This is a genomic window from Pseudomonas sp. VE 267-6A (assembly GCF_024126555.1).
Lineage (GTDB): Bacteria > Pseudomonadota > Gammaproteobacteria > Pseudomonadales > Pseudomonadaceae > Aquipseudomonas > Aquipseudomonas palmensis.
This window is the reverse complement of the sequence record NZ_JAMYBY010000019.1, coordinates 1-57,671: the sequence shown is the minus strand read 5'-3', so window position 1 is coordinate 57,671 and position 57,671 is coordinate 1. Positions and strand designations below refer to the sequence as shown.

Annotated in this window: 51 protein-coding genes (1 of these 51 running past the window's edge); 12 read left to right on the top strand and 39 right to left on the bottom strand. The window is 63.1% G+C overall.

Features of this window, described 5'->3' with window-relative positions; genetic code table 11:
• The 11 genes from NJH59_RS20835 to fleQ all read right to left on the bottom strand — a co-directional run.
• On the bottom strand, positions 1-305 hold the start of the coding sequence (locus NJH59_RS20835; RefSeq protein ID WP_253087252.1) for a fused response regulator/phosphatase. It extends 1,411 nt beyond the left edge of the window; the window shows 305 of its 1,716 coding nt (coding positions 1-305); its start codon is at positions 303-305; its stop codon lies beyond the left edge, outside the window.
• Positions 302-607, bottom strand: coding sequence for an STAS domain-containing protein (locus NJH59_RS20830; RefSeq protein WP_043861809.1), 306 nt, complete (start codon positions 605-607; stop codon positions 302-304). Before NJH59_RS20830 ends, NJH59_RS20835 begins: the two co-directional genes overlap by 4 nt.
• A gap of 90 nt (positions 608-697) precedes the next feature.
• Complete coding sequence (fliJ, locus tag NJH59_RS20825) at positions 698-1,150, bottom strand: flagellar export protein FliJ (protein WP_043861808.1); 453 nt, start codon at positions 1,148-1,150, stop codon at positions 698-700.
• A gap of 6 nt (positions 1,151-1,156) precedes the next feature.
• Complete coding sequence (fliI, locus tag NJH59_RS20820) at positions 1,157-2,515, bottom strand: flagellar protein export ATPase FliI (protein ID WP_043861807.1); 1,359 nt, start codon at positions 2,513-2,515, stop codon at positions 1,157-1,159.
• Entirely contained in the window at positions 2,505-3,287 is a 783-nt protein-coding gene (gene fliH, locus NJH59_RS20815) for a flagellar assembly protein FliH (RefSeq protein ID WP_054915633.1), read from the bottom strand. Before fliH ends, fliI begins: the two co-directional genes overlap by 11 nt.
• A 131-nt stretch (positions 3,288-3,418) precedes the next feature.
• Positions 3,419-4,438: a flagellar motor switch protein FliG gene (gene fliG, locus NJH59_RS20810; RefSeq protein WP_043861805.1), complete on the bottom strand. Its 1,020-nt coding sequence runs from the start codon at positions 4,436-4,438 to the stop codon at positions 3,419-3,421.
• Positions 4,431-6,209 carry a flagellar basal-body MS-ring/collar protein FliF gene (gene fliF / locus NJH59_RS20805; protein WP_043861804.1) on the bottom strand — a complete coding sequence of 593 codons (1,779 nt, stop codon included), beginning with the start codon at positions 6,207-6,209 and terminating at the stop codon, positions 4,431-4,433. Before fliF ends, fliG begins: the two co-directional genes overlap by 8 nt.
• 15 nt (positions 6,210-6,224) lie before the next feature.
• The gene (gene fliE, locus NJH59_RS20800) at positions 6,225-6,551 is read right to left on the bottom strand and encodes a flagellar hook-basal body complex protein FliE (protein WP_043861803.1); all 327 of its coding nucleotides are present in this window, start codon (positions 6,549-6,551) and stop codon (positions 6,225-6,227) included.
• Positions 6,552-6,667: 116 nt separating this feature from the next.
• Positions 6,668-8,053, bottom strand: a complete 1,386-nt coding sequence (locus NJH59_RS20795) for a sigma-54 dependent transcriptional regulator (RefSeq protein ID WP_054915634.1) — start codon at positions 8,051-8,053, stop codon at positions 6,668-6,670.
• Complete coding sequence (locus NJH59_RS20790; RefSeq protein WP_054915635.1) at positions 8,050-9,258, bottom strand: ATP-binding protein; 1,209 nt, start codon at positions 9,256-9,258, stop codon at positions 8,050-8,052. Before NJH59_RS20790 ends, NJH59_RS20795 begins: the two co-directional genes overlap by 4 nt.
• Before the next feature lie 205 nt (positions 9,259-9,463).
• Positions 9,464-10,882: a transcriptional regulator FleQ gene (gene fleQ, locus NJH59_RS20785; protein ID WP_235384250.1), complete on the bottom strand. Its 1,419-nt coding sequence runs from the start codon at positions 10,880-10,882 to the stop codon at positions 9,464-9,466.
• Between fleQ and NJH59_RS25620 the strand changes: the two genes are divergently transcribed.
• Positions 10,829-11,017: a hypothetical protein gene (locus NJH59_RS25620; protein ID WP_229590459.1), complete on the top strand. Its 189-nt coding sequence runs from the start codon at positions 10,829-10,831 to the stop codon at positions 11,015-11,017. The two genes, fleQ and NJH59_RS25620, sit on opposite strands and share 54 nt — an antisense overlap.
• A 94-nt stretch (positions 11,018-11,111) precedes the next feature.
• On the opposite strand, the gene NJH59_RS20775 is transcribed toward NJH59_RS25620, so the two are convergent.
• From NJH59_RS20775 to flgB, 22 genes are all read right to left on the bottom strand, one after another.
• On the bottom strand, positions 11,112-11,408 hold the full coding sequence (locus NJH59_RS20775) for a flagellar assembly protein FliT (protein WP_043861799.1): 297 nt from the start codon (positions 11,406-11,408) through the stop codon (positions 11,112-11,114).
• A 9-nt stretch (positions 11,409-11,417) separates the two neighbouring features.
• On the bottom strand, positions 11,418-11,813 hold the full coding sequence (fliS, locus tag NJH59_RS20770) for a flagellar export chaperone FliS (protein WP_043861798.1): 396 nt from the start codon (positions 11,811-11,813) through the stop codon (positions 11,418-11,420).
• Positions 11,814-11,946: 133 nt separating this feature from the next.
• Positions 11,947-13,356: a flagellar filament capping protein FliD gene (fliD, locus tag NJH59_RS20765; RefSeq protein ID WP_078480281.1), complete on the bottom strand. Its 1,410-nt coding sequence runs from the start codon at positions 13,354-13,356 to the stop codon at positions 11,947-11,949.
• 72 nt (positions 13,357-13,428) lie between these two features.
• Positions 13,429-13,794, bottom strand: a complete 366-nt coding sequence (locus NJH59_RS20760) for a flagellar protein FlaG (protein ID WP_054915637.1) — start codon at positions 13,792-13,794, stop codon at positions 13,429-13,431.
• Positions 13,795-13,866: 72 nt separating this feature from the next.
• Positions 13,867-14,715: a flagellin domain-containing protein gene (locus tag NJH59_RS20755; RefSeq protein WP_054915638.1), complete on the bottom strand. Its 849-nt coding sequence runs from the start codon at positions 14,713-14,715 to the stop codon at positions 13,867-13,869.
• Positions 14,716-14,983: 268 nt separating this feature from the next.
• Positions 14,984-15,925 (bottom strand): ketoacyl-ACP synthase III, encoded by a 942-nt coding sequence (locus NJH59_RS20750; protein ID WP_054915639.1) that lies wholly within the window; start codon positions 15,923-15,925, stop codon positions 14,984-14,986.
• Positions 15,926-16,163: 238 nt separating this feature from the next.
• A complete protein-coding gene (locus NJH59_RS20745; RefSeq protein ID WP_253087251.1) occupies positions 16,164-19,739 on the bottom strand; it encodes a glycosyltransferase in 3,576 nt (1,191 codons plus the stop codon).
• Positions 19,740-19,776: 37 nt separating this feature from the next.
• Positions 19,777-20,940, bottom strand: a complete 1,164-nt coding sequence (gene rffA, locus NJH59_RS20740; RefSeq protein ID WP_058542058.1) for a dTDP-4-amino-4,6-dideoxygalactose transaminase — start codon at positions 20,938-20,940, stop codon at positions 19,777-19,779.
• 219 nt (positions 20,941-21,159) lie between these two features.
• Positions 21,160-23,946, bottom strand: coding sequence for a glycosyltransferase (locus NJH59_RS20735; RefSeq protein ID WP_253087250.1), 2,787 nt, complete (start codon positions 23,944-23,946; stop codon positions 21,160-21,162).
• Positions 23,947-24,003: 57 nt separating this feature from the next.
• Positions 24,004-27,561: a glycosyltransferase gene (locus NJH59_RS20730; protein ID WP_253087249.1), complete on the bottom strand. Its 3,558-nt coding sequence runs from the start codon at positions 27,559-27,561 to the stop codon at positions 24,004-24,006.
• A gap of 70 nt (positions 27,562-27,631) precedes the next feature.
• The gene (locus NJH59_RS20725; RefSeq protein ID WP_043861791.1) at positions 27,632-29,215 is read right to left on the bottom strand and encodes a flagellar hook-associated protein 3; all 1,584 of its coding nucleotides are present in this window, start codon (positions 29,213-29,215) and stop codon (positions 27,632-27,634) included.
• Between the two features lie 13 nt (positions 29,216-29,228).
• Positions 29,229-31,268, bottom strand: coding sequence for a flagellar hook-associated protein FlgK (gene flgK / locus NJH59_RS20720; protein WP_253087248.1), 2,040 nt, complete (start codon positions 31,266-31,268; stop codon positions 29,229-29,231).
• 10 nt (positions 31,269-31,278) lie between these two features.
• Positions 31,279-32,484: a flagellar assembly peptidoglycan hydrolase FlgJ gene (gene flgJ, locus NJH59_RS20715; RefSeq protein WP_043861789.1), complete on the bottom strand. Its 1,206-nt coding sequence runs from the start codon at positions 32,482-32,484 to the stop codon at positions 31,279-31,281.
• A gap of 10 nt (positions 32,485-32,494) precedes the next feature.
• A complete protein-coding gene (locus NJH59_RS20710) occupies positions 32,495-33,604 on the bottom strand; it encodes a flagellar basal body P-ring protein FlgI (protein ID WP_054915656.1) in 1,110 nt (369 codons plus the stop codon).
• A gap of 12 nt (positions 33,605-33,616) precedes the next feature.
• The gene (gene flgH, locus NJH59_RS20705; protein WP_043861788.1) at positions 33,617-34,312 is read right to left on the bottom strand and encodes a flagellar basal body L-ring protein FlgH; all 696 of its coding nucleotides are present in this window, start codon (positions 34,310-34,312) and stop codon (positions 33,617-33,619) included.
• A gap of 53 nt (positions 34,313-34,365) precedes the next feature.
• Complete coding sequence (gene flgG / locus NJH59_RS20700) at positions 34,366-35,151, bottom strand: flagellar basal-body rod protein FlgG (protein WP_043861787.1); 786 nt, start codon at positions 35,149-35,151, stop codon at positions 34,366-34,368.
• Positions 35,152-35,196: 45 nt separating this feature from the next.
• Positions 35,197-35,937 carry a flagellar basal body rod protein FlgF gene (locus tag NJH59_RS20695; protein ID WP_043861786.1) on the bottom strand — a complete coding sequence of 247 codons (741 nt, stop codon included), beginning with the start codon at positions 35,935-35,937 and terminating at the stop codon, positions 35,197-35,199.
• Positions 35,938-36,129: 192 nt separating this feature from the next.
• Positions 36,130-36,372, bottom strand: coding sequence for a hypothetical protein (locus tag NJH59_RS20690; RefSeq protein ID WP_229590460.1), 243 nt, complete (start codon positions 36,370-36,372; stop codon positions 36,130-36,132).
• A gap of 21 nt (positions 36,373-36,393) precedes the next feature.
• Positions 36,394-37,755 carry a flagellar hook protein FlgE gene (gene flgE, locus NJH59_RS20685; RefSeq protein WP_043861784.1) on the bottom strand — a complete coding sequence of 454 codons (1,362 nt, stop codon included), beginning with the start codon at positions 37,753-37,755 and terminating at the stop codon, positions 36,394-36,396.
• Positions 37,756-37,786: 31 nt separating this feature from the next.
• Positions 37,787-38,491 (bottom strand): flagellar hook assembly protein FlgD, encoded by a 705-nt coding sequence (flgD, locus tag NJH59_RS20680; protein ID WP_043861783.1) that lies wholly within the window; start codon positions 38,489-38,491, stop codon positions 37,787-37,789.
• 15 nt (positions 38,492-38,506) lie between these two features.
• Entirely contained in the window at positions 38,507-38,950 is a 444-nt protein-coding gene (flgC, locus tag NJH59_RS20675; RefSeq protein ID WP_043861782.1) for a flagellar basal body rod protein FlgC, read from the bottom strand.
• A 3-nt stretch (positions 38,951-38,953) separates the two neighbouring features.
• Positions 38,954-39,361, bottom strand: a complete 408-nt coding sequence (gene flgB / locus NJH59_RS20670) for a flagellar basal body rod protein FlgB (protein ID WP_054915646.1) — start codon at positions 39,359-39,361, stop codon at positions 38,954-38,956.
• Positions 39,362-39,420: 59 nt separating this feature from the next.
• On the opposite strand from flgB, the gene NJH59_RS20665 reads away from it, so the two are divergent.
• Both NJH59_RS20665 and NJH59_RS20660 read left to right on the top strand, forming a co-directional pair.
• Positions 39,421-39,579 carry a hypothetical protein gene (locus NJH59_RS20665; RefSeq protein ID WP_156326233.1) on the top strand — a complete coding sequence of 53 codons (159 nt, stop codon included), beginning with the start codon at positions 39,421-39,423 and terminating at the stop codon, positions 39,577-39,579.
• 139 nt (positions 39,580-39,718) lie between these two features.
• Positions 39,719-42,313, top strand: a complete 2,595-nt coding sequence (locus NJH59_RS20660; protein WP_123753572.1) for an autotransporter outer membrane beta-barrel domain-containing protein — start codon at positions 39,719-39,721, stop codon at positions 42,311-42,313.
• 58 nt (positions 42,314-42,371) lie between these two features.
• Here the strand turns inward: NJH59_RS20660 and cheR are convergent, their stop codons facing one another.
• A complete protein-coding gene (gene cheR, locus NJH59_RS20655) occupies positions 42,372-43,199 on the bottom strand; it encodes a protein-glutamate O-methyltransferase CheR (protein ID WP_043861780.1) in 828 nt (275 codons plus the stop codon).
• A gap of 49 nt (positions 43,200-43,248) precedes the next feature.
• Positions 43,249-44,178: a chemotaxis protein CheV gene (locus NJH59_RS20650; RefSeq protein WP_043861779.1), complete on the bottom strand. Its 930-nt coding sequence runs from the start codon at positions 44,176-44,178 to the stop codon at positions 43,249-43,251.
• Between the two features lie 68 nt (positions 44,179-44,246).
• Here NJH59_RS20650 and flgA point away from each other — a divergent pair, with 68 nt between their 5' ends.
• The 4 genes from flgA (at position 44,247) to NJH59_RS20630 (ending at position 46,824) form a co-directional block, all read left to right on the top strand.
• Positions 44,247-44,999: a flagellar basal body P-ring formation chaperone FlgA gene (gene flgA, locus NJH59_RS20645; protein WP_043861778.1), complete on the top strand. Its 753-nt coding sequence runs from the start codon at positions 44,247-44,249 to the stop codon at positions 44,997-44,999.
• A gap of 175 nt (positions 45,000-45,174) precedes the next feature.
• A complete protein-coding gene (gene flgM, locus NJH59_RS20640; protein ID WP_104573120.1) occupies positions 45,175-45,486 on the top strand; it encodes a flagellar biosynthesis anti-sigma factor FlgM in 312 nt (103 codons plus the stop codon).
• A gap of 46 nt (positions 45,487-45,532) precedes the next feature.
• Complete coding sequence (locus tag NJH59_RS20635; RefSeq protein ID WP_043861776.1) at positions 45,533-46,000, top strand: flagella synthesis protein FlgN; 468 nt, start codon at positions 45,533-45,535, stop codon at positions 45,998-46,000.
• 80 nt (positions 46,001-46,080) lie between these two features.
• A complete protein-coding gene (locus NJH59_RS20630; RefSeq protein ID WP_043861775.1) occupies positions 46,081-46,824 on the top strand; it encodes a flagellar brake protein in 744 nt (247 codons plus the stop codon).
• Between the two features lie 137 nt (positions 46,825-46,961).
• On the opposite strand, the gene NJH59_RS20625 is transcribed toward NJH59_RS20630, so the two are convergent.
• The 3 genes from NJH59_RS20625 to bkdR form a co-directional block, all read right to left on the bottom strand.
• Positions 46,962-48,302, bottom strand: coding sequence for an MFS transporter (locus tag NJH59_RS20625; protein ID WP_043861774.1), 1,341 nt, complete (start codon positions 48,300-48,302; stop codon positions 46,962-46,964).
• 173 nt (positions 48,303-48,475) lie between these two features.
• Positions 48,476-49,717 carry a glutamine synthetase family protein gene (locus NJH59_RS20620; protein ID WP_173925107.1) on the bottom strand — a complete coding sequence of 414 codons (1,242 nt, stop codon included), beginning with the start codon at positions 49,715-49,717 and terminating at the stop codon, positions 48,476-48,478.
• Between the two features lie 235 nt (positions 49,718-49,952).
• Positions 49,953-50,444 (bottom strand): Bkd operon transcriptional regulator BkdR, encoded by a 492-nt coding sequence (gene bkdR / locus NJH59_RS20615; RefSeq protein WP_043861772.1) that lies wholly within the window; start codon positions 50,442-50,444, stop codon positions 49,953-49,955.
• A 199-nt stretch (positions 50,445-50,643) separates the two neighbouring features.
• Between bkdR and NJH59_RS20610 the strand changes: the two genes are divergently transcribed.
• Genes NJH59_RS20610 through lpdA form a run of 4 tightly spaced genes read left to right on the top strand, consistent with a single transcriptional unit; the run spans position 50,644 to position 55,617 of the window.
• The gene (locus NJH59_RS20610) at positions 50,644-51,876 is read left to right on the top strand and encodes a 3-methyl-2-oxobutanoate dehydrogenase (2-methylpropanoyl-transferring) subunit alpha (protein ID WP_253087247.1); all 1,233 of its coding nucleotides are present in this window, start codon (positions 50,644-50,646) and stop codon (positions 51,874-51,876) included.
• A 1-nt stretch (position 51,877) separates the two neighbouring features.
• Positions 51,878-52,936 carry an alpha-ketoacid dehydrogenase subunit beta gene (locus NJH59_RS20605; protein WP_043861770.1) on the top strand — a complete coding sequence of 353 codons (1,059 nt, stop codon included), beginning with the start codon at positions 51,878-51,880 and terminating at the stop codon, positions 52,934-52,936.
• Complete coding sequence (locus NJH59_RS20600; RefSeq protein ID WP_088513830.1) at positions 52,937-54,232, top strand: dihydrolipoamide acetyltransferase family protein; 1,296 nt, start codon at positions 52,937-52,939, stop codon at positions 54,230-54,232.
• A gap of 2 nt (positions 54,233-54,234) precedes the next feature.
• Positions 54,235-55,617: a dihydrolipoyl dehydrogenase gene (gene lpdA / locus NJH59_RS20595; protein ID WP_253087246.1), complete on the top strand. Its 1,383-nt coding sequence runs from the start codon at positions 54,235-54,237 to the stop codon at positions 55,615-55,617.
• Between the two features lie 37 nt (positions 55,618-55,654).
• Here the strand turns inward: lpdA and NJH59_RS20590 are convergent, their stop codons facing one another.
• On the bottom strand, positions 55,655-56,659 hold the full coding sequence (locus NJH59_RS20590) for a sensor domain-containing diguanylate cyclase (RefSeq protein WP_054915652.1): 1,005 nt from the start codon (positions 56,657-56,659) through the stop codon (positions 55,655-55,657).
• Positions 56,660-56,976: 317 nt separating this feature from the next.
• Between NJH59_RS20590 and NJH59_RS20585 the strand changes: the two genes are divergently transcribed.
• A complete protein-coding gene (locus tag NJH59_RS20585) occupies positions 56,977-57,519 on the top strand; it encodes a hypothetical protein (RefSeq protein ID WP_078480290.1) in 543 nt (180 codons plus the stop codon).
• The last annotated feature ends 152 nt before the right edge of the window (positions 57,520-57,671 follow it).

Sequence of the window (57,671 nt, the reverse complement as noted above, 5' to 3'; positions counted from 1 at the left end):
CAACGCACCAGGGCCTGCTCCTCACTCAGCGAGGTAAGAAAGATGATCGGCACCAGCGCCTGGCCAGCCATCAGCTTGATCTGGCGAGCCGCCTCGAAGCCGTCCATCACCGGCATCAGCGCGTCGAGCAGCACCAGTTGCGGACGCAGCTCGGCAAACAGCGCCACTGCCTGCGCACCATTCTCGGCCGTGATCACCGAGTGCCCCTGCTCGCGCACGATGCGCGCCAGCAACAGGCGGTCGGTGGCGCCATCTTCGGCAATCAGCACGGTCAGCGACGACTGCTCGTTCACGAGGTCGCTCAAGTGATCTCGAACAGCTTGTCGAAATTGGAGATGGCGAGGATCTTGCGAACGTCGGAGCTGGCGTTGATCACCCGTATATACGCATCGTCGCCGCCGGCGTGGTCACGCAGCAGCAGGAGCATGCCCAGGGCGGAGCTGTCGAGATAGGTGGCGTCCTTCAAGTCGACGACCACGCCCTTGGAAGGTACTGGCTCGCGCTCGTAGCATTCACGAAACGCCTGGTGCTTGCCGAAATCGAACCGTCCCTTGACCCTGATCGTCAGGCTGTTCCCATCCGGCGATAGATCGTGCTCCACGGCCATATGCTCGACTCCTTCGATCATGGCGATTGCAGACACCACAGGTTTAGCAGCCCGCCCGCCCCTGGGCAACCTGCGCCGACCAATGCCGTGCTAGAAGCGATCGTGGCGCGGCAATCGCTGGGACAATTCGTCGAGCAGCTTCTGCTCGCGCTTGTCCTCGAGCATGCGGGCTTCATCGCGGTAGCGCTGTACCAGCTTGCGCAGGCCCTCGACCCGGGCGTAGGCCTGCTGCCAGGTGGCCCGTGCGTTGTTGAGGTTGGTCTGGTGCCACACCAGGCTCTGGTGTTGCTGGGCCACGGCGGTGTCCAGCTGGCTGAGAAAGCGCTGATAGCCCAGCAGCCAGCTGCCTGAAACGCCCTGGCCGCCCTTTTCCATCCACTGGTTCTGGTACTCGCTGCGAAACTGGTCCAGTTCCCGGAGCTTGGTTTCGGCCATGCTCACCTGCTGCTGGAAATGCCCGAGGCGCTGCACAGCCTTGCGCTCGGCCTCCTCGGCCATCTCCACCACCGGCACCAGGCGCGCGGCACGACTTGGCAGGGCCATCGGTTATCAGCCCGAAGCCGCTGGGGCGAACACCGCCGCCAGTTCATCGCGGCTCTGCTCATGGCTGACGTTTTCATTGAGCCCCTGGCGCAGGTACTGCACCAGCTTGGGTTGCAGGGAAATCGCCAGGTCCGTCTCGCGGTCGCCGCCAGCCACATAGGCACCCACGCTGATCAGGTCGCGGCTTTGCGACAGGCGCGACCAGAGCTGCTTGAACTGCTGGGCCTGGGTCATCTGCTCGGGGCTGACCACCTGCGGCATGACCCGACTGATCGAAGCCTCGATATCGATGGCCGGGTAATGCCCCTCTTCGGCCAGGCGCCGGGACAGCACGATATGGCCGTCGAGTACGCCCCGCGCGGAGTCGGCAATCGGGTCCTGCTGGTCGTCGCCTTCGGACAACACGGTGTAGAAGGCGGTGATCGAGCCACCACCGGCCTCGCCGTTGCCGGCGCGCTCCACCAGCTTGGGCAGCTTGGCGAACACGGAAGGTGGATAGCCCTTGGTGGCTGGCGGCTCGCCGATGGCCAGGGCGATTTCCCGCTGGGCCTGGGCGAAACGGGTCAGCGAATCCATCAGCAACAGCACGTTCTTGCCCTTGTCGCGAAAGTACTCGGCGATCCGCGTGCAGTACATGGCGGCGCGCAGGCGCATCAGCGGTGCATCATCGGCAGGGGATGCCACCACCACCGAACGCTTGATGCCCTCCTCGCCCAGGATGTGCTCGATGAACTCCTTGACCTCACGCCCCCGCTCACCGATCAGCCCCACCACGATGATGTCGGCCTCGGTGAAACGGGTCATCATGCCCAGCAGCACACTCTTGCCCACGCCGGTACCGGCGAACAGGCCCAGGCGCTGGCCACGGCCCACCGTCAGCAGGCCATTGATGCTGCGAATGCCCACGTCCAGCGGCTGGCTGATGGGGTCGCGGTTGAGTGGGTTGATGGTGGGGCCGTCCATCGGCACCCAGTCCTCGGCCTTCATCCCGCCCTTGCCATCCAGCGCCCGGCCGGCACCATCCAGCACGCGACCGAGCATGCTCATGCCCATCGGCAGGCGGCCGCTTTCGGCCAGCGGCACCACCCGCGCACCGGGCGCGATGCCGGCAACGCTGCCCACCGGCATGAGAAATACCCGGTCACCGGCAAAGCCCATGACCTCGGCCTCGACCTGCACCGGATGGTAGCTGTCATCGTTGATCACCAGGCAGCGGCTGCCGACGGCAGCGCGCAGGCCTTCGGCCTCCAGGGTCAGGCCGACCATGCGCAACAACCGCCCCTCCACCACCGGCTGCGCCGGCAGGCTTACGGCCTCGGCATAGGTGCCCAGGCGCTTGCCGAAGCTGGTGCGGTCAAGGCGCATCGGGCGTGGCCTCGCGGGTGCCCGCGTCGCCAGCAAGGTCGACGTGCAAGTCTGGCGCGGCAGGGTGCAGGCCCTGGTCATGCAACTGGTCGAACAACTGGGTCATGGCCTTTTCGATGCGGGTCTCGACGGTGGCGTCGATACGGCTGTGCAACGTCTCGATGCGGCAACCACCGGGCAACAGGGCGTCGTCTTCGAGCAGGCGCCAGTTTTCCTCATGACGCTCGCGCAGGGCCTTGGCCAGCTCGAAGTCCTGCGGATTGACATGAATGCGGATGTTTTCGGCGCCCATCGGCAGCAGCTTGAGGGCCTCGCGCAGCACGTGGGTGATCTGGCTGGAGTCGGTGGCCAGCTCACGCCCGATCACCTCGCGGGTGATGCGGCTGACCATGTGCACCAGGGCCTTCTCGATCTGGTTGTCCTGCTCGGCGATCGGGTCGAGCAGGTGGCCCATCAGCTGCTCCAGGCTCGCCAGCTTGGCGCTCAGGGCCACTTCGGCCTCCTGGCGGACCTTGAGCTGGGTGCTGTGAAACCCTTCGCGCTCGCCGGTGGCAAAGCCTTCGTTGTAGGCTTCCTGGCGAATGCTTTCGAGCTCTTCGAGGGTCAGCGGCTGGACTTCTTCCAGCGGCACTTCTTCGACTTCCTCGACGATTTCCGGCTCGGGTTCGGGCTCGGGTTCCGGCTCCGGGTCGAAGCTGGGCAGCGCCCAGCGGTCGAAGCCCTCGACGTCGCGGGCGGGGATCAGTTCACTCAGGTGCTCGTTGGTCGACATGATTCCACGCGTTCAATTGGGTAGGCGCCGGGGTGGTCGGCGATGCGGCCGCCAGGCACCGGCGTGTACCGCGTTGAGGCATCCGCCGGCAAGGCCGGCTCCTGTGGAGGAGCCGGGGCCGGCGAACGGCTTTAGATCATTTCTTCGGCGCCCTTGCCGCCAAGCACGATCTCGCCGGCTTCGGCCATGCGCCGGGCAATGGTGAGGATCTCTTTCTGCGCCGTTTCCACGTCGCTGACCCGCACCGGGCCCTTGGCCTCGAGGTCGTCACGCAGCAGCTCGGAAGCCCGCTTGGACATGTTCTTGAAGATCTTGTCCTTGACCTTCTCGTCGGCGCCCTTGAGCGATACCACCAGCACGTCCGAGGACACTTCGCGCAACAGCGCCTGGATACCGCGGTCGTCGACATCGGCCAGGTTGTTGAAGACGAACATGAGGTCTTCGATCTGCTCGGACAGCTCGCCGTCGACGTCGCGAATCGCGTCCATCAGCTGGCCTTCGACCGAACTGTCGAGGAAGTTCATGATGTCGGCCGCGCGCTTGATACCGCCCAGGGTGGTACGCGCCGCGTTGGAGTTGCCCGAGAACTGCTTCTCCAGAATCTGGTTGAGCTCCTTGAGCGCCGCCGGCTGCACGGTGTTGAGCGAGGAGACGCGCAGGATGATGTCCAGGCGCACCTTGTGATCGAAGTTGCCCAGCACCTCACCAGCCTGGTCGGGGTCCAGGTAGGCCACCACGATGGCCTGGATCTGCGGGTGCTCGTAGCGGATCACGTCGGCCACGGCACGCGGCTCCATCCACTTCAGGCTGTCCAGGCCGCTGGTGTTGCCACCCAGCAGGATGCGGTCGATCAGGCCGTTGGCCTTGTCCTCGCCCAGGGCCTGGGTGAGCATCTTGCGGATGTAGCCGTCGGAGCCGACACCCAGGCTGGTCTGGTCGCCGACGATCTCGACGAACTCGCTCATCACCTGCTCGACCTGTTCACGATGGACGTTGCCCATCTGCGCCATGGCCACGCCGACCCGCTGCACTTCCTTGGGGCCCATGTGGCGCAACACCTGCGCCGCATCGGTTTCACCCAGCGACAGCAGCAGGATGGCCGCCTTGTCGACACGGGTCAGTTTGGCGGTAAGGGCTCGATTATCACTCATCGGCGTTGATCCACTCTTTCACGACCTGGGCCACACGACCCGGGTCTTCGGCCACCAGGCTCTTGATTGCGTTCAGCTGAGCGTCGTAACCCTCGCTCGGGCTAGGCAACAGAATGCTTTGCGGACCACCCAGGCTGACGCGGTCGTTGGCCAGATCGCCATCCAGACCGAGCATGCCGCCCAGTTCCATGTCGCCATCGGCACCGGCGCCCTGCTTGCCGTTGCCGGTGATGTTGTTGAGCACCGGGCGCAGCACGCCGAACACCAGCACCAGGATGAACAGCACGCCCATGACCTGCTTGATGATGTCCCAGAACCACGGTTGCTGGTAGAACGGAATCTCGGTGAACACTTCGCCACGGTCGGCGGCGAATGGCACGTTGATCACGCTGACGCTGTCACCGCGGCTGGCATCGAAGCCGACGGCGTCCTGCACCAGGCGCGTGAAGCGCGCCAGGTCTTCGGCCCCCCATGGGGCGCGTGTCGACTCGCCAGTGGCCGGGTCGAGCTTGACCTGGTCGTCGACCACCACCGCGACCGACAGGCGGCTCAGGCGCCCCTGCTGCTGGCGGGTGTGGCTGATGGAACGGTCCAGTTCGAAGTTCTTGGTCGACTGCTGACGCTTGTCGGCCGGGTACGGTGCGAGCATCGGCTGGCCGGTGGCCGGGTCCATGATCTGCTGGCCGTTGGCGTCCAGCAGCGGCTGGCCTGGTTGCACCATGCCCGCGGCAGCCTGTGCCTGACCGGTCTGCTGTGGCGCAGTGGCCGGGCCGGGTGGCTGGTTGCTCAGGGCACCAGGTACGCCCTGCGGGCCCATGCTGCTGGAGCGTTGTTCGTTCACCGACTGCTCGCTGCGCAAGGCAGGCTGGTCGGGGTTGAACTGTTCGGAGGTGGACTCGACCGCACTGAAGTCGACGTCGGCGGAGACTTCGGCCTTGTAGCGGTCGTTGCCCAGCACCGGCAACAGAATGTTGTGCACGCGCTGGGTGAGCATGCCTTCCATGCGGCGGCTGTAGTCGAACTGCTTGCCGGCCATGGTCAGCTCGGAGTTCTCGCCCTGGTCGGACAGCAGGTTGCCCTTCTGGTCGACCACGGTCACCTGGGACTTGTTCAGCTCCGGAACGCTGGACGCCACCAGGTTGACGATGGCCGCCACCTGGCCGGGCTCGAGGCCACGCCCCGAATACAGCTCGACCAGTACCGAGGCACTGGGCTTGCGCTCGTCGCGCACGAACACCGAGCTTTTCGGAATGGCCAGGTGCACGCGGGCACCCTTGACGTTGTTCAGGCTGGAGATGGTACGCGCCAGCTCACCTTCCAGGCCGCGACGATAACGGGTGGCCTCCATGAACTGGCTGGTGCCCAGCCCCTGCTCCTTGTCGAGCAGTTCGAAGCCGACGTTGCCGTCGCCTGGCGCCACGCCAGCCGCGGCAAGTTTCAGGCGCGCACGGGAGAGGTCTTCGGACTTGACCAGCAGCGCCCCGGAGCTGGGCTCGACGTTGTAGGCGATGTCGGCGGCGGATAGGGTGTCCATGACCTGCTTGGTGTCCATGCCGGCAAGGCTTGGGTACAGCGGGCGGTAGTCGGGTTGCTGCGACCACAGCACCACGGCAAAGCCGATCGCCACGCTCGCCGCCAACCCGACCAGCAGGCCGACCTGACGCAGCATGGGCATCTCTGCGATGTTTTCCAGAAAGGACATGCCGAACAGCGGCGGCTTGGGCGCCGGGCTGCCTTTGGCGGGCACGTTATCAACGACTGCTTCGGCCATGACTCAATCTCGCCCTTATACCGGCATCTGCATGATGTCTTGATACGCCTGCACCAGCTTGTTGCGCACCTGGGTCAAGGCCTGGAACGACACGCTGGCCTTCTGCGAGGCGATCATCACGTCGGTAAGGTCGACGCCGCTCTTGCCGATCTCGAAGGCGTTGGCCAACTGGGTGGACGCCTGCTGGGTATCGCTGACCTTGTTGATGGCCTGGCCAAGCATGTCGGCAAAACCGCTCGAGCCAAGCTCTGGCGCAGGGGCAGCCTTCGACATCGACATGGCGTCCGCCTGCATGGCCCGCATGTCCAACATCAATCGATTAAATTCAACACCTTGGCTCATTGACTCTTCTCTCCGACGACCCGCATTTTTTTGACACTACGCAGCGGACAGGCAGAACTTAGCAACAAGAGTGCCAGCTCTACCCACAGGACCAACAAAAACGACCGGTTACGGCGTCACACGCCGCTGGCGTAGAGACTCGCCTCCACATCCAGGCCGGCATCACGCATCTGTGCCAGCTTGTAGCGCAAGGTGCGCGGGCTGATGCCCAGACGCTCGGCAGCCTCCTTGCGGCGCCCGCGCTCGGCGCGCAGGGTATCGATGATCATCTGGAACTCGTGGCGGCGCAGATCATCCCCCAGCCCGGCTGGCTCGGACGGCTCGGCCAGCACCGGCACCGGCTCTACGGGCGATGCCGCCAGCAGCGGCAGCACCCCGGCCAGGCAGAAGTCCGCCGCCTCGATCACCCCGCCCTGCTGCAGGATCAGCGCCCGCTGGATGGCGTTGTCCAGCTCGCGCACGTTGCCCGGCCACGGATAGCCTTGCAGGCAGGCCTGGGCCTGGGCCGACAGGCGCACGGGGGCATGCTTCATTTTATTGACGTGTCGCGCCAGCAGACGCTCGGCCAGCGGCAGAATGTCGGCGCTGCGCTCGCGCAGCGGCCGCCAGGCCAGCGGGAACACCGACAGGCGATAGAACAGGTCTTCGCGAAACCGCCCCGCCGCCACTTCGCCGGCAAGGTCGCGGTTGGTGGTGGCGACCACGCGGATGTCCAGCGCGATCGGCTTGCGCCCGCCTACCCGCTCGACCTCGCGCTCCTGCAGCACCCGCAGCAGCTTGGCCTGCAGCCCCAGCGGCATTTCGGAAATCTCGTCGAGCAGCAGCGTGCCACCGTCGGCCTGCTCGAACTTGCCTGGCTGGGCGGCTATCGCCCCGGTGAACGAGCCCTTTTCATGTCCGAACAACGTGGCTTCGAGCATGTTGTCGGGGATGGCGGCGCAGTTGATGGCCACGAATGGCTGGTCGGCACGCAGGGACTGCTGGTGAATGTAGCGCGCCAGCACCTCCTTGCCGGTGCCCGATTCGCCGGAAATCAGCACGGTGGAATCACTGCGCGCCACCCGCGCGGCCAGTTCGAGCAACTGCGCACTGGCAGGCTCGCGCGCCACCGGACCGTCGGCGTCCGCGCCGCTGGCAACGCCCAGGGCATGACGGGCCACCAGGTCGAGCAAAGCGCGCGGCTCGAAGGGCTTGACCAGATAGTCCGCAGCGCCCTGGCGCATCGCATCCACTGCACGCTCAACGGCGGCGTGCGCGGTCATCAGCAACACCGGCAACTGCGGCTGGCGGGCCCGCAACGCGGCCAGCAACTGGTGGCCGTCCATGCCCGGCATGTTGACGTCGCTGACCACCAGGCTGAAGGGCTGACTGGCCGCCACTTCCAGCGCTTCTTCGGCCGAGCCCACTGCATGATAGGCAAAACCGCCCAGCTCCAGGGTATCGGCCAGGGCCTGGCGCAGTACGCGGTCATCCTCGACCAGCAGAACCTTGATCGCCCTCATGCCGTTGCCTCCAGCGGTGCGCCGATCAGCGGCAGGGTCACCAGCGCGCAGGTACCGCGCCCGGGGCGCGAGCGCAGCTGCACGGTGCCCTGGTGCGCGCGGGCAACCGCCATCACCACCGCCAGGCCAAGCCCGGTGCCGGTGGCCTTGGTGGTCAGGAACGGCTCGCCCAGGCGCGCCAGCAATGCACTGTCGATGCCCGGCCCGGCATCGCTGATGCACAGGCGCAGGCTCTGCCCGCGACGATACAGGTGTACCTTGAGCCGAGCAGCGCCGGGCGCGGCCTGCAGGGCGTTTTCAATGAGATTGAGCAGCGCCCCCACCAGGGTGTCGCGGTTGCACAGCAATTCACCCAGGTGGCTGTCGCACTGCCAGCGCACAGCATGCCCCTGTACATGTACCTGCGCGGCCTGCTGCAGCGCCTGGAACAACGCCTTGGGGGTCACACGGTCGGTCAGCGGCAGTTCGCCGCGGGCGAACACCAGCATGTCGCGTACCTGGTGCTCGAGTTCGTGCAGACGCTCCTTGAGGCTGCCGGCAAAACGCTGACGGGTGTCCAGCGGCAGGTCCTGCTCGGCCAGGTGACTGGCATACAGCAAGGCGGCCGACAGTGGCGTGCGGATCTGATGCGCCAGCGAGGCCACCATTCGCCCCAGGGTCGACAGGCGCTCGTGCCGCGCCAGCTGGCTTTGCAGGTGGCGGGTTTCGGTGAGATCGGTCAACAGCACCAGCTGGCCCGGCTCGGCATCCAGCGAGCGGGTAGCGATCGACAGGCGGCGACCATCGCGCAGCGACACTTCGTGGCCGTCGTCCTCGCGCGGCGCAAAGCTGCGGGCGATCACCTGACGCCACAGCTCGCCCACCAGCGGCTGACCCAGCAGTTCGACGGCGGCCGGGTTGGCCTCGCGCACGCGGCCCTGGCCGTCGATCACGATCACCCCGCCGGGCAACAGCGACAGCAGGTTCTGCAGGCGGTTGGCCAGTCGCTCCTTCTCCGCCAGCTCCGCCATGCGCTGCGCACTGACCACGGCCAACTCCCCCTTGAGCTCGGTGACACGGGCCTCGAGCAGGTTGTAGGACTGGCTCAACTGGGTCGACACCTGGTCGAACAGGGCAAACGCCTGCTCGAGCCCCTGACGACTCTGCTGTTCGGCGGCGTCAGAACGCCTGGGCTCGGCGGCGGGGATGTGGGCGGCGTGGGGCATGGGTTGCTCTCTCGCATGGCTCACCGTCATAAAACGGTATGTTGCCAGCGGTATAGCAATAGACGTGCCGGATACTTTGACGGGGGGTTGCCAGCAGCAGCGGCGCGCCGCCCAAAGCCAGCAAGGGCAGGCTTTACAGCCCTGTGGAAAATAGGGGTATGCGTTCGGCAGGCCCCGGTCGGGGCCTGCCGGCAGGAAGCAGGCGTCAATCCTCCGCCTGTTCGTCTCCATCGCGACGGCTCATGCCGTACTTGCGCATTTTTTCCACCAGCGTGGTGCGGCGGATGCGCAGGCGCTCTGCGGCACGCGCCACGATACCGTTGGCATCGTCCAGCGCCTGCTGGATCAGGCCCTGCTCGAGGCTGCCCAGGTAGTCCTTGAGGTCGAGACCTTCGGGCGGCAACATCGCATGGTTGCTGAAATTGGGCGTATGGCCGTTGATTGCCACGCGCTCTTCCAGGTCCGAGCGCAGGCTGTCGACCAGTTGCTCGTCCTCATCATCGACGTAGCGGAACTTCTTCGGCAGCTCGGACACGCCGATCACGCCATACGGGTGCATGATCGCCATGCGCTCCACCAGGTTCGCCAGCTCGCGCACGTTGCCCGGCCAGCCATGGCGGCACAGCGACATGATCGCGGCGGAATTGAAGCGGATCGACCCCCGCTTCTCGTGCTCCATGCGCGAGATCAACTCGTTCATCAGCAGCGGAATGTCTTCGACCCGCTCACGCAGCGGGGCCATCTCGATCGGGAACACATTGAGGCGGTAGTACAGGTCTTCGCGAAAGCTGCCCACCTCGATCATGCTCTCGAGGTTCTTGTGGGTGGCGGCGATGATGCGCACATCGATGCTCTGGGTCTTGTTGCTACCCACACGCTCGAAGGTGCGCTCCTGCAGCACGCGCAGCAGCTTGACCTGCATCGGCAGCGGCATGTCGCCGATTTCGTCGAGGAACAGGGTGCCGCCATTGGCCAGCTCGAAACGCCCGGCACGGCTGGTGATGGCGCCGGTGAACGCCCCCTTCTCGTGACCGAACAGCTCGCTTTCGAGCAGCTCGGCCGGGATCGCGCCGCAGTTGACCGGCACGAACGGCGCTTCACGGCGCTTGGAATGGTAGTGCAGGTTGCGCGCGACCACTTCCTTGCCGGTACCCGACTCGCCGAGGATCAGCACGCTGGCGTCGGTGTCGGCCACCTGCTGCATCATCTGGCGCACATGCTGGATGGCGCGGCTGGTACCGACCAGGCTACGGAACAGGTTGGGCTCGCGCTGACGACCGCGCTCGCGGGCCTGGTCGTACATCTCGCGATAGACCTGGGCACGGTGCAGCGAATCGAGCAGCTTGCTGTAGCTGGGCGGCATCTCCAGGTTGGAAAGCACCCGGCGGCGCAGGTCCTCGGGCAACTCGGCAGAAGATATTTCACCCAACAGCAATACCGGAAGGAACTCATCCCATGCAGCCACGGTCTTAAGCAAGCCCAAAAGGCTTGCCGGAGCGTTCACGGTGCCGACCAGGACACAGAGTACTTCACGGCTGGATGACAACGACTGAACGACCTGCTGCCAATCGTGGCTGGAGCAGGAAAGATTTTCTTCGCCAAGAAAATTCAGCACCACCGCCAGGTCGCGGCGGCGAGCGTCATCGTCATCGATCAGGAGAATTTTGGTTTCACGCCACATGCAATCGAAACTTCCCTAGTCAACTCGACACCCAATGTGGGCATGCTCGACATCCATTCCGACTGGAGCGGTCAGTGATCGGACGTCTGAAATTAGAAAACAGCCACTAGTTAAGTCAAAAAATCGTACACAGTCAAATTTATGGCGCACTGCATTTTCGAACCGTCCAGCGTCAGCTGAACAGATGGTATACCTTTGCGGCGTTTTTCGCTTGGCGGATCTGCGTCATCTCGTCGACTATTGTTTGACGTTCACCACTTGCAACATCAATTAGTTGGCGGTAGACGTCGAGCAACTCCTCAAGACTGGTGCGCAGAACCTGTTCATTGGTCGATGCCTCGGCCAGTACGTCCTCGACGCAAACACGGCAGCTCAGGTCCAGTTCGGTGATCGTTTCCCAGTCGCGGCTGGCCAATGCCCCGAGCAGGGCTTCGCGGGTTTGTTCGATACGTTCGAGCACGGCACTCATGGCGTTCTCCTAGACGTCGGCGACCTGATCGCCGATCGCGTCCCAACCTTCCTTGACGGTAATCAGCAGGCGTGCGACTTCATTGAGGATCTCCGGGTCGTTCTGCACGTTGGCCTCGACCAGGCGCCTGCTCATGTAGGCGTACAGCCCATCGATGTCGGCCAGTGCCTCGGCCTGGTTTTCGAGGTCGAGCCCTTCGCGCAGACCGCCGATGATCCCGATGGCCTTGCCGATCAGGATGCCCTTCTGGGCCAGGTCATTGCGCGCGATTGCACCTTTGGCCTGCGCGATGCGATCCAGCCCGCCCTGCATGAGCATCTGCACGAGACGGTGCGGGCTGGCCTCGGAGGTCTGCGCCACGCCGTTGACTTTCTGATACTGCCGAAGGGCCAACATAGGGTTCATGTTCTACCTCGTAACAAACGAAAAGGTTCATATACCGCCTGTATCGCCTGCGGGTCAAAAAACTTTAACCCCGAAAACGAAAAGCCCGGAGCACCCGAAGGGGTGCTGCCGGGCTTTTTTGCGGCCCCTGCTATCAGGAGTTCTTCTGCTGCGCTTCGATCGAGGCGAACATCGAGGCAATGTTCTTGCGCTGCGCCTCGAGCTTGCCGACCAGGGTATCCATGGCCACGTAGCGTTTGGTCAGCGACTCGGTCAGCGACGCAATGCGCCGATCCAGGGCCTCCTGCTGGTTCTCGAGGTCTTTCTGCAGCCTGTCCAGGCCGTTCTTTCGCGAGTCGAGAATGCCACCGGTCTGCAGGTACGGTTCGATCGCCTTGTTCATGTGCGCGAACACGCCATTCTTGCCGGTGAAAAGCTCCTGCACGTCGGCACCGAGCTTCTTGTCCTTCATCGCTGCGTCGTACTTGACGGAGTTGAACTCGAGGGTACCGTCCTTCTGGGTGTTGATACCCAGCTGGCTGAGGGTGGTCAGGCGGGTACCGTCCGACTCGGTCGCCAATTGGCTGCGCAGGTCGCTCAGCAGCGAACGGGTGGTCGGGTCGTTGGTCAACGGGCCCAGCACGGTGTTGCCATCGGCATCCTTGCTCACGGAGGTCAGGTTGGTGACCGCCTTGATCAGGGTGTTATAGGCATCGACATAGGCCTGCACCGATTTTTTCAGGCCATCGGTGTTCTCACCCACCGTAACCTGTACAGCCTTGCTGGCGTCGGGGCCGGTTGCCTGAAGCAGGTCCAGGCTGATGCCACTGATGGCACCGGTGACGGTATTGCTCTTGCTCGTGACCGGCAGGCCGTCGACGTACAGTTTTGCGTCCTTGGCCGGCTCACCGATGTAGCCGGCACCGTCACCATCCATCTTCTCGCCCGGCGCGATCTTGAGCGCGTCGATGGTGCCGTCGACGGAAATGTCCGTACCCTCACCGGTCTTGGTCGAACTGAACACCAGGCGCGAACCGTCTGCACCATTGACCAGGTTGGCAGTGATGCCTTTCTCGGACAGCGACGAGTTGATGGTGTCGCGCACGGACTGCAAGGTTGCACCAGGGCCGACCTTGACGGTGTGGGTGACACCGTCCTGGGTAATCAGCAGGTCACCTTCGGGAATCGGCGTGGTGGCGCCGGTGTCGAAGTTCTGGCTGGCCACCTTGGACGAGGTGGCCAGGTTGTCGACACGGATCGTGTAGGTACCAGGCACCGCGGTATTGTTGGAGGTTGCCTTGATCGCGGCGTCGTTGCTGGACGTTGCCGCATAGGCATTGAACGACGGCGCGAGGGGATCATTGAGCTTCTTCATCGCCGCCTGATAGACAGACAGCGCGCTCTTGAGCGATGCGACACCAGAAAGCATGGCCGAGTTGTTGGCAGTCTGGCGTTTGATCTGGTTGGCTTTCGGATCGGTTTCAGACGCCACCAGCGTGCTGACGATCTTGTTGATATCGACCCCAGAACCCAGACCGGTGCCCGGTAAAATTGAACTCGCCATTGCTATTCCCTCTTGGTTGCGCGCCGCCCCTAGCCGATCAAGGCTAGCGAACGTGCTGCTCGGACGCCAGCATCAGACCTTGGCGTTGAACAGCAGGCTGTTAACATCGCTCAGACTGTGGGCAATTCTCAACGCCTCTTCCGAAGGAAGTTGGCGGATCAGCTCACCGGTTTCACTGGCGATGACTTTAACTACAATTCGGCCGGATTCTTCATCCGTGGAAAATTCGAGATTGCGACGCGACGAGGCGAGAAACTTCTCGATGTCCTTGAGCGCGTTCTTGACCTTCTCAGCTTCGGGCAGGCCGCTGTCGGCGCTTTCCTTCGCTGGCTTGATGGATTCGACAGCCTCCACGGGCTTGACCGCAGGGCGCTCGGTGGGCTGCTCCACAGGCTTTGCAGCCTGGTAGGACAGGTTCAGCTTGACGCTCATATCCATGCCAACCACCTCTCAATGCAAAAGGCGGGGGAGCGCCACAGGTGCACTCCCCCGCCGATAACCATCAGGCGATTACTGAAGCAGTTTCAGTACGGCGGATGGCAGCTGGTTGGCCTGGGCCAGAACCGAAGTCGAAGCTTGTTGCAGAGTCTGCTGCTTGGTCAGCTGAGCGGTCTCGGCAGCGAAGTCGGTATCTTGTACACGACCACGGGCAGCGTCGGCGTTTTCGTTGATGTTCTGCAGGTTGTTGATGGTGCTGGTCAGACGGTTCTGAACGGCACCCAGTGCAGCACGGCCTTCACCGATGGTCTTGACCGCAGCATCGATCGCGTCCATTGCAGCCGAGAAGTTGGTCTCGGCAGTGGCGCTGTCGCTACCGGCGATGGTGATGGCGTTGGTGATACCCAGGTCGCTGGCCAGGTACTTGCCGGTCAGGTCGATGCTGATCTGGTTGATGCCACCGGTTTCCGAACCGACCTGGAAGGTCATGGTGCTGGCGGAACCGTCCAGCAGGTTCTTGCCGTTCAGCTGGGTGGACTGAGCGATACGGGTCAGCTCGTCACGCATCTGAGCGAACTCGGAGTTCAGCGAGTCACGGTTGTCCGAATCGTTCGAGTCGTTTCGCGATTGCAGAGCCAGTTCACGCATACGCTGCAGGATGTTGACCTGCTCTTGCATCGCGCCTTCAGCGGTCTGGGCGATCGAGATACCGTCGTTGGCGTTTTTGATTGCCATGGTCTGACCGCGGATCTGCGAGGTCATACGGGTAGCGATCTGCAGGCCAGCGGCGTCGTCTTTGGCGCTGTTGATTTTCAGGCCGGAAGACAGGCGAGTCATCGAGGTGCTCAGGGCGTCGGAAGCGCGGTTCAGGTTTTTCTGAACGTTCAGCGACGTGACGTTGGTGTTTACGGTTAATGCCATGACGAATTCCTCGTTTGTGGGTATTGCGGCTTCCGGCCCTGGCAAGCGCCGGGTGTGGCCTAGAGAACCTTCGTAATAGTTATCGTCGTCTGTGCAGGTTGCTTTAGGGGTTTTTTGAAAATTTTTACTGGCACCCTGCCACTCCAATGAAATCAAGGGTTTGACGCCAGCTTTATGGCCCCTGCGGCACAGCCTTGGTTGTGGCATACCGCAAAGGCAAAAAAAAGCGCCACCTTCAAGGCAGCGCTTCTGTAGACGGGAGGTCGGTTCAGTCCCGACGCTCGATGATTGCCGAGCCCCACGACAGGCCCACGCCAAAACCGCTCAAGGCCACACGCCTGTGCTGGGTGCCCAGTACGTGCTTTTCCAGCAGCAACGGAATGCTCGAGGACACCGTGTTGCCGGTCTCGACCATGTCCTTGACGAATTTCTCGATGGTTTCGGGCTTGTCTTCCTCGAAGCGGCGCGCCACGGCATCGACGATTGCCGCACTGCCCTGGTGAATGCAGAACAGGTCGATGTCGTTGGCCCCCAGATTGCTCGCCTCGAGCAACTGACGCAGGTGCGCAGGTACCTTGAGCAACGCGAAGTTGAACACCTGGCGACCGTTCATGAAGAACACCCCGTCATTCACCTTCAGGTGCTCTGCGCCGCCACCGTCGGTGCCAAAGCTCGATTTGCCCAGTTGCCAGGCCGCGTCCTCGCCCATCCAGGTGACCGTGGCAGCATCACCGAACAGCATGGTGGTGTTGCGATCTTCCGGATCGACGATCTTGGAATAGGGATCGGCGGTGATCAGCAGGCCGTTCTTCAGCCCCGCCGCCTCCATGAAGCCCTTGATGGCATAAAGGCCGTAGACGTAACCGGAACAGCCCAGGGAAATGTCGAAGGCCGCCACATGGGTGGGCAAGCCAAGCTTGTGCTGGACGATCGCGGCAGTGTGCGGCAACCCTTCGGCGTCGCCGTTCTGGGTGACCACGATGAGCACATCGATCGACTCCGGGGACAACGAAGGATTGGCAGCGAACAGGACCTTGGCGGCCTCTACACACAAGTCCGAGGTCTCCTGACCTGCCTCCTTGCGCGGCAGAAAGGTCGAACCGATCTTGCCCAGAATGAAGTCCTGATCCTTGCCGAATTTCGCACCCTGGGCGTAATTGTTCAGACCCTCGACAGGTACGTAACTCGCGATACTTTTGATGCCAATCATTGTGGCTTCCCGATAGATATGCGGATTTTCACGGGCCTCACTCCCCTGCAGGCAAGGGATCTCACGCAGCGCCGCTCCAGGCCACCTGCACCGCCCGCTGATTCATTAGCTTAGAGATGCACGTTTCGACTGCCAAGTCACGGCATTGTACGCGAACCAGGGCGATGCTTGTGCACAGCACTTCACGGTCACGTGAGGACGGCCAGGTCGGGAAGGCCCGACCGCCCTGCAAAACCGCTCAGCCCGCCAGCCAGGCCGCGCGCCACAGCGCCAGGCGCTCGCCCTCGAGCAGCCAGTCGCGCCGCACGCTGGCCTGCAGCACCTCGCCCAGGCTGGCGGAAGCCTGCGGGTCGCCCAGGTGCAGGCGGATCGCGGCCAGCCAGTCGGCCGTGGTGTTGGCCACGCGGGTCAGCGGCAGCACATCGACACCGGCAAAGCCCGGCACATTGCTGCAGATGATCGGGTAGCCACAGGCGGCGTACTCCAGCAACCCCGGGTTGCCCGAGCAGGCATTGAGCAGGCTCTGGGCCATGGGCGCCAGCGCCAGGTCCAGGTTGAGCGCGGCCAGCGCTGCGGCCTGCCGTTCGGGGGCGACGGCGGCGTGTACCTCCTTCATGTAGGGGCGCAGGGCCTCGGGGCAGTCGCCCAGCGCCACCCACTCCACCTCCGCGGCCAGCGTCCTGACCACATCGACCAGCAGGTCGGCATCCACCGCCCCGGCCCAGCCGACACGGGGCTTGCTGCCCATGCCACGCTTGCCCTGGAGATTGCGCCACCATCGGCCCGGCAAGCTGGCCTCCAGCACACGAACATCGTCGTGCTGGCCTGCCAGCACCTCGGCCAGCGCGGGCGCAGGTACGATGATGCGATCGGCGAGGATCACCGCGCTCTGCAAGCGCTGGCTGATTTCGTCGGCGCCAAACCCGGCATGCGCGCCCTGCAAGCGCATCTGCGGCAGGTAGCCGTCCACGTCGAGCACCTTGAACGCCCGCGAGAACGCCCGCAGGCGCCGCATGGCCAGCAGTTGCGCGTCATCGAGCGGGCGCTGCAGCAGCACGGTGTCCGGTGCGTAGCGCTCCAGCTCCACGGCAGACAGCAGGTGCGGCGTGACCAGCCCGTCCACCCACCCCGCCTCGCGCAGCGCCTTGAACGGCTCGACGATGCGCTGCTGGCCGGCGCCCTGCAGGTCGGCCGGGTGAGCCAGCAACATGGGCAGCGGGTGCCAGCTTTTCAGCGGGTTCCACACCAGCGAGTTGCTCGCCCGGACAAAGCCACCCGGCACCTGCAACGACAGGTTGGCGTTGTATGCCGGATCGCGGGCCAGGCGTGGCAGCCAACGGGCCAGCAGAGCGTCCTCCTGCTCCGTGGTCGCCGCGTCGCGCTCGCAAGCGTCCATCAGCAATTGCACATGGGGCGTCCAGACGTTCAGGTAACCGGCCTCCTGCAGCCTCAGGCACAGGTCGACATCCACCCAGCGGGCCAGCAGCGGATCTTCGGCAAAGCCGCCGGCCTCAAGGAACAGCGCCCGGCGCAGCATCAGGCATTCGCCACTGAGCGCCGAACAGTCCTGATCGACCTGCAGCCGCCCCATGTAACCGGCCTGCTGATGATCGACCCCGTCGAATGCCGAGCCCACCAGGCCGGTGAGCCCCAGCACCAGGCCGGCATGCCGGACCTTGCCGTCGGCCGCCATCAGCTTGGCCCCCACCGCGCCCACCTCGGGCCGCTGGGCGTGATTGAGCAATTGCTGCAGCCAGTCGCGCGCGAGGATCCCCGCACGCGCATCCAGCCACAGCAGGAAATCGCCACGGGCCTGCTGCGCCGCGTGATTGCACATGGCAACCCGCGACTGGCCGGCAGCATAGTGCAGGACCTGAATCTGCTCACCGCCGATCTGCTCGACCATCGCCAGCCATTCACGGGCAGCCTCGTCCAGGGCAGACGGCGCCAGCAACAGCACTTCGAAGCCGCCAGCCAGCGCCGTGTTCTCCAGCAAGGTTTCGATGCAGCGCTGGAAGTGGCCGACGCTGCCTTCCAGGGCGATCAGGATACTCACCGAGGCGGCCTGGGCATGCCCGTAATCGAGACGATAACGGCCCGGCGACGACGCCAGCACCGCGACCTGCCCCTGCGTGTAACCGCGGGCCTGCAGGTGGCGTTCCAGCACCGCGCGCTCGTGGGCGCAATCACGCAACGGCAGGGCCTCGCCGATCAGCAACGGCTCGGCGACATGCCCCACGCAGCCCAGGCCCTGCTGTTCGACCAGACGCAGCTGGTACTCCAGCTCGAAGGCCCGAGCGCAGTCGAGGGCGAAGCCGCCCCGTTGCAACAAGGCCTGGCGCTGGTAGAACCAGTGCCGCGACAGACTCGCCGGGAAACTCAGCAGCAGGTCGAGGTTGAAATCCGGTCGCAGTGCGATGTCGGTGCTGCCGTTGGTCGCGCGCATCGCTTCATCAGCCATGTACGCCAGGCAACCGGCCTCGGCACCGACAAGCTCGAGTGCCGCGATCAGCAGGCCCGAGGCCGTGAATTCGACGCCCGCCTCCACGATCAGGAACCAGTCGCACCGGCTGTGCTGCAGCGCAGTATTGATGGCTTCAGCTTGCCGCTCCCGGGCACAGGGCACATGCCGTACCTGCGGGTCGGCCAACGACTGGTTGCCAAGCACGCTGACCTCAAGGTGCGGGTACAGGCAGCGCTGCGTACCCAGGCTGGCCAGGGTGGCGGCCAGGCGCTGGCGATCATCAGCGTCATCCAGCACAAGCACACCGATGACCGGCATCGGCTGGCTGTCGAGGCGCTCGTTGATCAGGCGCAGCTGCTGGGCATCAGGGTGGCGCTCGCGCAACCAGGGCAGCACGCCCAGGTTCAGGTCCGCCGCTTCGAGCGCGGCCGCGGCCTGGGTCTTGGCAATGAACGTATCCAGCTGCTGCCAGAACGGCAGCGTTGCCAGCACGTAGCGCTGCAATGCCCCCTCCACCCCTGCCCTGGCGGTGGCCAGCGCGTCCGGCTGGTCAAGCAGGGCAAAGCCGGCGCTGCCAAGGAAGCCGGTTTCGAGAAACGCCTGGTCGACACCACTACCGGGCATGAAGATCACCGGGCAGCCACACAGCACGGCGATCACGCAGGTCATCGACCATTCGTAGCTGTACATCACCTCGGCCGAGCGCAGCACCTGGGCCAGTTCATGAAGCGGCAGCGCATTGGCGATGCGCAGCAGCTGGATACCCTCGGGCAACAGCGAGTAGTCGATCTGCTCCAGGGGATGACGGTTCTGATACAGGTAGCAACCCCTGCGTGGCGTGCCCGCCGGCGGCGCCTTGAACAGGTCGATGTCGAGCACCGGCAGGCCCAGCAGGTCGGGGTTGGCGTGGCCGCGTTTTTCGGCCAGCGCCGGGCCGTAGTAGAACAGCAGGTCGGTGGGCGCGGCCTCCATCGACTTGCCGTTGATCAGCCCTTCGAAGTTCAGCAAAAAGCGCGAGACCACCCTGCGCCCCAGCGGGTTGCCGACCACAACCTCCGGATACACGGCGATGGCCACCTTGCCGTGTTGCTGATGCCGCTGCTCGGTGGCGGCGTCGAGCAGCGGCGTCTTCAGGTTGGGGTTGACCACCTTGGGCCCGCACAGGTACGCCTCGCGCCCGTTCAGGTTGAGCACGTGACACAGGTAGTGCAGCGACACGATGCCCGAGGAGGTGTCCCGGTAGTCGGGCGCCATGATGTAGTAAGGGTGTTCGGGTTTGGCGAACATCAGGGTGTGTCGAAACAACGCCTGCTCAAGGACCTGCGCGTCGACCTGCGAGGCATGCGACATGGTGAAACTCCAATCTCTGATTAGGGGCGTGCTGCTGTCAGCGCGAGGCGCTCGAAGGCTTGTCCTGGAAAAAGCGCGCGATGCACGCACACACATGCGCCACCTGGCGGCTACGCATGTCGGAAAACAACGGCAGGCGCAACAGGCGCTGCGAGACATCCGTGGTGATCGGCAACTGGCCGCTGCTGCGCGCATAACGCAGGCCGGCTGGCGAGTCATGCAATGGCACATAGTGGAACACCGCATTCACCCCATGCTCACGCAGAAACGCGATCAACGCCGTGCGCTCTTCGACACTGCGCATCAGCAGGTAGAAGATGTGCGCGTTGGCCGGCTTGTCGTCCAGGGTACGCGGCAGCTGGAACAGACCATCGGCGGCCAGTGGTCGCAGCAGGCTGAAATACTTCTCGTACAGGGTCCGACGGTGCTTGTTGATGCGCTCGCCATGCTCGAGCTGCGCGTACAAAAATGCGGCCGTCAGCTCGCTGGGCAGGAACGACGAGCCGACATCCACCCAGGTGTACTTGCTCACTTCGCCGCGGCTGAAGGCCTTGCGGTTGGTGCCCTTCTGCCAGATGATCTCGGCCCGCTCGACCAGCCGCGGATCGTTGATCAGCAGGGCACCGCCCTCGCCGCTGATGACGTTCTTGGTTTCGTGAAAGCTCAGGCAGCCCAGGTGCCCGATGGTGCCCAGGGCGCGCTTGCGGTCGCGGGCCAGGATCGCCTGGGCGGCATCCTCGATCAGGAACAGGCCATGCTTTTCGCAGATCTGCGCCAAGACATCCATGTCGCACGGCTGCCCGGCGTAGTGCACCGCCACCACGGCCTTGGTCTTGTCGGTGATGGCCGCCTCGACCAGGCGCTCGTCCAGGTTCAGGGTGTCGTCGCGAATGTCCACGAACACCGGTACCGCACCGCGCAGAACGAAGGCATTGGCCGTGGAGACAAAGGTGAAGGACGGCATGATGACTTCGTCGCCCGGCCCGACGTCGGCCAGGATCGCGGCCATTTCCAGCGCAGCGGTGCACGAATGGGTCAGCAGCGCCTTTTCACAGCCCAGGTTGTTTTCCAGCCAGCCCTGACACAGCGTGGTGAATTCGCCGTCCCCCGCAATGGAGCCGTTCATGACCGCCTGGGCAATGTAGAACAGCTCTTTGCCAACCACGAACGGCTTGTTGAAAGGGATAACCTGTTTGCTCACGGTAACGCCTCCATCGCACGGCCCTGGGGCCGGTACGATCTGTGTAGGTTTTTCAGGCGATCACAACGGCGCACCTGCGGCTTGAAAAGCCCGCCCGCCCTGCGATGGCTGTCAATAAACTGCCGTACCCCGGCATGATCCTGACGCGGCGCTCATGCCTGAGCGGGTCGGGCACAAAAAAGCCGGGCACGAAACCCGGCTTTTGCAAAACCCGCGCCATCAGCCCAGGTCGGCGAGCCACTCCAGCACCGGCGAACCACCGGCAGCGACCGAGCGCGACACATCGACACCAAACCGGCCGTCGATGATCACCCGGCTGCTGAACGCAGCCGGCCAACGGCCTTCCAGCGCCTGGCAGGCCTGGGCATCCGGCATTGGCACCTGGTCGCTGAGCAACTGCGCCTGTGGCGCCCAGATCACCAGCAGGCCGGCATCGGCTGCCTTCAGGCACAGCTCGATGTCGGCACCGCCCTCGGCAGACAGGCCATCGCACTGCTCGAACAGTGCCTTGCGTACCATAAGGCAGTCAGCCGACACCGCCGCACAACTGCGGACCACGCCCGACCACAGCGACGCCTTGCTGTCGCGCGTCGACACCCCCAGCCAGGGCGACTGCACCTGGGCGCCGGCAAGCAGTTCGTAACCGGCATGGCTGATGGCGGCTTCGCGGTCCACCAGACGCGCACCTACCACGCCCACTTCAGGGCGCTGGGCCTGGTTGAGCAGGGCTTCGATCCAGGCCGGCGTCACCACCTGGCAACGGCTGGAGAGCAGCACCAGGTACTCGCCACTGGCGTTGACGGCAGCCAGGTTGATGAGCTGCGAGGCTGACTGCACGTGTTCGCCGGCCAGCAGCTTGACCCGCCCGCCAAACCCTTGCAGCGCAGCGACCGTGAGGTCTGCCAGGGTGTCGCGGCAGGCCACCAGCACTTCGTAGCGCGGGTAGCGGGTACGCTGCAGCACACTGGCCACGCAGGCCTTGAGTTGCTCGAGGTCATCGTCGGCCGCGATCAGGATGCTCACCAGCGGCGTGGACTGATGGCGGAAGTCGATCTGCAACTGCCCCTCGCCTGCATCATTGACCTGGCCACGGTAGCCCAGCGCCGCCAGGTGACGGTTGAGCGTGGACAGCGCGTCCTGGGCCATGCCCTCACGCCCGCCCCGACCGATCACCAGGTACTCGTCCATGTGTGCCAGGCAGTTCAGGCCGTTGTGCTCGACCAGACGCAGCAGCAGGTCGAACTCCACCGCCTGCGGGTAGGTTTCGCTGTAGCCGCCCAGTTCGACCACTGCCTCGCGACGTACCAGCCAGTGCTGCGACATCAGGTCGGGACGGCTGCGCAGCAGGTCCAGGTTGCCACCCTGGCGCACCACGCTGACCAGACGCCCGTCGGAGTCGCGCTGCACTTCGTTGGCGCAGATGGCCAGGCAGCCCGGGGCTGACGCCAGCTCCACCTGCAGGCGCAGCAAGCCGCCCACGGTCAGCAGGTCGCCGGCCTGCAGCAGCAACAGCCATTCACTTGGTACCTGACGCGCCACCTGGTTCAGGTGGGAGACGAAATTGCCCGGCGTGACCTGGATGAAATGCAGGGTATCGCGTGGCGTGGTCACCACCGGCGGCTTGCCGGCCTTGAGCACGACCAGCTTGAAGTCGCGCAGGCCACTGGCCAACAGGCTGTCGAAGGTGTTCTGCAGTGCGCCGTTGTCGTCTTCCAGGTCGACAACCACGAAGGCGATCTGTGCAGCACGCTGCTTGCTCAGGTGGGCGACGATACGCTGCTGGGTGGCGGCGTCCGGCGTGGCAGCGGCAATCGACTCCTGCACCAGGCCCGAGGCGGTGGCCCTGAGCCACGCGGCCGGGTCGATGCCCGGCAGACCATCCAGGCGTTCCAGCCATGCCTGCAGCTCGCGGGCATCGGCCTGGACGTCCTCATCCACCAGGGTCGCAAGCAGACGGCGGCAAACCTCGGGGGTGAACACCCCCAGGTCCAACGCTTGCCAGTAGCGTGCCCTCAGGGTATCGACGGTGTCGTTGGGGTGCTCGCGCAACAGCTCGAACTGGCTCACCCAGGTACCCTCGACCGCCTGCCGATGGGCCTGTCCGACCGGCCAGGCGTGCAACAGGAATTCCAGACCGGTCAGTACCTCGAACAACGGCGCATTGTAGTAAGGCAGCTCGACAAACTGGCGCGGCTCGAACCTGCGCTCGGGCGCTGCATTCATGCCGCTCCAGGTGGAGGTGAACAGCAGATCGGTAGCAACACCACCCTGGGTGGCACCAACGAACCGGTCGATGACGGTGAAGCCCTCATCGTCGGCGCATAGCCGAAGGTGGTCGGCGTCCCACTGGCGCAGCACGCGCACCGCACGCACCCGCTGCTCTTCGCGTTCGACCTGGCTCAGCCGGCTGTCGGCGTACTGCACCAGCGCATCGGTCTGGTCCAGCCGCTTGAGCGCGCCCTGGCCGAGCATCGAGTACGACACCACCACCAGCCAGGTATCGAAATCGAGCCCGGCGGGCAAGGTCGACAGCACAGCCTGCAGCGTCGGTACTCGCACGAGCGCACGCCAGGCCGACTGTCCGCTGGCGGCATACTGCTCGATGGCAACACGTGCGTTTTCGCCAACGGTGGCATCAAGTGCATCGCCGATCTTGTGGTAGGCCACCTGCTTGCTGCCGGGGGCGTAGCCCAGCACGTAGCCCTGGGCCAACTGGCACTGCGGGTGCGCATGAAGATGCTCTGCCGCAGCCTCCAGGGCCTGAACACGGACAAAATCGGTATCCAGCGCCAGGCTCACGAACGGCGTTGCAAGCTGCGAAAGCAGCGCCTGCAGCCCCTGGGTGCAGGCATCGCCAGTCAGGTTCGACGAGGCGTGCTCGACCACTGCACAGGCGAGACCCTGCGTCTTGTAGTAATGCAGTGCGCGCTCGCGATAGCCCTGCTCTTCATGCCCCAGCAGCACGACCGTAACGTCTTTGCCCAACCCGGTTGCGTTGTCAGTCATAAAGCACCTACCTCTGTTGTTGGATGCCCGGCCAGGCGACTTGCCGGCCGGTGGAGGTCAATCGGCCAACCAGCCGTTGGCCCATTGCTGCAGATTGTGTGTATTGAGTACGTAGTCACGCAGTACCGCTTCGCGTAGCGCATCGCCCTGGCGATAACTGGCCTGCGGATCTGCCAGGTGCATGCGGATCGCGTCCAGCCACTGCTCGGTGGTGTTACTGGCGACCCGCGTACAGGGCAGGTAACCACCGTAGGCCTTGGTCTCGGTGCAGATCACCGGGAAACCGCAAGCACCGTATTCCAGCAGGCGCAGGTTGCTCTTGCAGTCGTTGAACAGGTTCTGCTCGAGCGGCGCCAGCGCCAGATCGAGGTTCAGGCCCGCCAGCTTCTGCGGGTACAGGTGCAGCGGCACGCCGGCATGAAACTCCTTGATGTAGGGACGCAGCAGCGGCGGGCACATGCCGAAGAACACCCAGTCGACCTCATTGGCCAAGGTCTTGACCACCTCGGCCAGCAGTTCGAGGTCGCCGCGGTGGCTGGTGCCGCCCGCCCAGCCGACACGCGGACGCGCCGACGTCTGGCGGCGCCCCTTCAGGCCGCCCCACAACGAGCGCGAGAGCATGTTGGGGACCACTCGAATATCCCGGTGCATGCTCGACAGCGCGTCGGCCAGTGGCTCGGTGGAGACCACCACCCGATCACACAGGGCGATACCGCGGCTGACCATTTCGCGCATGTTGCCGGGCATGTTGCGCCGGTGTTCATTCTTCTCGGGCACATCGATGATGTAGTCATCGATCTCGTAGATGCGCCGAGCCGAAGAAAGTCGCTGGATGCGCGCCATCTCCTCAAGCGAGCCGGTGGTATAGCGGCACTGCAGGATGATCACATCCGGCTTGCAACGCTCAAGCTCCACCATGCTCGGCAGCACATAGTTCAACTGTCCCTGTATCCAGCCGGCCCGTTCCAGCTCCTTGAACGGCTGGCTGACGCGATAGTGTCCGACCGCAGTGGTGTTGATTGGCAAGGCCATGACAAAAGGCAGCACCGGCTGGATGAACGGCACCCATCCCTCGCGCAGGCCCGGCTCCAGGTTGAAACTGGCCATGCGCAAGCTGAGGTTGTGGTTGTACGCCGGGTCATTGGCCACGCGCGGCAGCCAGCGCTCGTAGAAGCTGTCCTTGTGCTGCTCGTCCAGGGCCACCGTCTGCGAGGTGGCCTTGGCAACCACCGCAAAGGGAGTCCAGACGATCAGATAGCCATGGTCGCGCACACGCAGACAAAGGTCGGCATCACTCAAGCCGGTCGAGAAGGTTTCGCCGTCCAGACCGCCAAGCTGGTCGAACAGCTCGCGACGTACCATCAGGCAGACGCCACTCACGGCGCTGTAGTTCTGCACGCAGGCCAACCGATTCATGTAGCCATTGGCGTCTGCGGGCTGGCCGAAAAACGGACTGCTGGCAACGCCGTGCAGCCCCAGCACCAGGCCTGCTCCGGTCACGTTGCCAGTCTGGTTGCACAATTTTGGCCCGACGATGCCGACCTCTGGGCGCTGGGCCTGACCTACCAGTTCATCAAGCCATTGCGCATCGAAAAACACGCAGTCCGAATCGAGCAACAGCAGGTAGCTGCCACGTGCCTGCAGGCTGGCCTGGTTGTAAAGCGCCGGGCCATTCGCCGAGGTTACCGGCACAATGCGCAACTGCTCGCTGCCAAGCCCCTGCATTGCAGCCAGCCAGCCTTGTACCGGCATCGACTCACGACCACTGACAGCAATCAGGATCTCGTAGTTGCGGTAGGCGGTGTGCTCGAAAATCGATTCGACGCAGCGCGTCAGTGCCTTTACGTCATCGCCTGCGGCAACGATGATCGACACCGCCGGCGTATCGGCATGTCGATACTGCACATGGGCAAACATCGAGCCTTCGGCGCTGACCACCTCGGCCTCGACGCCCAGGCGTGCCAGATGCGCACGCAGCACCCTGGGTGCCTGTACGGCACAGGCCGCTTCCCGCTGCCAGGCCTCATAGCCGTAGCGACATTGCACCAGCAGCTCGGCGACATGCCCCACCGCGCCCAACCCTTGACTCTCGACCAGTTTCCAGAGCATGTCGTGGGGAGCCAGCGACTCGAACTGCGGGTCGAAACCGCCCTGCTCACGCACCCGGGCGGTATCGAAGGCCAGCAGCCTGCCTACGTAGGGAACACTGCGCATCAGGTCCAGGTTGAAGTCCGGCTTGAAGATCGGCTGGCTGGGCTGCAGGTTGTCGTGGGTGCCTTCATCGGTGTACAGGCACGCGCAGTCGGGTTGCAGTGCCATGCGCTCGGCCATGATGACCAACGCATGCGGGTGCAGGCAGTCGCCTGCGCGCAGCAGAAATACCCAGTCGCCCGCCCCATCGCGGGTCACGCAGTCATTGAGCTGCTCGATGGCGTGGCCCTGGGCGTGCACCTGCACGAACTTGGGGTTCAACGGTTGCAGCGCTGCCGGGCCCAGCACGCAAATGGCCGCAGCGGCATAGGACTGTTGCTCCAGGCTGTCCAGCGTGGCCTTGAGTGCCACGCCATCGTCTTGAGCAGCGAGCACCAGCACGTCGATGCGCGGGCGACGCGGCCATTGCGCAATGCGCTTGGGCAGCAGGTCAAGCTGCGCCGCCGACAATACCCGACACCCCAGCCACTCGCCGTACAGCTCGGTGAAGCTCAGGCTGCTGGTGCCGACCTGTTGCTGAAAACTGGCGACCTGGCGCGCATACAGGCGCGTCAGCTCGAACTCTTCCCAGGCCTTGTCTGCGCCGGCGGTGTAGAGCTCCAGTGGAATGTGCCGCACCCAACCGCTGGCCGGCGCCGGTTCACTGGTGCGCGAGGCGAGCATCTGGCGCAACCACTCGCTTTCGGTAGCGAAAGCCAGGGTCATGCTGGGGTGATGGCTCAAGCGCCCAGGGTGAACGCGCTCCAGGCTGAGCATGGTGTTCAGGTAGGCCAGGTGGCCACGGCGCAGCAGGCAGATGAACAGCGCTTCGACCAGACGCGCACGAAACCCTTCGCCCTCCTGCACCAGCTGCGGCAAAAAGTCCTGAACCTGGGCACGGCGCAACAGCGCATGGCTGATACCCCCAAACAGGTTCGGCAGGTTGCTTTCGAGCGCCTCCAGCAGGTCGCCGCCGTTGATCAACGCGCTGGTGGGGGAAATGATGCAGTTGGCCTGGCGCATGGGCAGTACCGTTTCGTCCGCCGCGCATATCAGCCGATGGTGAACCAGCACATTCACATCCGGGCAGTCGAGCATCACCTGCACCGACTGAGCGATGCAGTCACTCACCAGCCAGTCGTCATCGCAGAGAAACTTGATGAATTCACCCTGCGCCTGCTCCAGGCACATCAGCACATTGCGCGAAAAGCCCAGCGTCGAAGGGTTGCGCACATACCGCAACGCGCACGTGGCCTGGCCTGCCCACAGATCGAAAATCGCCTTGATCTCGTCACCCTGGCTGTCGTCGCACACGACCACTTCCACGTTGGCATAACGCTGGGTAATGGCACTGTGCAGGGCGCGACTGAAGAACTCGGGGTTGAACGCGGGGATGGCGATGCTGACGAGCGGCAGTTCGTTCATTGAGATAGACCTGGAGAAAACCCCGGGGGCGACTGAGCGCCCCCGGGTGGGTACTGCAGAAAAGGGTCAATCAGAGCCGGTTGAACAGCCCGAGCGCGGCCAGCTTGCTGAAGGCCAGTTGCGAGGCTTGCAGCATGTTCTGCTGAAGCGTGAGACGGATCATCGTCTCGGCAGGGTCGGCGTTGCGGATCGAGTTCTGCGTGATGGTGTTGGCCGACTGCAAGGCTTCGTTGGTTTCTGCCTGCACATCCAGTGCCGCACCGCGTCCACCGATGGAGCTGATGGATTCGGCGATCTTGTCCGCTGCGCTGGCCAGGTTGGAGATAGCCGAGTCCATCGACGCGAGGAAGTTGCGGCGGGCTGTCGGATCGTTGTCGACAGGTGTCAGCAGCGCGGTACGCAACTGATGGATGGTGTCGAGCACGTTCTGGTTCTGGTGGTTGTTGACCTGCACCGAGTACTGGTCGCCATCTTTCGGAGTACCAGTGAAGGTGAAGTCGACACCGGCCACACGGGTCGGGCTGACGGTGGTATCACCGCTGCCCACAGGACGGCTGTCGGCGGTCATCGGCTGCGCATAGACATCGAACGTGGTGTCGCTGGTGAACTTGACGATCGCACCGCCACCGGGGAACGCAGCGTCGTATTTTGCCTTGTCCGCGATCGACAGGCCGCTGAGCTGGCCGTCGGGCGACACGTTGCCGGGGCTGCGGGTGCCGGTGATTTCGTCGGGTTTGGAAGCGAGGGTGAACTCGTGCCCGCGCACCGCGTCGTCAGCGGCGGTGGGGTCGGTCAATTCGTCGCCCTGCAGGCCGACTTCCATGCGGATGTCGACGCCGCGGAAATTGATGGTGGTGTTGCCGCCCTTCGGGTTGAAGACCCCGCCATTGGTGGCTTCCAGGGTACGGTCGACGTTGTTGACGTCGGTGATCTTGAATTCGGTGGCGCTGACGAACTCGATCTTGTACGGCTCGCCGCTGCGGAACAGGTCGTTGTAGGTCGAGCTGCCGGAGACCTGGCCATTGGACAAGTTGACACGCACGTCGGCCGGGTTGGCAGGCGCGGTCATGGTGGTCTGGCTGCGGCTGGTGTTTAGCGCCTTCTGGAACACGTCGTAGCCGGTCTCGTTGGTGGCCACGCTGAGCATGTCACCGACCTGCAGGTTGGTGGTGCTCTGGTCGCCCTTGTACGAGTAGGTGCCATCGGCATTGCGTTCGAACGGCTGCGTGTCACCACGCGAACCCGAGAAGATGTACTTGCCGTTCTCGTCGCGGCTGTTCATCAGACTGAACAGTTGCTCTTCGAGCTGCGACAACTCCTGCTCGTTGGCCTTGCGATCGTTGTCGGTCATGTTGCCGCTGCCGGCGCCGATCGCCAGCTCCTTCACCCGCGACAGCACATTGGTAATGCTGTTGAGGGTGGCCTCGGAGGTGCCCAGGCTGGAGCGTGCACTGGAGATGTTGCCACTGTACTGGGTGATCAGGTTGTTCTGCTGTTCCAGTTGCAGCAGGCGCGCGGCACCGACCGGGTCGTCCGCGGCGGTACGTACGCGCAACTGGTCACTGGCCTGCTGCTGGGACTCCACGGCCTTGGCGAAGTTAGCCTGATAGTTGGAGGTGCTGGTCTGGTAGAACTGGGCGGTGGAAATGCGCACGATCTACGACTCCTTAAAGGCTGTTGATCAGCGTGGAGAAAATTTCCTGCGCGATCTTGATGATCTGCGAGGAGGCCGTGTAGTACTGCTGGAACTTGATCAGGTTGCCGGTTTCTTCGTCCAGGTCGACGCCGGACACCGAAGCGCTGGCGGCTACCGCAGACTTCTGCAGGGCTCCGGTGGCCTCGGTATCGAGCTTGGCCTGGGCCGCCTTGCCGCCGACGTTCTCCACCAGCTTGCCGTAGGCATCGGTCAGGCTGATGCCCTTGCCGTTGGGGCCGACGTCGACGGTGGCCTTGGTCTGCAGATCGATCACCGCCTGGCCGTTGCGGTTGTCGGCCGAGCCGGCACCGGTCATGCCCACCGTGTAGTTGTCGCCCTGCTTGGGCGAACCGGCCACGGTCATTTCAAAGGTGATGTTCTTTTGTGGCGTACCCACCGGGTTGCCGCTGGCATCGACCATCGGCACGTTGATCTGCAGCTTGTTTTCCTGGCCCGGAATGATAGTACCGCTGCCGATTTCATCGCCCTGGGCGTTGTGGATCTTGTAGGTCTGCGGGTTGGTGCTTTCATCACCGAACACCAGCTTGACCGGCGTCGAGTACTTCAGGCCGTTCTGCAGCTCGATGCGCTGGGCCGAGTCGTAGATGTCGATCATCGAAGTCAGGTTGGGCTGACCGATGATGCCGGTACCCTGGTTGCCTGCACCGCTGGTGCCGGTCAGCGGCGCCGCCAGCGCGATGCGCTTGGGGTCGGTGAGCACGGTGTCGAGGCTGCCCGCGGCGCCGCGGGTCGGGGTGATCTTGAACGAGTCGCCCTTGCTGGGCAGGCCACCGTTCATTTCCAGGGTGAAGCCGTCGATCACCGGCGGTGGGGTCTCGTCCAGCTTGTAGGAGCCCACTGCAGTGCCACCCGGGAGCCGGGTGACGGTGTAGTTGTTGTCGTCGGTAAAGGTCACCTGGTAGTCGCTGGTGGTCAGCTTGCCGGTGTCCTTGATGTTGACGTTAAGGCTGCCGGTGGCGGCGTTGTTGCCCGCCTTGGCGATGCTGCGCTGAGCCATCATGGTGGCGTTGTTGATATCGTTGAACAGGGTCGCGCCGAAGTCACCGTTCTTGTCGATACCTTGCGCCAGCTGGCTGTTGATCCGGTCGGCCACCACCAGGGCCACACGGCCGAGTTCGTTGAGCGCCGGTTCCAGCACGTCATTGCGGTAGGTGATCAGGCCGCCGATCTCGCCACCGCTGACGCTGCTGGTGATATCGATCTTGGTGGTGCCCCGGTTGAGCACCAGGTTGGAACGGGTCGGGTCGGTCGGGCTGTTCACCGTCTCGAGGGTGTTGGTGGTCTTGCCGAGCACCAGCGACTGGCCGTTCTTGAGGTACACGTCGAGGTTGCCCTCGCGCTCGACCACATCCACGCCCACCAGGTTGCTGAGCTGGCGCACCGCTTCGTTGCGCTTGTCGAGCAGGTCGTTGGGGCTGCCCTGCAATGACGACACGCGGGAGATCTGGTCGTTGTAGTTGGCAATGGTGGCCGTCAGGTTGTTGACCTGGGTGGCCATCGACGACAGGTTGCCGTTGATGTTGGTGTTCTGCTGGTTGAGCTGCGCGGCGATGGTGTTGAAGCGCTTGCTCAGTGCCTGGGCGCTGGTCAGCAGCAACTGGCGCGAGGCGTCTTCGGTCGGCTTGGCGCCAGCGCTCTGCAGGGCGGTGAAAAAGCTCTGCAGGGCGCCAGTGATACCGGTGTCCTTGTCCGACAGCAGCTTGTCGGTGGGGCTGACCTGGTCGAGAAAGGCGTTGGCCTCGCTGCTCAGCGAGTTGGTGGTACGCAGCTGGTTTTCCAGGAAGTTGTTGTACACGCGGCGCACATCGGCCAGCGTGGTGCCGGTGCCGATGAACACCTGGCCTTCGCGGATCGAACTCTTGGAGTTTTGAATGTTCTGCTGGCGCGAGTAACCAGCGGTATCGACGTTAGCGATGTTGTTACCCGTGGTGTGCATGCCCGATTGGGCAGCGCTGGCACCGGATAAGCCGATATTGATCAAACTCGCCATAATTCAAACCTTATAGTTTCGTTGTAGTAGCGACAGCTGCGTAGCTCTCGTACGACTTCATCTGTTTTGCGATCTGCGAGATCTTGCTGGCGTAGTCCGGATCGGTTGCATACCCGGCCTTCTGCAGCTCTCGCACAAACTGTTCAGGCTTATCGGCCGCATTTACCGCATCTTTATAGCGAGCATTGTTTTGCAACAGGCTCACCAGGTCGTGGAAGCTGTCCTGGTAGGAGTCATAGGAACGGAACGCAGCGGTTTCCTTGACGAACTGCCCGTCACGGAACTCGCTGGTGATCGCACGTGCCTGATCGCCTTTCCAGTTGCCGGTGGCCTTGATGCCGAACAGGTTGTGGCTGCTGCTGCCATCGGCCTGGCGCATCACCGATTTGCCCCAGCCGGTTTCCAGGGCGGCCTGTGCCACCAGGTACCGCGGGTCGATGCCGATACGCTTGGCGGCCTGCTCGGCCATCGGCAGCATGGTGGTGACGAACTCGTCGCTGGAATCGAACGCGCGCTTGGCCGGGGCCAGTGGCGGCTGCGCCACGGCACGTCCGTAGATACGCATCGAGCCCGGCGCGGCAAAAGTCTGGGCCGGGGCCCAGTCGCCCTTGACCAGCGCATCGGTCATGGCCGTGGTGCGCTGCGGCAACGCGGCGGTATTGGTGGTGGCTGGCGTTCCATCTGCCGACGGCACGATACCGGCCAGCAGGCGATCGGTGAGCTTGCCGGGCAACGCCAGACGCCGCGAATTGAGCGCCGCCATGTCGTTGCGGTGGCTGGTGCTGGCGGCATCACGCAGTGGCTCGGCCACCTTGGTCGCCCACAGGCTGCGCTGCTGCAGGTCGACCCGCGGGAACGGGCTGCTGGCCGCCGCTGCAGCGTTGGTGGCCTTCTGCTTGGACAGCTGGCGCATCAGCACATCCTGCAGGCCGATGCCGCCGCCCTCGCGGGACATGCTCACCGCCAACTGCTGGTCGTACATCTGCTGGTACTGCTTGGTGGTTTCGGTATTGAGCGGGTTGTCCTTGGCCAGCACATCGCTGGCCGAGCGCATCGACTTGAGCATCTCGTTGAGGAACAGCGACTCGAATTCCTGGGCGACCTTGCGCAGGTTGGCGTCGCTGTCGCGATCACCCACCTTGAGCGAGTTGAGGCGGTTGAGGTCGGTGTAGGCACCACTGTCGGCGGCACTGATGCCGCTTTTAGGCATATCCATGACCAGCCCCTCAGATCACGATCAGGTCGGCTTGCAGTGCGCCGGCCTGTTTGAGGGCTTCGAGAATCGCCATCAGGTCACCGGGGGCCGCGCCCACCTGGTTGACCGCACGCACGATCTCGTCGAGCGTAGTGCCCGGCCCGAACTTGAACATCGGCTTGGCTTCCTGCTCGGCGTTGACCCGCGAGCGCGGCACCACTGCCGTCTCGCCATTGGAGAACGGGCCGGGCTGGCTGACGATCGGGTCTTCGGTGATGGTCACGGTCAGGCTGCCGTGGGTGACCGCCGCTGGCGATACCTTGACGTTCTGGCCGATCACGATGGTACCGGTACGCGAGTTGATGATGACCTTGGCCACTGCCTGGCCGGGGTCGATCTCGAGATTCTCCAGGATCGACAGGTAGTCGACGCGCTGGCTCGGGTCCAGGGGCGCGGTGACGCGCACCGAGCCACCATCCAGCGCCTGGGCCACACCCGGGCCGAGCAGTTCGTTGACCTTGTCGACGATACGCTTGGCGGTGGTGAAGTCGGGGCGATTGAGGTTCAGGGTCAGGCTGTTGCCCTGGTTGAAGCCGCTCGGCACCGAGCGCTCTACCGATGCACCGCCCGGAATACGCCCGGCCGATGGCACGTTGACGGTGATCTTGGAACCATCACGGCCCTCGGCATCGAAGCCGCCCACCACCAGGTTGCCCTGGGCAATGGCGTAGACGTTGCCGTCGATACCCTTGAGCGGGGTCATCAGCAGGCTGCCGCCGCGCAGGCTCTTGGAGTTGCCGATGGACGACACGGTGATGTCCACCACCTGGCCCGGCTTGGCGAACGCCGGCAGGTCGGCGTGCACCGACACTGCCGCGACGTTTTTCAGTTGCACGTTGCCCGAGCCCGGCGGCACCTTGATACCGAACTGCGAGAGCATGTTGTTGAAGGTCTGCAGGGTGAACGGGGTCTGGGTAGTCTGGTCACCCGTGCCGTTGAGCCCCACCACCAGGCCGTAGCCGATCAACTGGTTGGTACGCACGCCGGAAATGCTGGCGATGTCCTTGAGGCGCTCGGCATGTACGCCGAACGCGGTGGACAACAGGACAGTCGCGGCAATCAGCTGCTTGATGTTGAACATGATCATCCGAACCTAGAAAGGCCAAAGCGGGCTGATGAAGAAGCGGTCCAGCCAACCGGGCTGGCTGGCATCGGCAAACGAGCCGGTGCCCGAATAGGTGATGCGCGCATCGGCGACCCGGGTCGACGGCACGGTGTTGTCGGTGGCGATGTCGTCGGCGCGTACCATGCCGGCAATACGCACCAGCTCGTCGCCGGTGTTGAGGGTCATCCACTTCTCGCCGCGTACCGCGATGATGCCGTTGGGCAGCACGTCGGCCACGGTGACGGTGATCGAACCGGTCAGGGTATTGCCCTGGGCCGCCTTGCTGTCGCCCTTGGTGGCGCGGTCGCCGCTGTAGCCGGCGCTGAGGCTCAGGTCACCGTCGCCAAACGGATTGTTGGTGTTGACCCCGGCACCGAACAGCGAGGTCAGGCCAAGCTCGGCCTTGCTGTTCTTGGCGATCTGCGAGTTGGCGTTCTTGCTCGCCTGGGTACGCTCGTTGAGCGTGATGGTGATGATGTCGCCCACCCGGAACGCCTTGCGGTCGCTGTACAGGTTCTGCTCGAAACCGGCCTGGTAGATGGAGCCGTTGTTGGCCGCTGCAGGCAGGGGTGTACGCGGCAACACAGGCGCGTAGTACGGGTCGTTGGGCTTTGGCGTCGGCGCGACGCAACCGGCCAGCAACACCACCCCACCCAGGGCGAATACGGACAACAAACGGCTCATGACTCTGACCTCACGGTGTAACAGGCGCCGCATCAGCGCCCCTGGGGCTTCACTTACAGGTTCTGGGTAACGAACGAGAGCATCTGGTCGGCGGTGGAAATCACCTTGGAGTTCATCTCGTAGGCACGTTGGGTGGTGATCATGTTGACCAGCTCTTCCACGGTGCTGACGTTGGAGTTTTCCAGGGTCTGCTGCAGGGTGGTACCGAAGCCGTTCAGGCCCGGCGTGCCGATCTGCGGCGCACCGCTGGCGGCGGTTTCCAGGAACAGGTTGTTGCCCATGGCCTGCAGGCCGGCCGGGTTGATGAAGTCGGCGGTCTGGATGTTGCCGATGATCTGCGCGGCCGGGTTGCCGGCGGTGGTGATCGATACGGTGCCGTCCTGGCCCACGGTGAAGGTCTGCGCGTCTGGCGGCACGACCACGGCAGGCTCGAGGGCGAAACCGTTGGCGGTGACCACCTGGCCATCGGAGTTCAGGTGGAAGGTACCGTCACGGCTGTACGAAACGGTACCGTCTGGCTGCAGTACCTGGAAGAAGCCGCGACCGTTGATGGCCATGTCCAGCGGGTTCTCGGTGGTTTGCAGGCTGCCGGTGCTGAAGTTTTTCTGGGTGCCGACGATGCGCACACCAGTACCCACCTGCAGACCCGATGGCAGCTCGCTGTCCTGGGTCGACTGTGCACCTGGCTGGCGCTTGATCTGGTAGAGCAGGTCCTGGAACTCGGCACGATCACGCTTGAAGCCGGTGGTCGAGACGTTGGCCAGGTTGTTGGAAATGGTGGTCAGGTTGGTGTCCTGGGCGGACAAACCGGTTTTACTGACCCAAAGAGCCGGAAGCATGCTGTTCTCCTCGTGCGCCTGTTTTACGGCGCTACGTCTGTGTAATTAGCCGATTTGCAAAACCCGAGCCATGGCTTCGTCGCCTTCCTTGGCCGTGGTCATCATCTTGACGTGCAGTTCGAATTGACGGGACAGCGCCAGCACCGAGGTCATTTCCTCGACGGCGTTGACGTTGCTGGCTTCCAGGAAACCGGACACCACCTGCACGTTGGCATCGGCATCGGCAGGCTGGCCGCTCTTGGTGTGGATCATGCCGTCCAGGCCCTTGTTGAGGGTCTTGACGTCGGGGTTGACCAGCTTGATGCGATCGACCTCGGCCATCACCCGCGGGCCTTCACCCATGGCGCGAATGCTGATGGTGCCGTCCTGGCCGATCTCGACCTTCTGCTCGGGCGGCACGGCAATCGGGCCACCATTGCCCATCACCGGCATGCCGTTGCCCGCGCGCAGCACGCCCAGGGCATCGATGTTGAGGCTGGCGGTACGCACGTAGGCTTCGCTGCCATCCGGGGCCTGCACGGCGATGAAGCCGTCGCCACCAATGGCGATGTCCAGGTCGCGGCCGGTCTCCTGCATGGCACCGGGGCTGAAATCGGTGGCAGGACGTTCGGTCATGGCATAGGCACGCGCCGGAAAGCTGTCACCAAACACCGGCATCGAGCGCGCCTGCTCCAGGTCGCGCTGAAAGCCGCTGGTGGAAATGTTCGCCAGGTTGTTGGCATGCGCCCGTTGCGCCAGTGCGTTCTGGCTGGCACCGGTCATGGCCACGTAAAGCATCTTGTCCACAGATCATCCTCCGCTGCGCTGGCGAACACTTGCCGTTCACCGCTGCTTTGCCGGTCACTCAAGCAAGTTTCAAACCAACTCTGCAAAACAGGGGTAAAGCCCCGTCAATGCGGGGGCTGGAGCACAGGCCAGCGCCTGCGCGTGCGATGCACCGTCGAAAATACGGCGCCAGCTTGCCGCTAGCGGCAAACCTCAGTTGTCACGGCAAGCGCCATTGTTGAAAGGCCCGGCAAACCGACGCCAGCCCTCGCCCGGCGAAACCTGCGAACAGACGAGCCGGCCATCGGCCTGGCTTTCCCAGCGATACCAGGCGGCCATGTCGGCGCCGACCTGCACAGCCACCACCAGCAAGGCGAAGCCCACGATTGCGAGTGCGCACTTCATTTCTACTGCCTCCGAAACAACGAACCCCTTCCGAGAAAGGGGTTCGTCCATGCTCATTCCATCAGGCGATCATCAGGTCATCTGGATGATGGTCTGCATGATGGTGCTTTCGGTAGAGATGGTCTTGGAGTTCGCCTGGAAGTTGCTCTGCGCCTTGATCAGCTCGACCAGCTCCATGGTCAGGTTGACGTTGGACGCTTCCAGTGCGTTGGACTCGATCGAACCCAGGGTACCGGTCTTCGGCGTGTCGATGCCCGGGATGCCCGAGGCGTAGGTCTCTTTCCAGCGGGTACCACCCAGCTGCTCCAGGCCCTGCTCGTTGGCGAAGCTGGCAATCGCGACCTGGCCGATGGCGCGGGACTGCTGGTTGCTGAAGCTGGCGAACATCACACCGGTGGAGTCGATGCTCAGGCTGGACAGGATGCCGGTGGCATAGCCGTCCTGTGCCTGGGACATGCGGGCAGTGTCGGTGTTGTACGACGTGGTGCTGGTCATGTTCATACGGATGCCGTCGGCATTGCCGGCCGAACCGTTGGATGCCCACTTGTCGGTGGCCTTGTCGTAGGACGCCGGCACCCAGCCTTTCATGGTGAAGTTGTTGTTGACCACGGTGAATTCGGAGCCCGCCGGGTGACCGGTATTGTCGGCAGTCATGGCCTTGACACTGCCATCAGGATTGAAGCTGATGGTGCCGGACAGTGGCTTGGTGCTGGCAGGGTCGAACGGGTTGCGACCATCGACCAGCGTGTAGGTGGTCCACTGGTTGTCACCGGTCTTGCGATAGAACTGCTCCATCGTGTGCTCGTTGCCCTGACTGTCGTAGATCTTGGTCGGGAACGATTTGGTGTAGGTGCTCTCGTCCGAAGGGTCGAACGTCTTGTTGTCCACCAGCACCGGCGGCGTGCTGTCATCCAGTACCTGCAGCGGGATCGACGGCGCCGAGGAGTTCAGGTTGATGCCCTGATCGATCAGCGTGGTGGTCTTTGGCGCCAGCGCGGAGGTGTCGATCTTCAGGTCGGTCAGCACGCCCTTGATGATCTTGCCGTTGACGTCGGCCGCGTAACCTTGCAGACGGATACCGTCCGAGGTCACCACGTAGTTGTCCTTGTTGGTCTGGAACGCACCGGAACGGGTGTAGCTCAGCGAGCCGTTGTCGCTCAGGACGAAGTAGCCCTGGCCCTGGATACCCATGTCCAGTACGTTGCCGGTGTTGTTGATGTCACCCTGACCGAACTGCTGGGAGACTGCAGCCAGACGCACCCCGTTGCCGACGGTCTTGCTGCCCACGCCCAGTTTGCTGGCCGAGTACACATCGGCGAACTCGGCGCGCGAGGCCTTGAAGCCGGTGGTCGAAACGTTGGCGATGTTGTTGCCGGTGACAGCCAGTTGCTTGTTGGCTGCATAGAGACCGCTAAGGCCGATATTGAAAGACATCTTTCCACTCCTTGTGCCGCGTTAGCCGGCTCTATATACCGATAGTTTGGACTTTGGACAGCGCAACGCTGCCCAGGCCAGCGAGGTTGAGCATCAGCTCGCCGCCGGTCTGACTGATGGTGACGCTGCTGACGGTGGCCGGCAGCAGGGTGTACATCTCGGCCGACTTGCCATCGACGGTGGTCTTGGCCGTGAAGGTGTAGGTACCCGGGTCGACCTTTTCGCCCTTCTCGTTGGTACCGTCCCAGATGAAGTCGGCATTGCCGGCCTTCTGCTCGCCCAGGTCGATGGTCTTGATGGTCTTGCCATCCTTGTCGGTGACAGTGACGGTGCCCGAAGTGATCGACTGCGGGACCACCACCTGGCCAGTGAAGCTCTTGGTGGTGTCGACCACGGCCTTGTCGGCCTGGGTGATCACCGAGCGACCGACCAGCCCGGAGGCCTGCAGCGCCTGCGAGGAACCCATGGCCCCCGTGATGGCGTTGACCGAATCGTTCAGTGAGGTGATGCCTTCGAGGCTGGAGAACTGCGCCAGCTGGGCCACGAACTCGCTGTTGTCCTGCGGGTCGAGCGGGTTCTGGTGCTGCATCTGGGTAACCAGCAGCTGCAGGAACGCGTCCTTGCCCAGGGTCTGGCCGTTGGCGGTCTTGCCGCCCAGGCCGCTTGCCGCGTTCGTATTGCTGGACTTCTTGACGCCGGAATTGGAAATGACGTCGTTCAGGTTTACATCAGCCATAAAAAACGCCCCTTATCACTGACCCAGGGTCAGGACCTTCTGCATCATGGTTTTGGCCGTGTTCATCAGTTCGGCGTTGGTCTGGAACGAGCGGCTGGCGGAGATCATGTCAGCCATTTCCTCGACCACGTTGACGTTCGGGTAGTAGACGTAGCCGTCCTTGTTCGCCGCCGGATGGTTGGGCTGATAGCGCGCCTCGAGGTTGCTCTGGTCTTCGACCACACCCAGCACCTGAACGCCCTGCCCGGCTTCGCCCTGGTCCTGGAACAGCGACTGGCTGACGCCATTCTGGGCCTGCTGGAACGTGGTGGCGAACACCGGGTGGCGGGCACGGTAGGTCTGGTCGATGCTCGAGGAAACGGTCTCGGCGTTGGCGATGTTGGAGGCAACGGTGTTCAGGCGCGTGGTCTGCGCGCTCATGCCGCTACCGGCAATGTTGAAAACGCTGGCAAGGGACATGACTTACTCTCCGCGCAGGGCTGACACCAGCCCTTTGAATTTACTGTTGAGCAGCGTGAAGCTGGCCTGGAAACCCACGGCGTTCTCGGCATAGCTGGATTGCTCGAGCTGCGCGTCAACGGTGTTCTGGTCGATTGAGGGCTGCATGGGCGTGCGGTACTGCAGGGTTTCGTCACCCATCGCCAGGCCTTGGGCCTCGATGTGCCGGGTGTTAGTGCGCTCGAGGGAGAAATGGCCGTTCTTGACCTTGTCGGTCTCGGCCGCCAGCACGGACGAGAAGTCCATGTCGCGCGCCTTGTAGTTGGGCGTGTCGGCGTTGGCGATGTTGTTGGCCAGCACTTCGGCACGCTGGGCGCGAAAGCCCAGTGCCTTTTCGTGAATGCCAAGCGCTTTGTCGAAACTGATGCTCATGTCGGGGAAACCTTTGAAGGTTGACCGTAGGGTTCGTTGCCGGTGATAGAGCAAGTCCCGTGCCAAAACACAAAACCCAGCAAAGCCGGGGCTTTGCCGCGCTTGCCAGCGATGGCAATGCCAGAAAAGCGGCAACGGATTTCCGCCAGACACCGGCAAAGCGGCAATTGCCTGGCAGCGGCAACCCCACCCTGCGCCCTTTTGGCGTCAAATTTTAATGCCAATTCGCCATCTCTCATCTAAGATCCGTCCCGCTCCGCTACGTGGCATCTGGCTATCACCGCACAGCCGTCACGCCACGCAGGCAAGCGCCGAACTCAATACGCTGTGTTTAAGGAATAAACCGTGACTCCTGTGATGTTTCGCAAGACCCTGCTCGCCCTGGCAATCACTGCCACCGCCCTGCCTGTAGGCGCCCAAACCATCGAGTTGACCGATGCCGGCTTCATCAGCGAGCACAAGACCTACGAAGGCAACCTCGAATTCACTGGCGCCTACACCGGCAGTGCCGCCGAAGACGCGATCGAATTCAACGGCAACCACGTCAAGGGCGACCTGATTCTCAACACCACGATCAACAGCAGCGGCGACTTTGCCGGCGGCATCGACCTGGACGCCTGGGAAGACGGCAGCAGCTGGGCCAGCAACCAGATCGACGGCAACCTGATCAACAAGGGCAGCATCAGCGCCGTGGGCGGCGGCTCCAATGCCCTGATGATCGACCCGGCCACCATCAATGGCAGCGTCATCAACCAGGGCCTGCTCAGCGCCACCGGCGAACCGCTGCTCGACGGCAGCGAAATGGACGTGGCCCGTGCACTGGACTTCACCGGCACGATCAAGGGCGACCTGCTCAATGACACCACTGGCCGCATCATCGCCAAGGGCACCAGCGCCAAGGGCATCAACCTGGAAGGCGGCCGTATCGACGGCAAGCTGATCAACAACGGCCTGATCCAGGTTACCGGCGACGGCGCTACCGCCATCGACGCCACTACCAGCTTCAACGGGCAGAATGTGGACATGGTCGACCTGGCCGGCATCGTCAACAACGGCACCATCATCGCCACTGGCGATGACGCCGAAGGCATCCGTGTGGACGGCGCCAGCTTCACCACCGCCGAGCGCCAGATCGTCAACACCGGCACCATCAAGGCGACCGATGCGGCCATCGTGATCGGCAACTTCGACATCGATGCCTACGATGACAACCGGCTGTACAACAGCTATGCAGGGCTGGAAATCGTCAACAGCGGCACGCTGATCTCCGAAGACGAAGCGGTCGATGCCTCCGAAACCGAGCGCAGCGTGTACCTGACCTTGCTGGACGGCAGCAAGATCACCGGCAACCTGATCGACCTGACCACCGTCGAGGTGTACGGCAAGGTGGACTTCAGCGGCACCGACAGCAGCAGCGACGGTGCCAACATCCGTCTGCGCCAGGGCGGCTGGATGGACGTGGGCAGCGTCAGCCGCAATGCGCCAGCGCACCTGAACTTCGTGCAGCCGCACACCACCATCGACGGCAACCTGTACGTGGCCGGCAACTCGTCGCTGGACTTGAACCTGAGCAGCGCCACCCGTGCCGACACCGCCGTGGTGGCCGTCAGCGGTACTGCCGAGTTCGGCAAGGGCGCACAGATTCGCCTGGCCGCACAGGGCAGCGACTTCAGCGCCCAGGGCAGCACGTACAACCTGTTCCAGGCCGGGCGCATCGATCTGCTGGACGCTTCCGACAATGTCGACGCCAACGGCAAGCTGAACCTGGTGAGCAGCTCGGCCCTGCTCAAGATCGACAGCTACAGCCTGCAGGACAACAAGCTGGTGGCTACCGTCACCGGCAAGGGCGCCGAAGAAGTCACCGACATCCTGGTCGGCCAGGGTGCCTCGGCCAACAGCCAACTGGCCCTGGGCAGCCTGAACCGCGACAGCATCCTGAGCAAACTGAGCGCCAACGACCCGCTGCTGCAAGCTTTCGCCAATGCCGACGAGGCCCAGCTGGCCAAGCTGGCCGAGCAACTGACACCTGAAGTCAACGGCGGCGCCACCCAGGCAGCCACCACCAGCCAGAACCTGGTGAGCAATGTCACCGGCAGCCGTACCAGCAGCCTGCGTGGCGCCTCCTCGGGCGAAGCGTTCAAGGACACCGGCGTGTGGGTGCAGACCCTCTACAGCGATGCCAGCCAGGACCTGCGCGACGGCGTGGCCGGCTACAACGCCTACAGCCGCGGCATCGCGGTGGGTGCCGACGGCAAGCTCAACGACAATCTGACCCTGGGCCTGGCGTACAGCTTCATCAACACCGACGTCAACGGCAAAAGCGGCAACCAGACCAAGGTGGACAGCCACGCCTTCACGCTGTACGGCGGCTTCGAGCAGGGCAACTACTTCGTCGATGCCAGCCTGAGCTATGGCTTGAACGACAACGACAGCAAACGCAAGATTGCCGGCACCTCGGCCAAGGCCGATTACGACAGCGACCTGCTGGGCCTGAACGTGGTGGGTGGCTACACCTATCACATCAACCCGCAGATGCTGGTCGAGCCGCGCATTGCCGCACGCTACAGCCTGGTGAACATCGACGGTTACCGCGAGAAGGGTTCGTCGGCTGCACTGAAGGTCGAAGACCAGCGCTACGAGGCCATCGAGCTGGGCGCAGGCCTGCGCGTTGCCGGCGAGTATCCGCTGGGCGCCGGCACCCTGCAGCCACAGGCTCGCCTGATGGCATACCATGACTTCGCGGCGGACGAAGCCAAGAGCACCTCGACCTTCCTGCTGGGTAGCACCCCGTTCGTCACCAGCGGCGCCAAGGCCGTGCGCAACAGCTACGAAGCCGGCGTAGGCGCCGACTACAAGCTGGGCGCGGTGACCCTGGGCGTGAACTACGACTACATCGGCAAATCGGGCTTTGACGCCGATGTGTTCTCGGCCAAGGTGCGTTACGACTTCTGATCGATGACAGCAGCTGCATGAAAAAGGCCGGTGTCTCGCGACACCGGCCTTTTTCGTTTCACTTGGCCTGGTAGATGATCCCCGGGCTGCACTGCACCATCTGGTAATGGTCGGGCAGCCCGTTGAGCGCCTCGGACGCCCCCAGAAACAGGTAACCGCCGGGCTTGAGCGTGCCGTGAATGCGCAGCAGGATGTCCTTCTTCACCTGAGCGGAGAAGTAGATCAGCACGTTGCGGCAGAACACGATGTCGAACTTGCCCAGGCTCGCGTAGCTGTCGAGCAGGTTGAACGAACGAAACTCGACGCGGCTGCGGATCGGGGCCTTGACTGCCCAGCGCCCCGGCCCCTTGGGGTCGAAATAGCGTTGCAGGCGCTCCTGGGACAAGCCACGGGCAATGGCCAGGCTGTCGTACTCACCGGTCTTGCAGTTGGCCAGCATCGAGCCGGACAGGTCGGTGGCGACGATCTGCGCCCCCATCTTCAATTGCCCGATGTTGCTGCGCTCGAACTCATCGATGGCCATGGAGATCGAGTACGGCTCCTGCCCCGACGAACAGGCCGCCGACCAGATGCGCAGGCGCTGGCCAGGGTTGGCCTTGATCTGCTCGGGCAAGACCTTGTTCTTGAGCACCTCGAACGGATAGTTGTCGCGAAACCACAGGGTTTCGTTGGTGGTCATCGCATCGACCACCTGCTCGCGCAAGCCGCTGCGCGGCTGGGTCTGGATCCGCTGCACCAGCTCGCTCAACGATTTGATGCCCTGCTGTTCCATCAGCTTGTTGAGACGGCTGGAGACCAGATACTGCTTGTTTTCGCCCAGCAGGATGCCACAGGCTTTTTCCAGGAAGACCCGGAATTGTTCGAAATCCAAATTACCCGTAGACAATGATGCCGCCTCTTAAATCATGTGTAACGCCAGGGACGAGCCCTGGCCGTTAGTGGGTGGCCTTGATCCGGTCGACCACGCGTTGCGCCAGGTCATCCGGCCGGAACTTGGCGAGAAAATCATCCGCGCCCACCTTCTTGACCATGGCCTGGTTGAAGACGCCGGAAAGCGAAGTATGCAGGATGATGTGCAACTTTTGCATGCGCGGGTCGTTGCGGATTTCTGCAGTCAGGGTATAGCCGTCCATTTCCGGCATCTCGATGTCGGAAATCATCATCAGGAATTCCTCTTCCGGATGCTTGCCCTCATCGACCATCTTGCGCAGGTAATCCAGCGCCTGCCGGCCGTCGTTGAGCGCCACCACCTCGACCCCCACCGTCTGCAGGCAACGGCTGACCTGCTTGCGTGCCACCGAGGAGTCATCCACGGTGAGCACGCGCAGCGACACGGCCTTGACCTGCACTTCTTCGTCGACCACACCCAGGGAGATCGCCTCGGAGGTCGGCGAGACCTCGGCGAGGATCTTCTCCACGTCGATGATCTCGACCATCTTGCCGTCCACCCGGGTCACGGCCGTCAGGTAATGGTCACGACCGGTGCCCTTGGGTGGCGGATGGATCTCCTCCCAGTTCATGTTGACGATGCGTTCGACCGAGTGCACCAGAAACCCCTGGGTCTTGGTGTTGTACTCGGTGATGATCACGAAGCTCTTGCTGACATCTTCACTCAGACCGGGCATCCCGGTCGCCATCGCCAGATCCAGGATCGGGATGGTTGCCCCACGAATATTCGCCACACCGCGCACCACCGGGTTGGACTTGGGCATCACGGTCAGGTTCGGGCATTGCAGCACCTCCCGCACCTTGAACACGTTGATCCCGTACAGCTGCTCGCCATTGAGGCGGAACAACAGCAGTTCGAGACGGTTCTGCCCTACCAGTTGTGTGCGCTGGTTAACCGAATCCATTACACCAGCCATGCCAGACTCCTCGACCAAATGCTCGAGCGTCGTACCGCAGTCGGCACGCGCCTTGCTTTTTTAACTGTATGAACACGAAAACGACATTTTTCCGACGCCTGACCCGCCCCTTGCCCGGCATCCTTGCTGCGCTGTGCCTGCTGGCCCCCGGCGTTCGAACTCTGGCTGACGCTTTCACCTTGCCTGAACAGCTTATCGGTGTCACTCAGGGGTTTCTTGAATTCACGGTCGAGGATTACCTGGCGACCAGCCAGACCGAAGGGCGCTTCGAGATCCAGGTCAACAGCCTCGACCCGCGCCTGCGCATGCCACTGTGCGACCAGCAACTGGGCGCCACCCTGGAAAGCCCGGCGCAACCGCTGGGCAGGGTGACCGTGCGGGTGCGCTGCGATGGCAGCTCCCCGTGGACGGTGTTCGTGCCGGCCCAGGTACGGCTGTTTCGCAATGTGGTGACCGTGGCGCGTCCGCTCAAGCGCGACAGCGTGGTCGGCGAACAGGACGTGAGCCTGCGCGAGCGGGACGTGGGCATGCTCAACCAGGGCTACCTGACCAGCCTGGAGCAGGCCGTGGGCCTGAAGGTCATCCGACCGACGGTCATCGATCAGGTGCTCACGCCGCTGCATCTGGAGCAGGCCGAAGTGGTCCGCAAGGGCGATCATGTGGTCATCATCGCCCGCAGCGGCACGCTGAGCGTGCGCATGCCGGGAGAAGCCTTGAGCAAGGGCGGCATCAGTGAACAGATACGGGTACGCAATCTGAACTCCAAACGGGTGGTGAAGGCACGGGTCACTGGACCAGGGCAGGTGGAAGTCGCGATGTGAAGCGGGTCACGACGCCAGAACAAACAAGGCTGGCGGTCAGGAACCGCTTTTCCTAAACTGTGTCGAACCGGGTTGATGGGCTGGCCGCGCAAGCTGCACTGCATTTGCGTCTAAAGTTTCTTTCGGGTTGGCCGAAAACAAGGCAAGCGTCCAAACACCCAGAGGTTTTCTGATCATGGTCATCGACTTCAGTCGTTTGAATAATTCCCCGTCCGTGACGGGCGCCGTGCGCACTGGCAACAGCCAGGAAAGCACGGCCACTGTTCGCACCGCCACCAGCGCTACCGAGGCTGGCCAGAGCGGAGAAGCCGTACACCTGAGCCACGAGGCCCAGCAGTTGCAACAGGTCAGCGACAAGCTGCGCGATCAACCGGTTGTCAACAGCGCCCGCGTGGCCGAGTTGAAACAGGCCATCGCCGACGGCAGCTACCAGGTGGACGCCCAGCGCGTCGCCAGCAAACTGCTTAATTTCGAAGCCCAGCGCTAGCCCTCTGGCGCGCTGACTTCAGGACGCTAGAACCAAGAGCCAGCCAATGCACGACACTACTCTGCTGCAACTGATCGAAGATGATATTGCTCCAGCGCAACAACTGCTCGAGTTGTTGCAGGCTGAAGCCGTGGCCCTGCATGGCCGCGACATGCCCTTGCTGGAAAATATTCTGGCCCGCAAGCAATCGCTGGTGGTGCTGCTCGATCAAGGCGGACAACGACGTAGTGCGCTGCTTGCAAACCTGGGCCTGCCGCAAAGCCGCGAAGGTGTAGTGGCCATGGCCGAGCAATCGGACCTGGGCTCCCTGCTCATCGAGCAGCTCGATGTGCTGGCTGCGCTGATGAATGATTGCCAGGCGGTCAACGCACGCAACGGCCAGGCGATCCAGCTTCAGCAGTACACCACCGAAAACCAGATCAAGATCCTCATGGGTGGCGAATCACCGTCGCTCTACGATGCCCGTGGCACTACATCGCCGCTTTCAAAGCCTCGTGCACTCAGCCAGGCGTGACCCCCTCTATCAAGGCACGATTCATGCTGGCAGAATGCCAGCAATTGCCTGTGTCGTTTTTGCCTGGAGATTCATCAACCGTGTTCAATGACGAAGAAGCTCCTCAGCCTCCGAAGGTGCTGACTACGCCTTTGGAAATTGCCGCTCATTTGCGGATGTTGCTAGAGAGCCATGACCCACTGATCATCACGTTCCCCGAACGCAGCCAGCGCTTCCAGAGTTATGTGGTGGAGGTAGACCGGGACAGCAACAGCATGGCCCTGGACGAAATGATCCCGCGCGATGGCGAACGCTTCCTCGAAAATGGTGAACCATTCCGTATCGAAGGCTTCCATGACGGCGTGCGCATTGCCTGGGACTGCACTACCCCGCTGAGCATCAGCACCTCTGACGGCTCACGCTGCTACCGCGGCAGCCTGCCCACGGAAGTTACCTATCACCAGCGTCGCAATGCGTTTCGCGCGGCACTGAAGCTGTCGCAACTGGTCGACGTGATTTTCGACGGCGAGAAACTGCGTGGCGAGCACCCGCTCAAGGGCAAGCTGCTGGATATTTCGGCTACTGGCTGCAAGCTTCGCTTCGAGGGCGATATCGAGGAGCGGTTGCAGTTGGGCCAGGTCTACGAGAAGTTTGCTACCGGCCTGCCGCTGGGGCTTTCTCAGGTAATGGTCGAGCTGCGCCACCTGCACTATGAAGAGCGCCTGAACGCCACCTTCGCCGGCATTCGCTTTCATAACGTGACAGGACAGATGGCGCGCAAGATCGAAAGCTTTGTGTACCAGCTGCAACGTGAAGCGCGACGCTTCGACAAAGACGATTACTGATAGACATCACGCTTCACATTTCCAAGGGTCGCTACCCATTCAGCGGCAACGGATTCATCCGCAAAGGGGCGCCTGGCGCCCCGCCTGCCAGCGGAACTCAGACGCAGCCCTTCGCCACTATCTGCCCCCCACGCCACTCACACTTCTGGCGCAGGCTTGACAGGTTCGACGCCCTCAGCCTCCCCGGGCGTGCCCTCCTCCTCGGTATCTTCGGCACCTACCGGTGCCTGCATCTGATCCTGCACCACCTGCTCATCAACCCGCGGGTCGAGCGCCGCAGACAGCGGTGAACCTGCCGCCGGCATCGCTACGTGAAGCAATGGCGCATCCTCGACCTGATGCAGGTTGGTAACCGCTTTGGGACGGATGCGCCACACCAGCACCAGCGCGAAGAAACAGAAGAACGCGTACAGCATCTGGTCGCCCAGGGTCTTCATCAGCACACCGGCCACCAGCGGCCCGATGCTCGCCCCCACGCCATAGGTCACCAGCAGCATCGCGGTGAGCGAGACCCGTCGCTCGCTTTCAACGTGGTCGTTGGAAAACGCCACCGCCAGCGGGTAGAGGCAGAACTGCAGCAGCGAGACCGCAAAACCGGTGATGAACAGCACCTCGAGCGGCACGCTAGGCAGCAGCGCCAATGGCAGGGAGGTGACGGCCAGCCCCACCGCCACACTGCGAATCAGCACGGCCCGGTCGTAACGGTCCGACAACCAGCCCAATGGCCACTGCACCAGCAGGCCGGCAAAGATGCAGCAGCCCATGAACACACCGACCTGTTCTGTACTGAGCCCCTGCTTGGAGGCGTACAGAGGCGCCAGACCATAGAACGACCCCACGATCAGCCCCGCCCCGAGTACCGTACTCAGCGACTGGGGGACGCGCTTGATGAAGAACCGCGGCTCCATGGGGGCCGGACGCAGCGGTGCGGGGTGGATGCGCCGGGTCAGGGCCACCGGAACCAGGCACAGCGCAAAGCACATGGCCACCAGCATCAGCAGCTCCAGGCCCAGCTGCGGGTGAACCACCAGAATCAGCTGGCCCAGTACCAGGCCCAGATAGGAGGCGATCATGTAACCGCTGAACACCGCCCCACGCTGCTTGGCGTCGGCCTGTTCGTTGAGCCAGCTCTCGATCACCATGTACTGGCACATCATGCCCAGGCCGACGATCACCCGCAGCAGCAGCCAGGCCGGCAGCCAGCTGACCAGACCATGACCAAGCACCGCTGCGCCGACGATGCCGGCACACGTAGCGTAGGCGCGGATATGCCCCACCCTGGCGATCAGCCGGTGACCGATCTTGCCCCCCAGCGCCAGGCCGAAATAGTTGGCCGCCATCAGCGCACCGACCCACAGGCTGTCGACCTGATCGGCCGCCAGGCGCAGGGCCAGGTAGGTGCTCAACAGGCCGGAACCGATCAACATCATCAATGCGGCGAAATACAGCGCGCGAAAAGACTTCCAGATACTTCGCATCGACGTCCCTGAGGGCCCCTTGAGCAGGTGAAAAAACTGCTTGAAAGCATAAGTGAAAAAAACGCCGACGCGGCGGGCCGGGCATAAAAAAACAGGTGACAAACCATGATCTCGATCATGGCTGCCACCTGCCTCTGCTTACCCTGGCGCCAGGCGGCATTGCCGCCCCGCAGTTACGCCTGTGCCGCCAGCACGCGCCGTTCCCACGGGGTGATCTCGTCGAAGAAGCTGGTCAGTTCCAGGGTCTTGGACGCGATGTAACCTTCGATGAACTCAGTCCCGAACAGTTCCCTCGCCAACTGGCTGCGCTTGAGACGCTCCAGTGCCGCGTGCAGCGTGCAGGGCAGTGACAGGTTGTCGGGCACCTCGAATTCGCCCTGGATCGCCGGCGCCGGCTCCAGTTGCTGTTCGATGCCGTACAAGCCGGCCGCCAGGCTGGCGGCGATGGCCAGGTAGGGGTTGGTATCGGCCCCGGGCAGGCGGTTCTCGACCCTGCGCGCTACCGGTGCGCTGGCAGGGATACGCAGGCCCGCAGCGCGGTTGTCCTGCGACCAGCAGGCATTGTTGGGCGATGCATAAGGGTGGCACAGGCGCTGGTAGGAGTTGACGTTGGGTGCGAACAACGCGGTGAAGTCGGCCATGCATGCCTGCTGGCCACCGATGAAGTGATAGAAGGCAGGAGTTGGCTGCCCCTGCGCATCGCTGAACACGTTGCGGCCGTTGTCGATCTCGACCACGCTCTGGTGAATGTGCATCGAGCTGCCTGGGGTTCTGGCCAGCGGCTTGGCCATGCACACCACATTCAGGCCATGCTTGAGCGCAACCTCCTTGAGCAGGTGCTTGAACAGGAAGGTCTGGTCGGCAAGCAGCAGCGGGTCACCGTGCAGCAGGTTGATCTCGAACTGGCTGACGCCCATCTCGTGCATGAAGGTGTCGCGCGGCAGGCCCAGGGCCTCCATGCAACGGTAGACCTCGCTGAAGAACGGGCGCAGGCCATTGTTGGAACTGACGCTGAACGCCGAATGGCCGTCCTCGCGCCGACCGTCCAGCCCGGTGGGCGGCAGGAACGGCTGGCTCGGGTCGGGATTGGGAGCGAACACGAAGAACTCGAGCTCGGTGGCCACCACTGGCGCCAGGCCGTGCGTGCGATACCGCTCGATCACCGCCTTGAGCTGGCCGCGGGTGGACAAGCCCGAGCTCTGTCCATCGAGCTCATTGGCATCGCAGATCGCCAGTGCCCTTGGTTCGTCGCTCCAGGGCAGGCGGTAGATATGCAGGGGGTCGGCCGCCAGGGCAAGGTCGCCATCGTCGCTGCCGTAAAAGCGTGCCGCAGGGTATCCGCCCATGATGCACTGCAGCAGCACGCCGCGTGCCATCTGCAGGCGCCGCCCTTCCAGGAACCCCTCGGCGGTCATCACCTTGCCACGAGGCACGCCATTGAGGTCGGGGGTGACGCATTCGATTTCATCAATGCCCGTCAATCGCTCGGCGAGAGAACGTTGGCCATTGGTCGTCATGACTTGATCCTTGTTATTTTTAACAAGCCGCGAACGGCGACCCGAACAACATAGTCCGGGGGTGTTAAAAATATCAAGCACCATATAGTCCCGATCGCTGGACGAACGCCGCCAGCCAACCCGTAGAAGCTGTCTACACTGTGCCTGGCAGCGTAATACCGTTGGCCGGCAGCGGCAGCGCAGTCTTGTAGCGCACCTGCTTGAGGGCGAAGCTGGAGCGAATATTGGCCACCCCGGGCAAGCGGGTGAGGTAGTCCAGAAACCGCTCCAGGGCCTGGATGCTCGGCAGCAGTACACGCAGCAGGTAGTCCGGGTCGCCGGTCATCAGGTAGCACTCCATCACTTCCGGGCGCTCGGCGATTTCCTCTTCGAAGCGGTGCAGCGATTGCTCCACCTGTTTTTCCAGGCTGACGTGGATGAACACGTTCACGTCCAGCCCCAGCACTTCGGGCGACAGCAAGGTCACCTGCTGGCGAATCACGCCAAGCTCCTCCAGCGCCTTGACCCGGTTGAAACAGGGGGTGGGCGACAGGTTCACCGAACGGGCCAGCTCGGCGTTGGTGATGCGGGCATTGTCCTGAAGGCTGTTGAGAATGCCGATGTCAGTACGATCCAGTTTGCGCATGAGACAAATTCACCTGCTTCTTGTTCTTTTGAAGAATGTTTATCCGCAAGCCACCCCAAAGGCAATGAACTTGAGAAAAATATTCTTCCGCCAGCGGAATATGATGTAGGCAAGACTGACTCTCCGGTCACAAGCCGGGTTCAGTAGCGACCGCTTCAAAGCTCAACAAAAACACAAGACAGAGCGAGCGTAAAAAAGCATGAACGAGTACGCCCCCCTGCGTCTGCATGTGCCCGAGCCTACAGGCCGGCCAGGCTGCCAGACCGATTTTTCCTACCTGCGTCTGAATGACGCCGGTCAGGTCCGCAAACCCGCCATCGATGCCGAACCCGCCGATACCGCCGACCTAGCCTACGGGCTGATCCGCGTGCTCGACGAACAGGGCCGTGCGCTTGGCCCCTGGGCCGAGGACATCGGCCCCGAAGTGCTGCGCCAAGGCATGCGCGCGATGCTCAAGACCCGGCTGTTCGACAGCCGCATGGTCGTGGCGCAGCGCCAGAAGAAGATGTCCTTCTACATGCAGAGCCTGGGCGAGGAAGCCATCGGCAGCGGCCAGGCACTGGCCTTGAACCGCAGCGACATGTGTTTCCCCACCTACCGCCAGCAGAGCATCCTGATGGCCCGCGACGTGTCGCTGGTGGAGATGATCTGCCAGCTGCTGTCCAACGAGCGCGACCCGCTCAAGGGTCGCCAGCTGCCCATCATGTACTCGGTGCGCGAAGCCGGCTTCTTCACCATCAGCGGTAACCTGGCGACCCAGTTCGTGCAGGCGGTCGGCTGGGCCATGGCCTCGGCCATCAAGGGCGATACCAAGATCGCTTCGGCCTGGATCGGCGATGGTGCTACGGCCGAGTCGGACTTCCACACCGCGCTGACCTTCGCACACGTGTACCAGGCCCCGGTGATTCTCAACGTGGTCAACAACCAGTGGGCCATCTCCACCTTCCAGGCCATCGCCGGTGGTGAATCCACCACCTTCGCCGGCCGCGGCGTTGGCTGTGGCATCGCTTCGCTGCGGGTCGACGGCAACGACTTCATCGCGGTGTACGCGGCCTCGCGCTGGGCCGCCGAACGTGCCCGCCGCGGCCTGGGCCCGACCCTGATCGAATGGGTGACCTACCGCGCCGGGCCGCACTCCACGTCGGACGACCCGTCCAAGTACCGTCCGGCCGACGACTGGAGCCACTTCCCCCTCGGCGACCCGATCGCCCGCCTCAAGCAGCACCTGGTGGCCATCGGGCACTGGTCGGAGCAAGAGCATCAGGCGGTGACTGCTGAGCTGGAAGCCGAAATCATCAGTGCGCAGAAGGAAGCCGAGCAGTACGGCACCCTGGCCGGCGGGCAGATGCCCAGCCCGGCGAGCATTTTCGAGGATGTGTACAAGGAAATGCCGGAACACCTGCGGCGCCAGCGCCAGGAACTGGGGATCTGACATGAACGATCACAACACCACTATCCAGTTGGAAACCGCCATGGCGACTACCACCATGACCATGATCCAGGCCCTGCGCTCGGCCATGGATATCATGCTTGAGCGCGATGACAATGTTGTCGTCTATGGCCAGGACGTCGGTTACTTCGGCGGCGTGTTCCGCTGCACCGAAGGGCTGCAGAACAAGTACGGCAAGTCGCGGGTGTTCGACGCACCGATCTCCGAAAGCGGTATCGTCGGCACCGCCGTGGGCATGGGTGCCTATGGCCTGCGCCCTGTGGTGGAAATCCAGTTTGCCGACTACTTCTACCCAGCCTCGGACCAGATCGTCTCGGAGATGGCCCGCCTGCGCTACCGCTCTGCCGGCGAGTTCGTGGCCCCGCTGACCCTGCGCATGCCGTGCGGTGGCGGCATCTACGGCGGCCAGACCCACAGCCAGAGCCCGGAGGCGATGTTCACCCAGGTCTGCGGCCTGCGTACCGTGATGCCTTCGAACCCCTACGACGCCAAGGGCCTGTTGATCGCCTCGATCGAAAACGACGACCCGGTGATCTTCCTGGAGCCCAAGCGCCTGTACAACGGCCCTTTCGACGGGCACCACGACCGGCCGGTAACGCCCTGGTCCAAACACCCCGCCAGCGCCGTACCGGATGGCTACTACACCGTGCCACTGGACAAGGCTGCCATCACCCGCCCAGGCAATGCGGTGACGGTACTGACCTACGGCACCACGGTGTATGTATCCCAGGTGGCTGCCGAAGAGACCGGCATCGACGCCGAGGTCATCGACCTGCGCAGCCTCTGGCCACTGGACCTGGAGACCATCGTCGAGTCGGTGAAGAAGACCGGCCGCTGTGTGGTCGTGCACGAAGCCACCCGCACCTGCGGCTTTGGCGCCGAGCTGGTGGCGCTGGTACAGGAGCACTGCTTCCATCACCTCGAAGCCCCGATCGAACGCGTCACCGGTTGGGACACCCCCTACCCGCACGCGCAGGAATGGGCGTACTTCCCCGGCCCATCGCGAGTGGGTGCGGCATTGAAACGGGTCATGGAGGTCTGAATGGGCACGCACGTCATCAAGATGCCGGACATCGGCGAAGGCATCGCACAGGTTGAGCTGGTGGAATGGTTCGTAAAGGTCGGCGATACCGTCACCGAAGATCAGGTGGTCGCCGACGTCATGACCGACAAGGCCACCGTGGAAATTCCTTCGCCAGTCACCGGCAAGGTGCTGGCCCTGGGCGGCCAGCCCGGTGAGGTCATGGCCGTAGGCAGCGAGCTGATTCGCATCGAGGTCGAAGGGGCCGGCAACTATCAGGAAGGCGCCGGCAAGCCGGCAGCAGCCACGCCGCCTGCGGTAGCTGCCGCACCGAAGGCCAGCGTACCCGAAGCCCAACCCCAGCCCGCCGTCGTGTCTACCCCGGCAGCGGCACCTTCAGGCAACGCACAGCGTTCACCGACGATCGTGCCACGTGAGGCCAACGAGCGTCCGCTGGCCTCCCCGGCGGTGCGCAAGCGCGCGCTGGATGCGGGCATAGAGCTGCGCTATGTGCATGGTAGTGGTCCTGCCGGGCGCATCCTGCACGAAGACCTGGACGCTTTTCTCGTTCAACCGAGCACCAGCAGTGCATCGGGCCCCGGTGGCTATGCAAGGCGTGACGACAGCGAGCAGGTGCCTGTGATCGGCCTGCGCCGCAAGATCGCGCAGCGCATGCAGGATGCCAAGCGCCGCGTCGCGCACTTCAGCTATGTCGAGGAAATCGACGTGACCGCGCTGGAGGAACTGCGCGTGCACCTGAACAAGAAGCATGGTGACAGCCGCGGCAAGCTGACCCTGCTGCCCTTCCTGGTACGGGCAATGGTGATCGCCGCGCGCGAATTCCCGCAGATCAACGCCACCTATGACGACGAAGCCCAGCTCATTACCCGCCATGGTGCAGTGCATGTGGGTATCGCCACCCAGGGCGACAACGGGCTGATGGTACCGGTGCTGCGCCATGCCGAGGCCGGCAGCCTGTGGAGCAATGCCAGCGAGATCGCCCGGGTAGCCAACGCCGCCCGCAACAACAAGGCCAGCCGTGAAGAGCTGTCCGGCTCGACCATTACGCTCACCAGCCTCGGCGCACTGGGCGGCATCGTCAGCACACCGGTGGTGAACACGCCGGAGGTGGCCATTGTCGGGGTCAACCGCATCGTCGAGCGGCCAATGGTGGTCAACGGCCAGATCGTGGTGCGCAAGATGATGAACCTGTCCAGTTCGTTCGACCATCGTGTGGTCGACGGCATGGACGCCGCGCTCTTCATCCAGGCCATCCGCGGCCTGCTCGAACAACCTGCCAGCCTGTTTGTGGAGTGACCATGCAGACTCTCAATACCACCCTGCTGATCATTGGGGGCGGCCCCGGCGGTTATGTCGCGGCGATTCGTGCCGGTCAACTGGGCATCCCCACTGTACTGGTCGAAGGCCAGGCACTGGGCGGCACCTGCCTGAACATAGGCTGTATTCCATCCAAGGCACTGATCCATGTAGCGGAGCAGTTCCACCAGACTTGTCAGCACAGCCAGCACTCCAGCCTGGGCATCAAGGTACAGGCTCCCAGCCTGGACATTACCCAGAGCGTGGCCTGGAAGGACGGCATCGTCGACCGCCTGACCAGCGGCGTTGCCGCCTTGCTGAAGAAACACGGCGTGACGGTGATTCATGGCTGGGCAAGGATCGTCGACGGCAAAACCGTCGACGTCGAAGGCCAGCGCATTCAGTGCGAGCACCTGCTGCTCGCCACGGGCTCCAGCAGTGTGGAGCTGCCCATGTTTCCACTGGGCGGCCCGATCATCTCGTCCACCGAAGCCCTGGCCCCGCAACGCCTGCCAAGGCGCCTGACGGTGGTGGGTGCAGGCTATATCGGCCTGGAGCTGGGTATTGCCTACCGCAAGCTGGGGGTCGAGGTAAGCGTGGTGGAAGCGCGCGAGCGTATCCTGCCTACGTATGACAGCGAGCTCACTCAGCCGGTAGCCGAGTCGCTGAAGAAACTGGGCATGACGCTGTACCTCAAGCACAGCGTCGAAGGCTTCGATAACGCCACCCAGTGCCTGCAGATCAGGGACCCGCATGGCGAACAGTTGAGGCTGGAAACCGATCAGGTGCTGGTTGCCGTAGGACGTCGGCCACGCACTCAAGGGTTCAACCTGGAAACCCTGGAGCTCAAGATGAATGGCTCAGCCATTGCCATCGATGAGCGTTGCCAGACCAGCATGCGCAATGTGTGGGCAATCGGCGATCTGAGCGGCGAGCCGATGCTGGCCCACCGCGCCATGGCCCAGGGCGAGATGGTGGCCGAACTCATCGCCGGCAAGCAGCGGGTTTTCGATCCGGTGGCCATCGCGGCAGTGTGCTTTACCGACCCCGAGGTGGTGGTGGCAGGCAAGACACCCGAGGCCGCACAACAGCAAGGCCTGGATTGCATCGTTGCGCAGTTCCCGTTCGCGGCCAATGGCAGGGCCATGACGCTGGAATCCAAAAGCGGCTTCGTACGCGTGGTGGCGCGTCGCGACAATCACCTGATCCTGGGCTGGCAGGCTGTCGGCGTGGGGGTTTCGGAACTGTCTACCGCGTTTGCACAATCACTGGAGATGGGCGCCCGGCTCGAGGATGTGGCCGGAACCATCCATGCCCACCCTACCCTCGGAGAGGCTGTGCAGGAGGCTGCATTGCGTGCCTTGGGGCACGCGTTGCACCTGTAGCCAGAACCACTGGGCGTCGATCATCGACGCCCAGGCATCAGGCGATCTGGTTCTTGCCGCCGGCCTTGGCGCGATAGAGCGCCTGGTCGGCACGGGCGACCAGTTGCTCCGGGCGCTCGCCGCCACGCCACTGGGCGATGCCAAAACTCAATGTGACGCGGTGCTCGCCAATTGGGGGCAACCTCAACACCTGCTGGCGGATGGCATCGGCTACCGCCATTGCTGCCTGCAAGTCACTCCCTGGCATCAACACCATGAACTCGTCACCCCCCCATCGGGCAAGCAGGTGCTCGGGGCCGACACACTTACGGATCTGTTCGACCACCTCTACCAGGGCGGTATCGCCACGGGCGTGGCCGTAACGATCATTGATCGGCTTGAAATCGTCGAAATCCATCAGGATCAGGCTCAAGGGCAAACGAAAGCGGCCGGCACGTTCGCATTCCTGAAGCAGGGCCTTTTCCAGGCGATAACGATTGGCCGCCAGGGTCAACGAGTCGCGCTCGGCCAGGTCACGGTTCTCATCGAGCTGACGTTTCAGTTGCTCGTTCACCCAGCACAGTTCCCGGGTCCGTTCGGCAATCAGTGACTCCAGCGAGCTGTTGCGCTGCTCCAGATGGGCAACCAGGCGCTTGCGGTCGTCGATGTTGCGGTGTGCACCGAACATCCTGGCCACCGAGCCATCAGGGTTGCGCGCAACCACATGCCCGCTGTCCTCGATCCACAGGTAGCTGCCATCCTTGCAACGGCAACGGTACTCCACCTGGTAGCTTGGCGCGCGCTGGCTCAGGTAGTCCTCGAAGCAGGCCATCACCCGCGGGTAGTCCTCGGGGTGAATGACGTTTTCCCAGGTGAACACCGTATTGTCCAGCGAGTGGCTGGGGTAGCCCAGCATGCGATACCAACCCGGGTTGCGATAGACATGGCCGGTGTTGGCGTTCCAGTCCCAGATGCCATCACTGACCAGGTCCAGGAGGGTTTGCAGTTGCTCTTGCCCCAGGTCGCTCAATGGCGCCATCACGCAAGCGGTATTCTCACTCATGGACACTCTCCCCTGTCCAGCAACTACGCCCCAGCTCAATGATGGTGCTGCCGATTGTTATGCGCCAAAGCCTGCGCGAAATTTCGAACAATATACTCGCGAAAGAATGGAAGCGGCAGGCGGAACCGACCGCACGTCCAACTGCAAGCCTTGGCTGTTGCCGCCTGCGGCAATCATCCTCCTCTTTGGGGCAACAGCGTGCCAGAGTAAACGGCCGAGCATTGCTGCCCCCTTGTAATACAGAGGGTTCAGAGCGTGAGGTAACTGGCACAGCCCTTGCTCTTCCCTTGCTCTGCACAGTATCGGGAGACCTTCAGGTGAGCATCATCAATGATTATGGTTGGCAGGTAGCCGCTACCACTCAGCAACGTAGCAGTGTTTCTACAGACAGCGATGCTGTGCCGTATGTACCTGTTTCAGTTGCCATCCAGTCGACGTCCGACACGCGCGGGAGTGCCAGTCACTCCGAGCAGCGCTTTCACGACAACCAGCAAGAAGCGTTCGCAAAGTTCAAGGTCAGTCTGCAGAACCTGGAAGAGATCTTTGACACGAAGGAACCAGAGAGCACTGCCTTGCAAGAGTTTCGCGACTACATGGCACTGTCTCCCGAGCAGAAAATTCGCGAGAAGATGCTGCGCGAACTTGGGCTGAGCCTTGAAGAATACGAAGAGTTACCCCCTGAGAAGAAGGAGCTGATCGACAAGCAGATCGCTCAACGCATCAAGGAAGAAATGGAGATAAAAACCATGGCCAAGCTGCAACCGCCTCAACAGATGGATGCGGTCAGTGCACTGGCAGGTTCACAGACACTGTCGGCAGAAGGCACCAACGAAAAGGACAGGACGGACCCGCTGGCCTGAATCGTATTACGTAAAAAAACCACCTCCCAAGGTGGTTTTTTTATGCCCGCCTTGCAGGAAACTTTCAGCCCACAAAGACAAAACCCCTACCTGCAGATGCAGATAGGGGTTTCGGAATTTAATCTTGACGATGACCTACTCTCACATGGGGA

What these genes read in the sequence shown, in the direction of transcription:
- NJH59_RS20830 (WP_043861809.1), bottom strand. Translation starts at nt 607, where the DNA reads ATGGCCGTGGAGCACGATCTATCGCCGGATGGGAACAGCCTGACGATC.
- fliJ (WP_043861808.1), bottom strand. Translation starts at nt 1,150, where the DNA reads ATGGCCCTGCCAAGTCGTGCCGCGCGCCTGGTGCCGGTGGTGGAGATG.
- fliI (WP_043861807.1), bottom strand. Translation starts at nt 2,515, where the DNA reads ATGCGCCTTGACCGCACCAGCTTCGGCAAGCGCCTGGGCACCTATGCC.
- fliH (WP_054915633.1), bottom strand. Translation starts at nt 3,287, where the DNA reads ATGTCGACCAACGAGCACCTGAGTGAACTGATCCCCGCCCGCGACGTC.
- fliG (WP_043861805.1), bottom strand. Translation starts at nt 4,438, where the DNA reads ATGAGTGATAATCGAGCCCTTACCGCCAAACTGACCCGTGTCGACAAG.
- fliF (WP_043861804.1), bottom strand. Translation starts at nt 6,209, where the DNA reads ATGGCCGAAGCAGTCGTTGATAACGTGCCCGCCAAAGGCAGCCCGGCG.
- fliE (WP_043861803.1), bottom strand. Translation starts at nt 6,551, where the DNA reads ATGAGCCAAGGTGTTGAATTTAATCGATTGATGTTGGACATGCGGGCC.
- NJH59_RS20795 (WP_054915634.1), bottom strand. Translation starts at nt 8,053, where the DNA reads ATGAGGGCGATCAAGGTTCTGCTGGTCGAGGATGACCGCGTACTGCGC.
- NJH59_RS20790 (WP_054915635.1), bottom strand. Translation starts at nt 9,258, where the DNA reads ATGCCCCACGCCGCCCACATCCCCGCCGCCGAGCCCAGGCGTTCTGAC.
- NJH59_RS20775 (WP_043861799.1), bottom strand. Translation starts at nt 11,408, where the DNA reads ATGAGTGCCGTGCTCGAACGTATCGAACAAACCCGCGAAGCCCTGCTC.
- fliS (WP_043861798.1), bottom strand. Translation starts at nt 11,813, where the DNA reads ATGAACCCTATGTTGGCCCTTCGGCAGTATCAGAAAGTCAACGGCGTG.
- fliD (WP_078480281.1), bottom strand. Translation starts at nt 13,356, where the DNA reads ATGGCGAGTTCAATTTTACCGGGCACCGGTCTGGGTTCTGGGGTCGAT.
- NJH59_RS20760 (WP_054915637.1), bottom strand. Translation starts at nt 13,794, where the DNA reads ATGGATATGAGCGTCAAGCTGAACCTGTCCTACCAGGCTGCAAAGCCT.
- NJH59_RS20755 (WP_054915638.1), bottom strand. Translation starts at nt 14,715, where the DNA reads ATGGCATTAACCGTAAACACCAACGTCACGTCGCTGAACGTTCAGAAA.
- NJH59_RS20750 (WP_054915639.1), bottom strand. Translation starts at nt 15,925, where the DNA reads ATGATTGGCATCAAAAGTATCGCGAGTTACGTACCTGTCGAGGGTCTG.
- NJH59_RS20745 (WP_253087251.1), bottom strand. Translation starts at nt 19,739, where the DNA reads ATGTCGCATGCCTCGCAGGTCGACGCGCAGGTCCTTGAGCAGGCGTTG.
- NJH59_RS20735 (WP_253087250.1), bottom strand. Translation starts at nt 23,946, where the DNA reads ATGACTGACAACGCAACCGGGTTGGGCAAAGACGTTACGGTCGTGCTG.
- NJH59_RS20730 (WP_253087249.1), bottom strand. Translation starts at nt 27,561, where the DNA reads ATGAACGAACTGCCGCTCGTCAGCATCGCCATCCCCGCGTTCAACCCC.
- flgK (WP_253087248.1), bottom strand. Translation starts at nt 31,268, where the DNA reads ATGGCGAGTTTGATCAATATCGGCTTATCCGGTGCCAGCGCTGCCCAA.
- flgJ (WP_043861789.1), bottom strand. Translation starts at nt 32,484, where the DNA reads ATGGATATGCCTAAAAGCGGCATCAGTGCCGCCGACAGTGGTGCCTAC.
- NJH59_RS20710 (WP_054915656.1), bottom strand. Translation starts at nt 33,604, where the DNA reads ATGTTCAACATCAAGCAGCTGATTGCCGCGACTGTCCTGTTGTCCACC.
- flgH (WP_043861788.1), bottom strand. Translation starts at nt 34,312, where the DNA reads ATGAGCCGTTTGTTGTCCGTATTCGCCCTGGGTGGGGTGGTGTTGCTG.
- flgG (WP_043861787.1), bottom strand. Translation starts at nt 35,151, where the DNA reads ATGCTTCCGGCTCTTTGGGTCAGTAAAACCGGTTTGTCCGCCCAGGAC.
- NJH59_RS20690 (WP_229590460.1), bottom strand. Translation starts at nt 36,372, where the DNA reads ATGGACGAACCCCTTTCTCGGAAGGGGTTCGTTGTTTCGGAGGCAGTA.
- flgE (WP_043861784.1), bottom strand. Translation starts at nt 37,755, where the DNA reads ATGTCTTTCAATATCGGCCTTAGCGGTCTCTATGCAGCCAACAAGCAA.
- flgD (WP_043861783.1), bottom strand. Translation starts at nt 38,491, where the DNA reads ATGGCTGATGTAAACCTGAACGACGTCATTTCCAATTCCGGCGTCAAG.
- flgC (WP_043861782.1), bottom strand. Translation starts at nt 38,950, where the DNA reads ATGTCCCTTGCCAGCGTTTTCAACATTGCCGGTAGCGGCATGAGCGCG.
- flgB (WP_054915646.1), bottom strand. Translation starts at nt 39,361, where the DNA reads ATGAGCATCAGTTTCGACAAAGCGCTTGGCATTCACGAAAAGGCACTG.
- NJH59_RS20660 (WP_123753572.1), top strand. Translation starts at nt 39,719, where the DNA reads ATGTTTCGCAAGACCCTGCTCGCCCTGGCAATCACTGCCACCGCCCTG.
- NJH59_RS20650 (WP_043861779.1), bottom strand. Translation starts at nt 44,178, where the DNA reads ATGGCTGGTGTAATGGATTCGGTTAACCAGCGCACACAACTGGTAGGG.
- flgA (WP_043861778.1), top strand. Translation starts at nt 44,247, where the DNA reads ATGAACACGAAAACGACATTTTTCCGACGCCTGACCCGCCCCTTGCCC.
- flgM (WP_104573120.1), top strand. Translation starts at nt 45,175, where the DNA reads ATGGTCATCGACTTCAGTCGTTTGAATAATTCCCCGTCCGTGACGGGC.
- NJH59_RS20635 (WP_043861776.1), top strand. Translation starts at nt 45,533, where the DNA reads ATGCACGACACTACTCTGCTGCAACTGATCGAAGATGATATTGCTCCA.
- NJH59_RS20625 (WP_043861774.1), bottom strand. Translation starts at nt 48,302, where the DNA reads ATGCGAAGTATCTGGAAGTCTTTTCGCGCGCTGTATTTCGCCGCATTG.
- NJH59_RS20620 (WP_173925107.1), bottom strand. Translation starts at nt 49,717, where the DNA reads ATGACCGCCGAGGGGTTCCTGGAAGGGCGGCGCCTGCAGATGGCACGC.
- bkdR (WP_043861772.1), bottom strand. Translation starts at nt 50,444, where the DNA reads ATGCGCAAACTGGATCGTACTGACATCGGCATTCTCAACAGCCTTCAG.
- NJH59_RS20610 (WP_253087247.1), top strand. Translation starts at nt 50,644, where the DNA reads ATGAACGAGTACGCCCCCCTGCGTCTGCATGTGCCCGAGCCTACAGGC.
- NJH59_RS20605 (WP_043861770.1), top strand. Translation starts at nt 51,878, where the DNA reads ATGAACGATCACAACACCACTATCCAGTTGGAAACCGCCATGGCGACT.
- NJH59_RS20600 (WP_088513830.1), top strand. Translation starts at nt 52,937, where the DNA reads ATGGGCACGCACGTCATCAAGATGCCGGACATCGGCGAAGGCATCGCA.
- lpdA (WP_253087246.1), top strand. Translation starts at nt 54,235, where the DNA reads ATGCAGACTCTCAATACCACCCTGCTGATCATTGGGGGCGGCCCCGGC.
- NJH59_RS20590 (WP_054915652.1), bottom strand. Translation starts at nt 56,659, where the DNA reads ATGAGTGAGAATACCGCTTGCGTGATGGCGCCATTGAGCGACCTGGGG.